This is a genomic window from Virgisporangium aurantiacum (assembly GCF_016863635.1).
GTDB lineage: Bacteria > Actinomycetota > Actinomycetes > Mycobacteriales > Micromonosporaceae > Virgisporangium > Virgisporangium aurantiacum.
In genome coordinates, this window is record NZ_BOPG01000116.1 from 1 (window position 1) to 44,744 (window position 44,744).

The window sequence follows — 44,744 nt, forward strand, 5'->3', positions numbered from 1 at the left end:
CCTCGGCGAATGCACCGTCGGCCAGGGCCGCCAGCGTCTGCGCATTGCACTCCCCCACCCATCCCAACGCACGGGGCGAGTCCACGTCCTCCAGCCACAGGTACGGGTCCTCGGCACCCTCGTCCGGCACAGCCACCTCCACTCGGCCACCCGCTGTCGACGTCACCGCACCGTCCATTCTCGATACCCGCACCACGCTGGTGATGACCCGTCCGATGGCCAACGGGTCGATGCCCGCGCGATCTCGAGCCAGCCGGTCGACCGGGGCCACAACCAATTAGATCATCTCGATGTGACTCGGTGTCGTCGCCGAACTGCGCCTGGATGTGCTAACCCTGTGGAGGAACGAGGCGGCCCTGACCACCGTTCCCCGACGCGTCGCGACAGCCGCAGAGCTCCTGGGAACGAAGCTGTTTCTCCACTTCCGCGCGACGCCGGACGACTCAGGTTGTTACCTGTGTACTCGGCAGCGAGGAGTCAGCCGAGAGGTAGCGGCCGAACGCGAAAGCCAGCTCGCACAGGTGCTCATCTGGATCAGGCCACAACGAGATCCGCCGAGAGCGCCGACCTCGGTTGGAAAATGGTTCGTGTCTGGCCTCGGACACCGGTTTTGGTGGAATCCCGCGGCAACCAGGCATTCGGCCGGTTGGTGGGGACTACCGGACAACCGACCCGCATTTCCGCTGCTGTGGACCGAGGGGCTGCGGCCCGCCGGGCGAGTTGACTTTGCCGTTCTTCCGGCTTCCTGCCTGCGGCCCGGTCGACGATGAGCCGCATGGGCCAGTCTCCGGAGCCGGCCGCCGCCCGTCCTGAGCAGCTGATCGGGGCGCTGATCCCTCCTGCGACGCGCCGTTTCGCGCCGCTGGCGCCTCTGGATCTACCGGTACTCCCCCGCCTCGACCTGCCGGCCGACGCCCCGTTTGAGTCGTTCCTGCTCGACGTGGCCCGCCTGGATGCCTCCGGGCGGTTCTCCGCGCGGTCGCTGCTGACAACCTTGGCGTGGTCACCGGGACATCGTGTCGACCTTCGGGTCGGCACCGACGTGGTCGTGATCAGCTCGTGTGTGGACGGCCGGCAGGCGGTCGGCGGCCGTGGGGAGCTGACCCTGCCAGTCTCGGCCCGGGCGCTCGCCGGACTCGACCGCGAGGGGTGGATCGTGTTGGTCGCCATCCCCGCTCGCGGCGCCCTGATCGTGCACCCGCCCGCGCTGATCGCCCGCCTGCTGACCGATTACTACGGCCGCCAGCCAGGCCCCGACGGCCGCATCCACGGCGATGACTGACCCCGACCGCGTCGCGCAGGCGCGAGCCCTGCTCGCGCAACTCGGCGTGACTCTCGCCGACCTACACACCGCCGACCGACACTCCGTCGAGGCAACCCGAATTGAGATGCCGACGGTCGCGGAGTATCTGCCGCGGGTGGTCGCTGCGGCCGGGCCCGGCGCCGCACGGACCTACGGCAACTACTGGGCCCGGATGGTGGCACTCTGGGGCGACAGACCCCTCGACACGATTGCCGCACCGACATCGAGGCGCTGCACCGCGAAGCCGTCGCCAAGGCGGTACCGCGCCGCAACGGCCGCGGCGGACGACACGCCGGCGAACACGTCATCGCCGCCCGAGCCTTCTTCGTCCGAGCCATCGCCGACGGACTCATCGCCCCCTCGGCGAGTCCGGCCCATCGGATCACCAAGCCACGACGGCTACCCAACACCCGCCGCGCCCTGACACCCCGCGAACTGGCCGACATCAACGACGTCGCCCGAACCAGCGGCAACGACCCCATCCTCGACGCGATCCTGCTACGGCTGCACACCGAGACCGCCTGCCGCCGCGGCGGCGCCCTCGCCCTACGCAGTCACCAGAACGATGTCCCCTCGTCTCCGGGTTACACCGTTCATGACTCTGCCTTCCTCGTCCATGCGATGAATTTCATGAGCCGCCTGACGTTGTCTCCGGGAATCAGATTCGTCTCCCTGTTCCCTTTGTAGGCGGCGTCGGCCACGGTTGAGGCTGCATCGCGATCTTGAGGGCCTATCAGTTCCAGGACCGCCGTGGTGCAGGGCGATCGCACCATGACCGGTAGATCGGTGTCCGCCAATTGTTCTGGCCCGGGGTTGCCCATATAGTCAAGCCATTGACGCCACAGCCGCTTGGCCGAGTGTTTCACCGCCGCCCCGGTTGCCGCGGCTCTAATGAGTTCGAGAGTCCTGTTGACCAGCTGTTCCCCGGGGCCGAACACTCGTTCGCCATACATGGTCCGTATGTCGTCGATGCAGAGGCTGAGGCAGCCCAGGTAGGCCGGGTAGGGCAACTTCCGCAACCGGGCAACGAGGTCCCGCCTGAGAGCCCTCCCGTCGACAGCCAGGATGACATCGAGGGGCAGTCCGTCGATTTGGTCTTCGGGTACATCGTCAGGTATCACGAACGGCCCTTCGTGATCAGTCGATACGTGGCTCGTAGTCTACCGGCTGTCCGTCACCACTCATGTTGCTGTGGGCCGCCCATTCCGGGACCTCCTCCCCGAATCTGGGGCTGCCGGGCCTGGGCCAACGAGTCACCGGCGTTGAAGCCGTACCGGAACCAGGTCAGGACGGCGTTCATCCCGTTGATGCTCCGTTTTGGCAGGTCTTTCGCCTTCTCTTCCTTCCTGATATCCGACCTGGTGCTGCGTACCCACTGGGGTGTGAACATCCGGTCGCCCTCGAATCCGCGGCCGCCAGGCTCGATCTGTGGGCCGGTACCGTCCTTTCGAAACGCGAAGTACGTCAGGTTCTCCGCACAGGTGTCGCTACAGGACTCGTTCGACACCACAGCACCGAACACTTTGACCGACTTCTTGGCTTGTTCCATGTCAAATCGCCACTGCTTCGCGACCCCCTCGGCGTGGTTGTCTTTGTCGTCGGGATTCTTCGGTCCGTCATTCGCCACGTAGACCGTAACGCCCATCGCCTGAAGCTCGTCGATGAGGTCTTCTGGGATACTAAAAGACGCGAAAACAACAACCTGTAGTTCGCCGTCGACTTCGACCTTCGCGACCACGGCGGCGAAGTCCATGTGGGCATTCCCTCCCTTCTTCGAGGCATATTTGTCGACCGCTTCGATCGCCTCCATATACTTACGTTGCTGCCAGTCCTTCAGAAGGAGGTTGCCGAGTTTGCCCTTCAACTTGCTCTTGTACGGGTTCTCGTCATCGCTGCCCCAGTGAGGTGTGTAACTCGTGGTCACGCCGCAGCCGCCGGCGCACGGGTCTCCGCCGCCGGGCACGGAGTAGTGGCAGTCCTCGCCGTCGGGTTTCTTACAGATCGGGGCGAGTCCGTCGGGGTCTGAGTCGGTGACGGGGTTGCTGTTGGCGTAGGTGTAGCCGTTCCAATGCCCGGGATCATTCAAGTCCATGACCGGGTCGACGGAGATGAACCGGCCTGTGGCGGGCTCGTACTCGCGTGCCCCGAGGTGTACCAGGCCCGTAGGATCGTTGACGCCGTTGACGAAGCCTCTGGTGGTGGGCCATCCAGCAGCGGGCCCGCGGGCGTTGCCGTACGGGTCGGTCTTGCGTCGGGTCACGGCAAGAGTCGCCGGGTTGATGGCCGCCTGGCCGGTGCCGTGGTGATCGGCGGCGGTCCAGGTCAGCCCGCCGTTAGTGGTGCGGACGGCGACGCCGTAGTGGCGGGTGCAGGTGATCCCGGCGGTAGTCCTCCGCAGCTCGAAGCCCTCGAGATATAGCGTGGTGACGGATCCGGGTTCGTAGGCCAGCAGCCGCTGCCCGTCGGGGGTGTAGACGTAGCTGGTGGTGCCGCTGCTGTCGGTAACGGAGGCGAGGTGGCCTTCCTCGTCCCACGTCAGAGCCTGGCCGGCTTTGCCGGCGATGTTGCGGGTGGTGGTGTTGCCGGTGGCGTCGTAACCGTACGTGTCACTGCCCGGGTTTACCCCGGTGATGGTGACTCCGGTGGCGGCATGGGGCCGCACCGATGTGGGCCCGGAGGCCGGGTAGGCGTAGGTTCGGATGGTATTCCCGGCCGCGGTGTGGACGGTGTCCTGGGTGCGGTTGCCGATGGCGTTGTGCTGGTAACTGGTCCAGTAAGGGTCGGGGCCGCCCACGATTGCCTGGGTGGGGGCGGCCTGGCAGGTGGCGGCAGTGGTGGTCCAGGCTTCGGCGAGTCGGCGGAGCGCGTCGTATTTGAAGCACTGGTTCGACACCGTCGTGCCACTGTTGTTGACCTCGTTGATGTTCTTGACGTTGCCCGCCGCGTCGTAGCCGTACTGCTCGATCAGCTGTGGCACCCATGTGCCGGGGCTTGTCTGGTTCTCGGTGGACACCCGGTTCTCGGTGAGCCGACCGGTGGCCGGGTCGATGGCGTTGTCGAGCTGGACGCGTTTGGTGCCGACGCCGAGGGTGAGTCCGGTAACAACACCCAGGTTGGTGTACGTGGTGTTCGAGATGTAGGTGTCGATGCCGGCCATGGTCAAGGGGTAGCCGGCGTTGTCGTAGGTGTGGGTGATCGTCTCGGCCGGCAGCGACCCGCCGGCGGGCAGGGTCTGGGTGGCGAGGTTGCCGTCCGGTGTGTAGCTGGTCGACGTCGTCCATGGGCCTGCGAGACTGCCCATCGACGACGGCAGGCTGACCTTTCTGGTAAGGGGCCGGTAGGCGTCGTCGACGTCTGTAACCTCGCTGCTGTACGCCTCCAGGACACCGGACGAGTTGGGGTGCCAGCGGGTAGATCGGACCGGTTGGCCTTTGACGCTGCCTCCGCTAGCCAGCGTGTCGTACCCCCAGGTGGCACGTTTCGTTCCGGTGCCGACCGCCCCCTGCCAGAGTTCTGTCCTGCGGCCAAGGTCGTCGTACCGGTAGGACAGCACGATGTCGCGAGCGTCCTTGGTCGTGGCGAGATCGCCGGCGGCGGTGTAGGTCATCTCGGTGGCGCCCCGGTCCGGGTCGGTGGTTGCCGTGACCCGCCCGCCGAAGTCGTAGGTGCTGGCCCAGGTGTTTCCGGCGGGGTCCGTGACTTGGGCCATACGGCCGAGCCGGTCGTAGCCGTAGCCGGTGGTCTGGTATGGGTCGGCCGTGGTGGCGCCGAGGTGCTGACGTAGTTCGGTGGTGCGCCCGTGCGCGTCGACCAGGGTGGTGGTGGGGATACCGCCGGCGGGTGGGGTGACTGTGGTCCGGTCACCGTCGTAGCCTGTGATGGTCTGCCACTTCATCGTGTTGAGCGACCACAGCTGGTCGTTGATGACCCGCTCTTGCTGATCGAACACTTTGCGGTTCTGGGTCGCAATGTTGGTGTCGGCGAAGGCGACGAGCGTGGCGTCCGGTGCGGCGGAGTTCCAGAACGTCGAGGCCTTCACCGCTAGGCCGCGGCTGTCGTAGGCGGTATCGGTGATGATCCGTCCGCCGTTGGCCTGGGGCGCGGGTTGCTGCGTCTGACGTAGGCGGAGCCGTCCGTCGAACAGGTCGTAGGAGACAATTTGATTGCCGTTGGGCCCGAGCATCTTGGTGGTGATGCTGTTCCCACCAGCGGTACCGGCCAGCGTGTAGACGTATTCAGCGGTAGGGGTGCCCGAAGTTGGGCGCCCGAGACCCCACACCTTCACCAGCCGACCGAGCGGATCGTACCGGACAGTGATGGCTCGACCGTTGGCGTCGACAACGGCGGTCGGCGCGCCACGACGCGGCTCGACGGTACTGGTCGTGGTATGGCCCAGCGCGTTGGTCGCGACCATCTGCGTCGCCGGGAGGACTGTCGCGGGCGTGTAGGCAACGGTCGAGGTCTTACCGCGGGCGTCCTTGGCGGAGACAGGCCTGCCGTAGATGTCATAGCCGGCCTGCGTGGTCGCCCACACATCCGGCCCGGTCGACACCAGGCTCTCCGCCTTCGTCGCCAGGCCCTGGGTCGGCGGCGCGCCGTGGGTGGCCTGTCCGTCGTAGTAGGTGCGGCTACGGGCCAGCAGGCTGCCGCTGGCACAGTTGGTGCCGGCCCGGGTCGTCGCCTCGGATGGCATCGCGATGAGGTAGTCGGTGGTGTTCATCGCGTAGGTGGTGCGGCTACAGGTGTCGTCGTCAATGGTGGCGGTGTCGCCGAGGTCCGCCTGGTCGGTGGTCAGGTTGTAGTTGTTCTCGTAGACGGTCTGGGTTTCGGTGACCCGCCAACTGTTGGTGGCGTTGATTTTCGTGCGGGTGATGGTGGCTGGTTCGCGCAGGTAGTAGGCGGTGATGTTGCCGCCCTGGTAGGTACGGGTCCGGACCGATGTCACCGCGGTGGTCACGTTGTGTAGGACCGAGCCGGTGATGACACCGTTCTCGATGGTCATCTCTTCCCGCGTTTGGCCGGCGAGTGGGAGGACGTCAGTGAAGACGTTGCCCTGGCTGTCACTGATGGTGGCGGTGCGGGTGTCGTCGCCAGCGTCGGTGCGGTCGCCGTTCAGACCGCGGAAGTAGCGTCGGGCTGATTCGGTCCGGGTACCGGTGGTGTCGCCGTGGATGGTGCTGACGGTGGAGTAGCCGCGGAACACGGTCCACGACCGTTTGCCTACCGGTACGGTTTCGGTGTTGTCGTGGCCCCAGAGCACGTTTGTCGAGGAGCCCTGGGTGGAGTAGGAGTAGTTCCACACCTCGTCGGGGGATCCGCCGGTGAGGTCTCGGACGGTGACGGCGGACACGGTGTACTTGTGGAACCATGCCCAGCCGGTCGACCCGTTCAGCGTGAAGTACTGGGGGAAGCAGCGTTTCGGGTTGTTGTCCGGGTCGGCAGCGTCGACGCGGTGCAGTCGCCGGCGTTGTAGGTGACGGTGGTTCGGGAGCCGGCGTTGTCGAGGAGGTACCCGAGCCGGAACTTGCGCAGCGGCGGCACCCCGTTGCCGGCGTCGTGGTCGACGCGGTTGTCGCGCAGGTCGCCCCAGAACTCCAGGGTCGGTTCGGACGTGGTGTTGGCGCCGTCGACACCGGTGCGGGTGAGCGTGGACAGCCACAGGGACGAGGTGGTGCCGTCGGTTGTGCCGGGGTAGGAGTGGACCAGGTCGTACCGGTCGACGTCCTGGTAGGCGCCGGCGTCGTTGTTCCACACCTTGGTGGTGATGAGGTCCAGGCCGTACGGCGTGAAGAACGTCGGCGAGGTGTGTGGGCAGCTCGTCGCCGCCTGGGCGCAAAACTGGTCCCAGGGCACGTCGACCTGGCAGCCGTTGGGGTTGCAGCGGTTGTCGGTGGTGAACTCCACCCGCATCTGCCCGGACGAGCCGGGGGCGTCGGTGGCGCGGTAGCCGTACTCGATCGCCTGCGGGACCGCGTTGTACTCGTAGTAGGTGACCGCCTGACCGTTGTTCCGGGAATAGGACGCGGCGGACTTGTTGTAGAAGATGCGCATGCTGTTGCCGCGCGCGTCGACAACGAAGTCGAGGTTCCACTTGTACACCTGCCAGCAGAACGCGTTGGCTTAGGTGGCGTTGTAACACGGCTCGCCCGCGTTGTTGCCGTAAACCGGCACGACCTGAGCGGCCTTCGTGTCCCGGTCGTTGACGATCCCGGCCCGTTTGGACTGGCCGAAGTAGTACTGGGTGCCATCGAGCGTGGTCACCTTCCAGTACTCACCGAAGGTGGAGTTGTTCGGCGTACCGGTAAGCTGCTCGATCTTCCACCCGGAGTCGGTCTCAGCCCGCCAAATCCCACTGCCGTCGTCGCGGACCAGCCGCGTCGACGTCCCATTCAGCGTGAGCGTTGGTACGTCGGACAACTCGCCGCCGCCGGACATCCAACACAGGTCCCCCTTCGGCGTACCGTCATCGGAACACGACGCGTACGAGCGCTCGATCGATCCCAACGACAGGTCCCACCCGGTGCCGACCCACGACGCCTGCGAATTCGTGGCGATCGTCATCGTGTCCACCGACGCCGACGAATAGGTCAGCTTCACATCCGGCGTCGGCCCGCCCAGCGAGGGCGGCACCGTGATCGGGACGCTGGTGGAGAACCCGCCAGCCTGTTCACCGGCCGCCCACGAAAACGACGGCGACAACGGCGTCTTCGTGAAGTCCCCCGCCGAGGACGACCCGCCCGACATCACCGCGAACACCGGATCCCCGGACCCGACCGCCCGCTCACCCGCATCTCCGGCCTGCGGGTCAGAGTCGTGCGGGTCGGAGGCGGATCCGGAGCCGATGTCGAATCCGTCGATGGAGACGACCTTCTCCGTCTCCAGGTTGCGGGCACCCGGAATCGGAGTCACCTGCCGGCACTGCGGCAACTCCGGGGTGTCCTGCACACATCGGGGCAGGCTCACCAACCGCAACCGGGCACCGAAGTCGGCACCGAACACGTGCTCAAACGTCGAGTAGTCCACATCCAGTGCCACCCGGCCCGCCCCGGCCCGGTCGTCGGCGCGGGACACCGTGAACACCACTCCGGGGATGCCGATCGCCTCGGCCGCGGCCCGGTCCCACACCTTCACCCGCACCTGCGATGGCGGCGGCGCCAACTGCGACCGCAACTCGCCCGGCGTCCGCGCCTCCTCCTCCGGCGCATCCACCCCCGCCCGCACCCGCACGCCAAGACCGCCCGGGCGGGCAACATCCGCCCCCGACGGCGGGACCGCCTTGCCCGCGGCCCCCGCCGCGCCGGTGTTCACCGGGACAACCCCGACACCACCAGCCGGCCACGTCCGGCCGGTCGCCTTCCACCCCGGCATCGCCGGCGGCGGCTCATTACGGGCCTTGACCGGCGACACCGGCACCGACTTCTCACCCGACCCGCCCGACCCCGGACCGCCAGGGGCGGCCTGCGCCAACGGCGGCACCGTCACCACACACCGGCCACCAACGCCCCCGCCAACGCCGCGATCAACGCCAACCGGCGCCGGCCATGGTGGCGTCGCCGCAGCAGATCCGCATCGCCGGCCACCTGCGGCAGCGGTTGACCGCGACGGGTGGAGGCACGACGGGTAGTGGACAGCAACCGGCGCACGGCCATCAAGAGACTCCACGGTCCGGAGGGACGTTGCGGAGATCATCGATGAATACATCGACTACGCGCAATAGCTACCCGATCACCCTGCGTGGTTCATGGCGGGATATCCGAAACATTAGATCTGCATTGTTGTGCGTCGATTCGACACCACCAGCGGGGTATTGCACCGCCAACCGGCCCGCCGCGCCGTTGACGCCCGGCGACGCTCACGTACCTGCCACAATGTCACGCGCCTGTGCTTCACTAACGGCGCGCGACCAACGGCGCCCGGCGCGGGTGACCGACCAGAACCGTCACCACTGCGCGAACACGAGCATGGATGTCTCGACCAAGCCATTGCGATACGGTCCGGCGTTCATCGACCAGGAAGGATGACGGTCGTGTCCGAGACAAGCTCCGAGCCAAGCTCCGAGACAAGCGAAGCGCCGCCAGCCGAACCCGTCCCTCGCCAGCCGCACCGGCGGGTTCGACGACGCTCCCTACTCATTGTCAGCATCGTCGCCGCCGTCGCATTCGTCTCGGTCACAGCGACACTCCTACTGGCCAGCGACGGATCGCCGCTCGGATCGCCGTTCGCGGACCGGGCACCTGCCGCCGGACTGCGCGCCGGCGACTGCGTGGCGCTGCTCCCAGAAACGGTCGACCACGAGTTCACGACGGTTGCCGCCATCCCCTGTGCCGCACCCGACGCCAAGTACAGGATGGTCGCCGTACTCACCTCCCATACCCGCCAGCAGGCCCAAGAAGCATGCCTGCATGAGGTCAGACGGATCGGAAAGCCGCTACAGCTCCTATCCGCTGCACCGCCCGACAAGCGCGGCGACGCCATCTGCGTGGAGACCTTGTCCTGACCACGGCCGACCGCGCACACCACGATCTCCGAACCAGCCAAAACCACCCGCGCCACACCGCCGGCAAGACGCGGCCCGCGCGGACGACCGGCATCGTTGAGCCAAACGTTCTACAACGACCTCAACCCGGATCCTCTCGATCGAGTTCCCAACTGGTTGCCGCGCGACGAACCGTCGGACGGCGCGCTGATCCAGCGGACGGACGCGGCCGCCGAAACGCCAACGAACACCTCCCCGACCACGGCGCCGCATCCAGCCGAACGTGATCGGCCCGACCTGGCAGTCCACCATCGGGTCGGCGGACATCCGGGGTGTCAGCCAGTCACGCAGGCCGCCCGGCAGGCGACACCCTGCGTGGTCCTTGACGGCCACGGGTGTCTTTCGTAGTTTGAACCGCATGCATACCCGTTCCCGGCGGGTGTGCTGTGTTCTACGCTTACACACGCGTTCCCAGCAAATATGCTGGGTGTGGGGGTTCAATCCCCCCTCGGACACGAACCTTTCCCAACGGCGCAGCGGATCGATCTCCGCGTGCGCCGTTTGTGTTTCGTGGTGCCAGGTGAGTCGTAGGCCGAGTTGGCGGTAGACCTCGGCCTTGTCGGCCGGGTCTGCCTTCGTGAGGACGGCCAGGATGTCGCCGAGTTGGCCGACCATGGTCGCGATTTCCTCGGCGGTCATCCGCCGGCTGCTCTTGCTCGGGGCTCGTGCCGCTCAGTAGTGCGTCCGCCGCTGTCCGTTCGGCTTGAACCTGGCTGATCCAGCCGGTCACGACTACCGGGTCCGCGCCGGCGTCGAGGGCGGCCCGGTAGCGGGCAAGTTTCGCGTCGCAGTCCCGCAGCACGGCGGCGGCGGTCGTGGCAGCCGGATCCGGTTGATCGGGATCGTCCTGAGCGGCGGCGAGTTGGTCGATGGTGTGCCGCCGGTTCTCCAGGGTGAACAGGCCGGCCAGCCAGCCGTCGAGGTGCGGGACGAGGAGGTCTTCGCGCAGGATGACGTTGCGGGGGTGCACACCGCACAGAACCTGGTCGACATCACCTTCGCCCTGGCGATCCTGACGCCGCCGCCCTGGTGATGGGCCACGGCACCGTCCAGACCCGCTACAGCATCGGCGAACTCGCACCCCGACTGGTGATCGGGTTCATCGCCGCGAACTTCGCCATCCCGATCTGCCGCACCCTCATCGACTCCGCCAACACCATCACCGAGGCGTTGACCGTCGGCGACCTGTCCACCCCGCAAACCGTCGCCCAACTCCAGAACCTGATCGGTGCGGCGCTGGGCGACCAGACCAACGGCCTGCTCGCCCTCATCGCCGCGACCATGCTCGCCGTCCTCACCGCCATGCTGCTGGCGACCTGGCTGATCCGCATCGGCCTGCTCGTCGTCCTGGTCGGGATCGCACCCATCGCGTTGGCCTGCCACGCCACCCCGTTCACCGACCCCGCCGCCCGGCTATGGTGGCGCGCCGTTCTCGGCACCCTCGCCACCGTCGTCCTGCAGGTCCTGGCCCTGTCCACCACCATGATGATCTTCCTGGACCCGCGGACGAACAACGACGCCCTCGGCGTCCCCCAGGACCCGACCGGCACCATCCGGCTGTTCATCGTCGTCTGCCTGCTCTGGGTCACCATCCGCATCCCCGCCCTGACGCATCCGGCCGGCACCAGCATGAGTCGGATGATGGTCGCGTCGAGGAGGACAGCGACCGCCAGTGCGAAGCCGATCTGCTTGAGCTGCAGCACCGTGGTTGCCAGTGCGGCGGAAAAGACGACGAACATGATCAGCGAGGCGGCGGCCACGATACGGGCGACGCCTGCGAGGCCGTGGGCAACTGCGGTGGAGTTGTCGGATCCTGATTCCCAGTACTCTCGCATGTGCGAGACCATGAACACCTCGTAGTCCACGGACAGTCCGAACAGCACCGCGAACGCGCGGAGCGGGAGATAGACCTGGATCTATCAGACGTCCGGGAGTCTCAGCGGCCCGGCCAGGTGTCCGTCCTGGAAACCAAGCACGAGCAGCCCTCCGGCCGCGCCGACAGCGAGAAGGTTCATGATGATCGCCTTCAGTGGGAGCAGTAGACTCCGGAAGGCGAACACGAGCAGTAGGAACGACAGCCCAAGGAACGATTGTCGAGGTCGAGCCCCGGTCAGTGTTCAGGATCGGCGACAGAGTGTCGCGCAACTCCGCCGGCAGCACCCCGTCGTCATAGTGAGCCGAGAGCGGGACGCCGAGCTGGCCGAGAATCTGGGGCAGCGCGGGCGCCCTCGACCTCGACCTCGACCAGTGGATCCATCCGTTCGTCACCGTGATGCCGCCGATGACGACGCACCCCAACGACCGCGGCTACGACGCCTACGCGTACGCCGTCAACGCCGCGCGCGTCAACGCCGCGCGCGTCAACGCCGCGCGCGTCAACGCCGCGCGCGTCAACGTCGCGGAGGCCGGCGGCCTGCGGTACCCGGACTAGCGCCGGCGCAGTTGCCGGTCGCGGGCCGTCGCTCCGGTCGCTCCGGTCTCGTTTTCCGAGGTGACCGGCATCAGCGCAATCGACTTCTGTAAGCGCACCGACCTGAGCCGGAGCCCCGAAGAGCCTGATAGCCGCTAAGGCCAATTTCCGGCAAGGGATCAGCGGGAGGCGAGAGCCAAGGTGGCTCGACCACCACTCAGATGTACTGTCCACGGTGACTGACCTCGTTGGTGACGGTCCACAACGGCTCCAGCGAACTGCTCTGCTACGCCGCGCACGGCCGTCAGGTCGCCGATCTCATCTCCGCCGCCGGTGGGGCCGGGCCGTCGTCCGCGCGGGCTCGGCCGACGGTCAACTCGCTCTGCAGCACGAGTACTGCTCCTCCGATTGCCGCCGCGTCCGAACCGTTGACCGACGGCACGACCCGCACCGGGTGTGCCCGGCGGGCGAACGTGCGCCGGTCGACCTCCTGCTGGATGAGCGTCTGGTAGATCGAGCCGGCTACGGCGAAGCTCGGCCCGGCGAGGACGATCAGGTCCAGGTCGAACAGGGTGGTGATCGTGACAGCGGCGCAGCCCAGGTACCGTGCCGATTGTTCGATGAGGTGTCGGGCCTGTGTGTCGCCGGCGTTCGCGGCGGCGGCGATGCGCGCGAACTCGGTGAGAAAGTCCGTCGTGGTCGGGTCGAGCATCAGCTGATCGGTGAGCCCGGGCAGTTCCAGTGCCTGGCGGACCACGGCAGCAGGACCGGAGTAGTTTTCCAGGCAGCCGCGGTTGCCGCATGGGCACTCGTCGCCGTGGACATCGATGGAGATGTGGCCGATCTCGACGCTGTTCGAGGAGCTGCCGCGATATACCTCGCCGGCTACGACGACTCCGCCACCGATCCCGGTGGCCATGTAGATGCAGCCGTAGGTGCTGCGGGGATCGACGGTCCCGATCCAGTACTCGCCGATCGCGGCCGCGGCGGCGTCGTTGTCGAGCAGGACAGGCATGCCGAGGATCTCGGCCAGCCTGGGTGCGACCGGGTAGTCGCCCCACTCTTCGGTCGGTTGGGGGGTCAGCAGCAGACCGGCGTGCCGGTCCTGGGGGCCGTAGCTGACCAGGCCGACTCCGAGCACCCTGGCGCGGTCGACGGCCGCTGCGTCCAGGGTCGCGTTCACCTGCGCGGCCAGGAACGGCAGCGCCTGTTCCGGTGGCATCTGCGCCGTGCCGCGGAATGAGGTTCTGGCCACCTGTCGCCCGGCCAGGTCGACGACCACGATGACGCAGGTGTTTCGTTCCAGCTGCACCCCGACGCTGTAGCGGGCCGTCGGGTTGAGCCGCAGCAGGGTGGGTGGCTTGCCACCGGTCGACGCGCCGCGGCCCGCCTCGACGACCAGTCCGTCGGTCATCAGATCCCGGACGACTTCGGAGATCGTCGGCGGCGTCAGGCCGGTGGTCGTTGCGAGCTCGATCCGGCTGATCGTGCGGGCCGCTCTGATGAGGTCGAGAACCATTCCGCGGGTCTTCGGCCGGCTGTTCCAGACCGGGCTGGTCGGCATGCGACCTCCTCGACGGCATGCACGGCTTTGGTAGGAGAGCTTACTTTGCGCCCGTCGCGCCGCCGTTCGGCCGCCCGAGCGCGAGGCGACGCCGCCGTGCCAGGTCGACATCCATTGACTTTGATAGATAGCCTAAATAAGGTCGATGGGAGCGCTCCCACCATGATTACCTCCAAGGGAGATCAGATGAGATCTCGTCACACTCTGCTGGCCGCCGGCGCCGCCGCGGTGCTCCTGTCCGGCACCGTGGCAACGGTCACGCTTCCGGCCGCGGCGGCGACCTCCGGATGCTCGGTCACCTATACGGTGCAGAGCCAATGGCCCGGCGGGTTCACCGCGAACGTGGGCATCACGAACCTCGGGTCGCCCGTCACGAACTGGACGCTGGCGTTCGACTTCCCGACCACCGGTCAGAAGGTCAGCCACGGTTGGAGCGCCGCCTGGACGCAGTCCGGCACCCGCGTCACAGCCGCAAGCCTGACCTGGAACGGGTCGCTCGGTACGGGGGCGTCCACGTCGATCGGCTTCAACGGCGCGTGGACCGGCACCAATCCGAAACCGGCGGCCTTCTCGCTCAACGGCGTCGTGTGCACGGGTTCCGTGGTTCCGTCGCCGTCGAACCCCTCCAGCGCCTCACCGAGCACCTCCCCCAGCACTCCGCCGGCCGGCAGCCCCGCTCCCGAGGTCAAGGTGTCCGGCAACAAGATCGTCACTGCGGACGGTCGGGCGTACCGGCTGCTGGGTGTGAGTCGCTCCAGCGGCGAGTTCGCCTGCGTGCAGGGCAAGGGACTGTGGGACAACGGTCCGGTCGACCAGGCATCGGTCGACGCGATGAAGACCTGGAACATCCACGCCGTCCGCATTCCGCTGAACGAGGAGTGCTGGCTGGGCGTGAACGGCTCCCCCAGCGGCCCGGCCTACCAGCAGGGCGTCAAGGACTACGTCAACCTGCTGGTCGCCAACGGCATCAACGTCATCCTCGACCTGCACTGGACCTGGGGCGCCTACACGAACAGCCCGGACTGGCACTGCAAGGACGAGCATGCCACCTGCCAGAAGCCGATGCCCGACGCGCAGTACGCCCCCCAGTTCTGGACCGGCGTCGCCAACACCTTCAAAGGCAACGACGCCGTCGTCTTCGACCTGTTCAACGAGCCCTACCCGGACATGCCCGCAGACTGGAACAAGACCCTGGGTTGGCAGTGCCTGCGCGACGGCGGCACCTGCACCGGCATCCCCTACGAGGTCGCCGGCATGCAGGACCTCGTCGACGCGGTCCGCGCCACCGGCGCCACCAACATGCTGATGGTCGGCGGGCTCGAATGGACAAACGACATGCGGGAGTGGCTGGCGCACAAACCGACCGACCCGCTGAACAACATCGCCGCGTCGTGGCACGCCTACAGCTTCAACGCCTGCGCGAACGAGTCCTGCTGGGACACCCAGATCGCCCCGCTGGCACAGCAGGTCCCGGTGGTCCTCGGCGAGTTCGGCCAGGACAACTGCGCCTTCGACTACATGCAGCGGCTGGTCGACTGGGCCGACGCCCACGACATGGGATACCTGGCCTGGACCTGGAACCCGTGGGGCTGCACCACCGGTGCGGTGCTCATCAAAGACTGGTCCGGCACACCGGAACCCGGTGTCGGCGAAGGCTTCAAGGCCCACCTCCTGACCCAGAGTCCATACGTCTGACACCCTCCGCCCGGCCCAGCCCGGCCCGGCTCCTGCCGGGCCGGGCTGGGCCGGGCGGTCCGCTCAATGGCGGTGCCACCGTTTCCCGGGGACGCTTCGCAGCCGCCGCCGTGTTCCGAGTTATCCGTGGGAAACCGTGATGTCGGTGTCGACCACCTTCCGGCGTCCCACGCGCTGCCAGTCGACCATTTCGGGCTGTACGCCAACCCGCCGCCGGCCGGCTATGACTTGGCAGTGATCGCCGCCTGCGGTGCAGGCTCGTTCTCGTCGTTGGCCGGGTTGTCGTCGCAACCGGGGCCGCCAGGTTGCGCGTCGGTGGCAGCCAGCAGCTCGACGGCCTGCTCGCGCATCTCGACTTTGCGGACCTTGCCGGTGACGGTCACCGGGAACCCGTCGACCACATGGACATACCTGGGGATCTTGTAGTGGGCCAAGCGGTCCGTGCAGAACTGCCGGAGCTGTTCGCTGGTGAGCGGAGGCGAGCCTGGGCGCATCACGACCCAGGCCATCAACTCTTCGCCGTACTTCGCATCGGGGACGCCGATCACCTGGGCGTCGACGATGTCCGGGTGGGTGTAAAGGAACTCCTCGATCTCCCGCGGGTAGATGTTCTCGCCACCCCGGATCACCATGTCCTTGATCCGGCCGACAATGCTGAAATAGCCGTCGGCGTCCATGGTCGCCAGGTCGCCGGTGTGCATCCACCGGGCCGGGTCGACCGCTTCAGCGGTCTTGTCCGGGTCGTTCCAGTAGCCGAGCATCACCGAGTAGCCGCGGGTGCACAACTCGCCCGGCTGGCCGCGGCGCAGCACCTGGCCGGTGCCAGGGTCGACGATCTTCACTTCCAGGTGTGGCATAGCGCGGCCGACCGTCTCGGTGCGCTGGGCGAGGCCGTCGTCATGGCGGGTCATGGTCGACACGGGGGAGGTCTCGGTCATGCCGTAGCAGATCGCCACGTCACGCATGTGCATCTCGCCGACCACCCGTTTCATCACCTCGACCGGGCAGGGTGCCCCGGCCATGATCCCGGTGCGCAGGCTGGACAGGTCGAACTCGGCGAACCTCGGGTGGCCCAACTCCGCGATGAACATGGTCGGTACGCCGTACAGGGAGGTGCAGCGTTCGGCCTGTACCGCGGCCAGGGTGGCTTCGGGGTCGAATCCGGGCGCTGGGAGGACCACGCAGGCGCCGTGCGAGGTCGCCGCCAGGTTGCCCATGACCATGCCGAAGCAGTGGTACAGCGGCACCGGCAGGCACACCCGGTCCTCCTCGGTGTAGCGGAGTCCTTCGGCGACGAAGACGCCGTTGTTGAGGATGTTGTGGTGCGACAGCGTGGCGCCTTTGGGGAATCCGGTGGTGCCCGAGGTGTACTGGATGTTGATGGGGTCGTCGAAGGTCAGTATGGTCGTCCGTTCGCGCAGCAGGGCGGGGTCGGCGCGGCGGCCGGCCGCGACCAGTTCGTCCCAGCCGGGTTCGCCGATGAAGACGGTCTGTTCGAAGCCGATCTCGGCCAGCATCGCCCGGTAATCGCTGGCGCGGTAGGCGACCGCGCTGATCAGGAGGCGCATGCCGGACTGGCGCACGACGTAGCCCAGTTCGTGGGCGCGGTAGGCGGGGTTGACGTTGACGAGGATCGCGCCGATCTTCGCGGTGGCGTACTGGATCAGCACCCACTCGGCGCAGTTGGGCGCCCAGATACCGACCCGGTCGCCTTTGGCAATACCCGTCGCCAGCATTCCGAGGGCCACCTCGTTCGCGGCGGTGTCGAGTTCGGTGTACGTCCAGCGCCGGCCGGTGGCCACATCGACCAGCGCCTCGCGGTCGGCGTACCTGGCCGCGGCACGTTCCAGGTTCTCCCCGATCGTCTCGCCCAGCAGCGGCACCGCGGAGACTCCGGACGCGTAGGACGGTGGTGCGACATCCATGCCCTGCAGCATCGAGACGACGGTGGCAGTCCACTACCCCCGTTCAGGGGTGGTCCAGCATGGCGGGCCGTGTGACATCCTGCTGACATGTCCGTAACACACCCTGCGGCGACCGGTCTGTCGTCGCAGGGTGTGCTGTTGCGGTCGGCCGTTGCCGAGTTGCGCCGAGCGACTCGACTCCCCGTCACGTTTGGCGGCACGATGCCGTCCGCGGGCCGGGACGTGCGACTCACCGCGTTCGCCGGAACCCGTACCGACGCGCTGCACGGCTTGCTCATCCGCGCAGGCAACGGACTGGGCGGACGCGTACTGCTCACCGCTCGACCGGGCAGTGTGGACGACTATGCCGCCGACTCGCGGATCAGCCACGAGTACGACAAGCCGGTCATCACCGAGGGTCTGCGGGCGATCGCGGCCGTGCCGGTGGTCATCGGCGCGTCCGTCTCCGGTGTCCTGTACTGCGGAGTCCGCGAGCCCTTGCCACTGGGCGATCGCGTATTGGACGCGATGAGCCGGATCGCGATGCGGATCAGCGTCGAGTTGACCATGCGTGCCGAGGTTGAGCGGCGACTGGCCGAGCTTGATACAGCCGCGATCATCCGGACCGCCCGCGAAGCGCCCACCGCGCCCGAGTGGGAGGCAGTCCGCGAGGCGCACGCGGAGCTGCGTTCGATCGCCCAGGAAGTTGCCGACTCTGCCCTCCGGCGGCGCCTCGAGGTGGTATGCGAACAACTGACCCGCTCCGGCGACCGTCCCGCGCGCGCCAACCCGCTCTCGCCCCGGGAGCTCGACGTGCTGGCACTCGTCGCGGTCGGTTGCCCGAACGCGGAGGTAGGTCGCCGCCTGGGCCTGCTGCCCGAGACGGTCAAGAGCTATCTGCGCAACGCCATGCGCAAGCTCGGCACCCACACCCGGACCGAAACGGTCGTCGCCGCCCGGCGCGCCGGGTTCCTGCCCTGATACGTCTCACCGTCCATCGCTCAACAGCACGCTGACCGCTGATCGTTACCCCCGTTCGGGTCTGGTGGCGCGGTGTTGCTGCTGCGAGTGTCCGCAGCAACGTGCTGTCGGGCGTAGGGATCGAGGCGGCAGATGGCTGATGTGGTGGTCGAGCACGACGTCGCGGCGACGGAATTCTTCGGCAGAGACCGGCTCACCGTAGACCCGGGCTTGCGGGCGCCGTCGTGATCACCCGCGAGTACCGGTTCCCGCTCAACGGCAGCTTGCTGGAGCCAGGTCAGCCGCTCCTTACCGTTTCCGACGTCGGGCTGCGGTTCGGCGGCGTGCAAGCCCTGGACGGCATCGCGTTGACCGTGCGTCAGGGCGAGATCCACGCGGTGATCGGGCCCAACGGCGCCGGCAAATCCAGCCTGCTCAACTGCGTGTCCGGGCTGTACCGGCCGCAGCGCGGGACGATCAGGCTCTCCCGGGCCGACGGCGAGGTGGACCTCGTCGGGCGTCGGCCACATCAGATCGCCCGGCTGGGGCTGGCCCGTTCCTTCCAGAACATCGAGCTCTTCAAACACCTGACGGTGCTGGAAAATCTGATGCTCGGTCGGCACCACCGGATGAGTCACGCCCTGCTGCCCGCGCTGGTCTGGTTCGGTCCGGCCCGCCGCCAGGAGATCGAGCACCGGGCGATGGTCGAGGAGGTCATCGACCTGCTCGAACTCCAGGTGGTGCGCCACCAACCTGTTGGCGCCCTGTCGTACGGCTACGCGAAACGGGTGGAACTGGGCCGGGCGCTGTGCATGCAGCCGGCCGTGCTCCTGCTCGACGAGCCGATGGCGGGCATGAACGCCGAGGAGAAGGAGTCCCTGGCCCGGTACGTGCTCGACGTCAACGAGCTCGCCGGGGTCAGTGTGGTGCTCATCGAGCACGACATGGACGTGGTCATGGACATCTCCCATACCGTGACCGTGCTCGACTTCGGCCGGCTGATCGCTGACGGTCCGCCGGCGCAGGTCCGCAGTGATCCCGCGGTGATCAGCGCCTACCTCGGTGAAGCGGACCGATGAGTACGTTCGCCGGGCTGCTCTTCGCGCGGGCCGCGGAGCATCCGCAGGCCATCGCCATGCAGGAAAAGCGTTATGGCGTATGGCAGCCGCTGACCTGGGCGCAGTACGCGCGGCGGGTGCGCGAGTTCGCCCACGGCCTGGCCGGCCTCGGGATCGGCCGCGGTGACGTGGTCGCCGTACTCGGCGACAACCGCCCGGAGTGGCTGATCACGGAGTTGGCCGTACAGTGCCTGGGCGGCGCGGTCGTAGGGGTTTATCCGACCAGTGTCGGCGAGGAGATCCTGCATGTGCTCTCCCTGGCCGAGGTTCGGATCGTGGTGGCCGAGGACCAGGAGCAGGTCGACAAGCTGATCCGGCTCAAAGACCAACTGCCGAAGCTCGCCACGATCGTCTACTACGACCCGCGCGGCCTGGCCGGCTACCCGCAGCCGTATCTGGAGCGATTCACCGACATCGAAGCCGTCGGCGCCGAGAAAGCGAAGGCCCAGCCGGCGTGGCTCGACGATCGCGTCGCCATGGTCGGTCCGGACGATACGGCGATCATCTGTACCACCTCGGGCACCACCGCGCGTCCCAAGCTGGCTGAGCTGTCGCACGCCAATCTGATCGCGATGGCCGAGCACCTCGCCGAGATCGACCCGGTGCTGCCCGGCTACCGGTACGTCTCATTCCTGCCGCTGGCGTGGATCGGTGAGCAGATGCTCGCCGTCGCGTGCGGGTTGCGCCACGGGCTGACGCTGTCGTTCCCGGAGGACGCCGCGACCCAGCGCACCGACCTGCGGGAGATCGCCCCCGATCTGATGTTCAGTCCACCCCGGATCTGGGAGTCGATGCTCTCCGAGGTCCAGGTACGCATCGACGAGGCGGGCTGGCTCAAGCGCCACGTCTTCGGCTGGGCCTACGAGGTGGGCGACCGGATGGCCGCCCACCGCACCGCGGGTCGGGTGCCGGGCGTGCCACTGCGCATCGTCCACCGGGTCGCGGACGCGGTCGGGTTACGCCCGGTGCGTGACCAGCTCGGCCTGCTCCGGATCAGCCGGTGCTACACCGGCGGCGCACCGCTGTCGCCGGACGTGTTCCGGTTCTTCCATGCCCTCGGTGTCAATCTCAAGCAGATCTACGGACAGACCGAGATCTGCGGCATCGCGGTCGCCCACCATGACGGCGACCTGCGGTTCCACACCGTGGGCGCCGCCATCCCGGGCACCGAGCTACGCATCAGCGACGACGGCGAGATCCTGCTGCGCTCGCCGAGCGTGTTCCGCGGCTACCTGCACGACCCCCAGGCCACCGCTGCCGCCACCGATCCCGACGGCTGGCTGCACACCGGGGACGCCGGGTACCTCGACGACGGACATCTCGTCGTGATCGACCGGCAGGCCGACGTGCTCCACCACCCGGCCGACGGCAGCCGGTTCTCCAACGCCTTCATCGAGAACAAGCTGAAGTTCTCGCCATATGTCGAAGAGGCCGTCGCGTTCCTCGGCCGCCACGGCATCACCGCCATCCTGTGCCTCGACCCGGCCACCGTCGGGGCCTGGGCCGAGCGGACCCGGATCGGCTACACCACCTATACCGATCTTGCCGCCCAGCCACCCGTCGCGGACCTGCTGGCCGCCGAGATCGCCCGCGCCAACGCCGACCTGCCCGCCTCGATGCGGATCCGGCGCTTCGTCCTGCTGCACAAGCAACTGGACCCGGACGACGACGAGATCACCCGCACCCGAAAGGTCCGCCGCAACGTCATCGCGACCCGCTACGCGGACGTCATCGCCGCCCTCGACGGTGACGAGCCCGCTGTCGACGTGCACACCACCGTCGCCTACCAGGACGGCAGCGCCGCCGAACGGGCCATCACGCTGACGATCCACCGGCCCATCGACATCGAGAAGCTTGCCGGCCAGCCGCGGCGCCCGGTCTGGAGTGGACGAGCATGAGTCAGTTCGTGCAGTTGACGGTCTACGGTCTGGCCAACGGTGCGGTGCTGGCGCTGGCCGCGCTCGGCTTCGTGCTCATCTACAAGGCGACGAGCGTCATCAACTTCGCGCAGGGCGAGTTGCTGCTCGTCGGCGCGTACCTGTTCTACACCGCGTTCGTCCTGTTGCGGCTGCCCCTGGCCGTCGCCGTGCTCGTCGGTGTGGCGGCGGCGGTGGTTCTCGGCGTCGCGATCGAACGCGTGGTCCTGCGGCCGCTGGTCGGTGAGGACCCGATAGCGGTGATCATGGTGACGATCGGCCTGGCCGCCGTCCTCAAGGCCGTGGTGACGATGTTCTTCGGCACCACCCCACGCGAGATGCCGAAGGTACTGCCGGCCGGGACCGTGACCATCGCGGGTGCCACGGTGCCGCTGGACCGGCTTGTCGCGGTCGCGGTCGCGGTGGTGGTGCTCGCCGCGTTCACCGTGTTCTTCCGGTGGTCGCGGCACGGCATCGCGATGCGGGCGGTCGCCGACGACCAACAGGCCGCCCTGGTTCAGGGCATCTCGGTGCGGAGGATCTTCGCTCTGGCGTGGGCGTTCGCCGCCGTCAGCGCGCTGATCGCGGGCATTCTGCTGGCTGACATCGCCGAGCTGAGCCAGAACCTGGGCAGCTTCGGCCTTGTCGTGTTCCCGGTGGTCATCCTCGGCGGGCTCGACTCGGTGCCGGGCACCATCATCGGCGGCGCCGTCATCGGTCTGGTCAGTCAGTACGCCGAGGGCGTGTCGGCCGGCGCCTCACAGGTGGTGCCCTACGTCGTGCTGGTGCTCATCCTGCTGCTGCGCCCGTACGGGCTGTTCGGCCAGCCACGCATCGAGAGGGTCTGACATGGCCGCCACCGCCGCCGGCGTGTTCCACACCAGCTACGCCTCCGAACTGCGCCTTCGACACACCTCTGCCGAGCGCCTGCGGCTGGTGCTCGTCGTCGCCGGCCTGCTCACGTTGCCGTGGCTGGTCAACCCCTACTGGCTCGGCATCGTCAACACCATCGGCATCGCCGCGATCGGCGCCGTCGGCCTGAACATCCTGGTCGGCTTCACCGGCCAGATCTCGCTCGGCCAGGGCGGGTTCCTCGCCGTCGGCGCCTTCACCTCCGCGCTGCTGGCGCAGCGCGCCGGGCTGCCGGTGCCGCTGGCCATGCTCGCCGCCGTGGCAATGACCGCGGCGGTGGGTGCATTCTTCGGCCTGCCGGCGCTACGCCTCAAGGGCCTCTATCTGGCCATCGCGACCATTGCCAGCCAGGAAATCATCATTTTCGTGGTCCGCCGGTGGGGTTGGCTCACCGGCGGACAGGGCTTCCTCGACGTCGAGCGGTTGACCATCTTCGGTTGGCGGGTGCCCCGGACCAGTTTCGAGTTCGTCTGGTACTGGATCATCGTCGGCCTCGCGGTGCTGGCCGTCGTCACCGCCCGCAACATCTTCCGCACCGCGCTCGGCCGCTCGTTCATGGCCGTGCGCGACCACGACATCGCGGCCTCGGCCATCGGCGTCGACCTGACCCGGACGAAACTGTTCGCCTTCGCCGTGTCGTCCGGCTACGTCGGGTTGGCCGGCGCCCTCACCGCCCACTACACCCAGACCGTCACCTGGGAACGGTTCACCATCGACATCTCGATCCAGTATCTCGCCATGATCATCGTGGGCGGGCTCGGCAGCATCGCGGGCGCCGTCTACGGGGCGGCCTTCATCATGCTGCTGCCCCCATTGCTCGCCGAACTCGCCGACGCGCTGCGCACCCGGGTTCCCCTGCTCGCAGACCAGCTGCCGGCCGTGCAGGCGGCAGCATTCGGACTGGTCATCGTTCTGTTCCTGCTGTTCGAGCCGCGCGGGCTGGATCGGATCTGGCGCCGGGCCAAGGACTACGTGCGGTTCTGGCCATTCCGCTACTAGACCCCACCACAAGCCCCCACGAAGGAGTGCCGCAATGCGCACATTCACGCTTGCCGCAGTGGCCGCCGTGCTGCTCGCCGGGTGCGGCGGACCCACCGCCGACGACGGCGGCAACGACGACAAGAAAGACATCGTCGTCGGCGTCATCGCCGACCTGACCGGTGCCACCGCAGACGTCGGCAAGCCCTACAACGAGGGCATGCTCGCCTACGTCGACAACCTCAACGCCAAGGGTGGGGTCGACGGTCACAAGATCAAGGCGCTCAGCGAGGACTATCAGTACAAGGTCCCCACCGCCGAGGAGAAGTACAAGAAGTTCGTCGCCGAGGGCGCCGTGGCCATCCAGGGCTGGGGCACCGGCGACAGCGAGGCGCTGCGGAGCAAGGTCAAAGACGACGAGCTTCCGTTCATGTCGGCGTCCTACGCCGAGGTCCTGACCGACCCGAAGCAGTCGCCGTACAACTTCGTGGTGGCGCCGACCTACTCCGACCAGTTGCGGGTCGCCATCGACCACATCGCCGCCCAGGATCCGGCGGCTCAACTGGCGGTGCTCCACCATGACTCGCCGTTCGGCACCGCACCGCTGGCCGACGCCGAAAAGTGGATCAAGGACAAGGGCTACCGGCTCGGTTTCAAGGCCTATCCGATGAAGGCCGGCGCCACCGACCACGTCGGTATTCTCCAGCAGGCCAAGGCGCAGGGCGCCAAGTACGTGGTGATCCAGAACGTGTCCAGTCCGGCCGCGGTGGTGGCCAAGGACATCGCCGCCCAGAAGCTCGACATGAAGATCGTCTGCCTGAACTGGTGTGCCGACGAACTGTTCATCAAGATCGCCGGTCCGGCCGCGGAGGGACACCTCATGGTCCAGCCGTTCGCGCCGCCCGGCATCACCAAACCCGGCCACCAGGCCGTCCGCGACTACTGCCAGAGCAAGGGCATCGACCTCGACGCCAAGGGACTGCACTTCGTCCAGGGCTGGTACACCATGCACGCGATGGTCAAGGGCATCGAGAAGACCCTCGCCGACGGCAAGGACCTGACCGGCCCGAACATCCGCGCCGGGCTGGAGACGATGCCCGCCGTGGACACCGGCGGCGTCATCGCTCCGATCAAGTTCTCCGCCGACAGTCACCGCGGCGCCACCGCGTCGAATGTCTACCGGGTCTCGGGCGGCAAGTTCACCGAGGTGACCGCGGCCGTGGCACCGAAGGCGTGACGAGCGGTCGGGGCACGCCGATGAGCGACCGTGAACCGGCGGTCGGCACGGACAAGCTCCTGACGGTCGACAACGTCGAGGTCATCTACGACGAGGTGATACTCGTGCTGCGCGGTATGTCGCTCGTGGTGCCACGCGGTGAAGTGGTCGCATTGCTCGGGTCCAACGGCGCGGGCAAGTCGACGACGCTCAAGGCGATCACCGGGCTGCTGCCGACCGAACACGGCGCCGTCACCGACGGCACCGTGACCTTCGACGGAGCCGACATCACCCGGGCCGAGCCGGCCGAGCGGGTACGCCGCGGCATCGCCCTGGTGATGGAGGGCCGGCGGGTGTTCGAGCACCTCACGGTGCACGAGAATCTGGTCGCCGGTGCGTACACCCGCGGCGTCGCGGCGGACTTCGACCGGGTGTACGGGTTCCTGCCCCGGCTGGCCGGCCTGCGGGGGCGGGTGGCCGGCTACCTGTCCGGCGGCGAGCAGCAGATGCTCGCCATCGGCCGGGCCCTCATGTCCGACCCGCGGCTGCTGCTGCTCGACGAACCGTCGCTCGGCCTGGCCCCGCTGCTGGTGGACGAGATGTTCGACATCGTCCGGCGGCTCAACACCGACCTCGGGCTCACCGCCCTGCTGGTCGAGCAGAACGCCCGACGCGCCCTGGCGGTCGCCCACCGCGGCTACGTCATGGAATCCGGCCGGATCGTCCTCGCCGGAACCGCCGCCGACCTCGCCGACAACCCCGACGTCAAGGAGTTCTACCTCGGCCTGGGCGAGGCCGGGGGACGGCGCAGCTACCGCGATGTCAAGCACTACAAGCGCCGCAAGCGCTGGCTATAGGAGGTTTCGGTGCTGGCCGACAGGATCCACGCCTACACCCACGGACTGGACGAAGCGGTCGCCGCGGCAGTCAAGCAGGCCACCGCTCGCGTGCCGGCGTTGGCCGAGCGGATCGCCGAAGCCCACGTGGCTTCGGTGACGTCGGTGGCCGACCTGAACCGGGTGCCGGTTCTCACCAAGGACGACCTGATCGCCGCGCAGCGCGCCAACCCGCCGTTCGGCGGTGCCGTCGCGCCACAGGCGCTGGTACACAAGGTTTTCGCCTCACCCGGCCCGCTGTACGAACCACAGGTGGCGGGTACCGATCCGTGGCGGTGGGCACCCGCGCTGCGGGCGGCCGGCATCGGGGCCGGCGACACCGTGCTCAACTGCTTCAGCTACCACCTGACGCCCGCGGGTGCGATGTTCGAGGAAGCCGCCCTCGCCGTCGGAGCCACGGTCGTACCGGCCGGGGTCGGCAACATGGAACTACAGGTGCAGGTCGCCGTCGCGGTCCAGGCCCGCGGCTATGTCGGCCTGCCCTCCTATCTCAAAGCGCTGGTGGACACCGCCGACGCGATCGACCTACGGTTCCCGGTACGCCATGCGCTGGTCACCGCCGAGCCTCTGCCCGACTCGTTGCGATCGTGGCTGACCGAGCACGTTCCCACCGTCCACCAGGCATACGGGACCGCCGAGGCGGGCCTGCTCGGCTACGAAACCGCACCCGGTTCCGGGCTGGCCCTACCAGCCGGCGTCCTGATCCAGATCTGCGACCTGGGCACCGGGCAACCCCACTTCGACGACACCATCGGGCAGGTCGTGGTGACCCTGCTACGACCGGACCAACCACTCGTACGCTTCGGCACGGGCGACCTGTCCGCCTGGACCCTCGGCGCCGACGGCTCGCTACGGCTGGCCGGCGTCCTCGGCCGGGTCGGCGAAGCCATCAAGGTACGCGGCATATTCCTGCACCCGAGACAGGCAGCGGCGGCGCTCGCCGGTGAACCCGGCGTGACCGCACACCGCTTCGTCATCGACCGAACCGACCACCGGGACGACCTGCGATGCGAAATCGTCGCCACCCCCGACTCAGATCCACACCTGTCGCAGCGGGTGCACGACCTGATCCGCGCGCACCTGCGATTGGCAGCCGACGTGGTCTGCGTGCAGACCCTGCCGGACGGCCCGACCATCCACGACCAACGCGACTGGTCCTGACCCCCGCCGGACGGTACCGAATTTCGAGGAGGAGAAACGGATGAAGTCCCCCCTCACCGCCCTGATGGCCGCAGCGACGTGCGCGGTCATCACCCTCACCCCCACCGTCGCCGCGGCCGCCCCCGGCCCGGCGGCCAGCAGTTCCCGCAAGCTCCAAATGTTGGTGCTGTCCAACCGCGCCGACCTGATCTCGGGCGGCAACGCACTCGTCGAGGCGCAGCTACCGCCCGGCGCCGACGCGTCACGCCTTCGGGTGCTACTCGCCACCGACCACGGCCAACGAAACGTGAGCGAGGCCTTCGCACGCCGCGCCAACGGCCGCATCCTGGGCCTGCTGGAACGACTACCGATCGGCCGGAGCCACCTGATCGCCGCCATCGCCGGCACGCGACAGGGCAACGACACAACCCGGATCACGATCACCAACCACCCCAACGGCGGTCCGGTCTTCTCCGGCCCGCAGGTCGCACCGTGGGTCTGCACCACACAGACCAACGGCCTCGGGCCCGCGCAGGACCCACAATGCAACGCCCCACCCAGCCACCAGTTCTTCTACCGGCGCACCAGCGGCGAGTTCGCCCGCTACGACCCGGCCGCACCACCGACGGACGTCGCCACGACAACCACCGACCAGGGAGCCACCGTCCCGTACGTATTCCGGGAGGAAACCGGAACCCAGAACCGCGGCATCTACCGGATAGCTGTCCTGTTCGACCCCACCCGACCATGGACCGCCTGGGACGCCCAGAACGGCTGGAACCACAAGCTGTTCTATCCGTTCGGAGCCAACTGCAACACCTACCACACCCAGGGCCTCGCGCAGAACGTGCAGATCGACCGGGCCCTCTCCCGCGGGTTCATGGTCGCGACCTCATCGTTGAACGTCCTCGGCGGCAACTGCAACTCGATCGTCTCCGCGGAATCGGTGATGATGCTCAAGGAACACATCACCGAACGCTACGGCGAAATCCGGTACACGTTCGCGCAGGGACTGTCCGGCGGGTCGATCCAACAACACGAGATCGCCAACGCATACCCCGGCCTGCTCGACGGCATCCAACCGAACGCCAGCTACGAGGACATGTGGTCCGGCGCCCTGGTCGAGGTCGAAGACTGTCACCTCATGCGCCGGGTCTTCAGCACGGTGTCGCCCACCCTGTGGACCGACCCGGCGCAGCGGGCCGCCGCACAGGGCAACGCGGAGCCCGTCGCCCCGACCGACCGGACCGCCTGCGAAGCCTGGGACTCGTCCTTCGGCAACTTCCAGGACCCCGCCTTCACCCAGCCACCGCCCGGCGTTCCGCTTCCGCCGTTCCTGCAATCCTGCTTCCCCACCCCACTCACCCCCGAACAACAGGCGCAGCTCTACCACCCGGTCACCAACCCCGCCGGATGCCGCAGCACCTACCAGGACTTCCTGGTCGCGGTATTCGGCCAGCGACCCCAACGGCTGTGGACCCCCGCCGAACGGGCCGCCGGGTTCGGCTTCGCCAAGCTGCCCTTCGACAACGTCGGCGTGCAATACGGGCTGCGGGCGTTGCAGGCAGGAACAATCACCCCGGAACAGTTCGTCAACCTCAACGAAAACGTCGGCGGCGTCGACATCGACCACAACTTCGTGCCGCGCCGCAACGTCGCCGACCCGGGCGCGGTCCAAACCGCCTACCGCAGCAGCATCACCCAGGACGCCCGACAACTCGACAACGTCGCCATCATCGACCTGCGCGCCAACAACAACCTCAACGACATCCACACCGCCTTCCACAGCCACGCCATGCGAGAACGGCTACGCAACGCCAACGGACACGCCAACAACCAGATCATCTGGACCTTCCCCGGGCCCAGCCTCGCACCGCCGGCTCCCATCGCCGACCAGGCATTCCTGCTCATGGACCGGTGGCTGGCAGCCGTCGAAGCCGATCACAGCAACGCACCCCGCAGCGTCAAGATCCAACGACACAAACCAGCCGACGCGGTCGACGCCTGCTTCATCAACGGCGCCAAGGAAACCAACCCCAACACCTGCCGGGCAACGTTCCCGTTCGCCGGCGACCCACGAATGGCCGCCGGTGCACCGCTGTCCAACGACGTACTCAAATGCCAGCTCAAACCACTCAACCCGCGCGACTACAGCGTCGCCTTCACCGCGCAGCAGTGGACCAGGCTGCGGCAGGCATTCCCGCACGGAGTCTGCGACTACCGCAAGCCCGGAGCCGACCGGGTGCCGTCGGTGCCCTGGCTGACCTACCAGAACGGCCCGGGCGGCCAGCCGCTCGGCCTTGCACCGGTCTCCCGGTCATAGCGGACGCGCAATGCTTTCCTCGGGGTGCCGCTACGGCCTTCGGGCCACGGCGGCACCCCACCGGCCGGGCCGCGCCTCCTGTGAAAGTGCACAACGGAAGCGCGGTCCGGATGAACGGGGTGGAAGCCACCGACCGCCGATCCCTCGACCTCGACGGAAGGTGGGCCGGCGTTCCCGTTGACGGTTTCGCGCCAGAAGGCGCGTGCGGCTGCTTCGCCAGCGGCGCCACCCGGATAGTCCGTTGGCACCTCGTTCACGCCCCGGCACTGCCACACCGGTAGGGGTACGTCGGTGCGCACGATGGGGTCGCCATCACCCGCGACCACGACGGTCGCACCCGTCATCCGGGATTCGAGGCGGCGCTTGCCCGGTACGGCTCCCTCGGCCAGCACTGACCATTCGTACCCCGACGATGTCAGCGCTCGTCGGCGATCTCGATGTCAGCGGGTCCGCCACGGATCACACGTCCAGTCAGGTTCGCGCCCCTCGGCCTCCCGCGCGTACCGGCTCACCCCGATCCAAGGCCCCGCACCTTCAGGGTGACCGCTCAGATCCGGGCCACCAAGTGCGAATCACCGAGACGAGTGGCCGGCGTCAGCCTTCCGAACTCGCCCGTTCGGCCAGGGCCCTGCCCCCTCCTGAGGGCGAGGCGAGTTCCGCGCCGGCGCGTGATTATCCAGCGGTGTCCCATCGGGGAGCCCGTCGATGACGTCGGCGGCACCGGCTGCGTGAACGGCCTCGCCAACGCCGGCGAGCAGGCTCCGTTAATGGCGGTCGGCGACCGACAGCCACGCTCGTTCGCCGATGATCGTGGTGACCTGTGCCGGTTCACCGGTGGTGAGGTCGTACACCACCACGCGTCGCATCTCGACGCACAACAGCAGGGTATTCGCGTCATACCAGCCGAGGAGCTGCGCGCCGTCGAGTGGCACGGTGCCGGCATCCGGCGCGAAGTGGGCGGTGGCGGACGCGGTGTCGACAAGCACCAGCCGGTACGTGGGCGGCGCGGTGGGCCGCTCCACGGTGCCGGTCGCCACCAGCGCCGCCCGCGCGATCACGCTCCCCCGCTGCCAACCTGGACTCTCCCAGGTGACCAGATTGCCGACCCCGTCGACGCGTCGGTCGGCGCCGGGTCCGGCCGCCGTCGACGGGCGCAGGACCGGTCGGTGCTCCGCATCGATGGACAGCCGGGTCATCCCGGCGCCGGTTCCCGTTTCCGTGACGACGACATCGCGTCCCGGACCGGGCACCTCGACAGGTTGTCCGTCCGCCGCGATCAGGTACGTCCGATTCTCCTGGTGCACGACGACGCGGTCGCCCAGCCACAGCACGTTCTCGTTGAAGCCCGGCACGGGCACCCGACGCACGCCGGCGCTCGCCAGGTCCACGATCAGAACCTCGTCGCGTTGCGCGAACGCCGCGCGTCGGCCGTCCGCGGACAGCGATCCGACGTCGAGCGCCGGCTGCGGGTTCCCGTCCCGGTCGGTCACCGGCAGGATGCGGGCGACATCGATGCGACGCCACGCGTTGTCCTCGGCGAGCGCGTAGACGGGCTGTTCGCGGTTCAGGCCGGCGTACCGTTGCAGGAGCAGCCGGGCGCGCTGGATCGGGTTGCCGCTCAACGGTTTCGTCGTGGTCGCGTCCGGGTCCAGGCGTGGCGGCAGTTCGGTGCGGCGTTCGGCCAGCGCGGGCGCCGAGGAAGCGGCGCCGGTGGGCGCGACGGCGGAGGGCTCCGGAGTGGCGGCCTGACGGTTCCCCCGATCCCGGATGGCCACGCCCACGACCGCGAGGAGGCCGAGCATCAGCACGGCGGCCAGGGCCGCGCCGCGCCGGCGCCACGCGCGGCCGCCGGGCGCACGCGGGGTGTCCGGACCGTCCATGAGGACGCGGATCTCGCCGTCGTCAGTCATGAGCTTCCTCTGAATGTCGCTTATGCTCCGAAACCTCGAGCTTGGCCAAATTTACTCGCCTCGCAGATAGCGCTAGAGGGTCGTTCGGCGCTGTTCACGCTACCGCCGTCATTGATAGATTCTGATCGATCAATGCCGAGATGCGGGGGCTTGATATGTCCACCATGACGCCGGACGGCCGGATCCTGACAATCACCGGAAACCCGCACGGCTTCATGGGTCGTTGGCTGTTCCTTCTCTCTGTCTACATCAAAGACAACGTCTTCCGCCTGCACTGTGGCGCGCGCGGCGGGCAGGAGTCCATCCTGCTCAACAGCCCGATCGCCAGGCAGTCCACGGTCCGGGAGGCCAATCAGGGCCGAACTCGCCTCGTGTCGATCGAGAACGAGGAGCACGGTGGCACGACACTCGTGTGGCAGAGCGACTTCCACGAGGTGTCCACGTTCGTGCACGGCCGAGACGTTCCGTTGCAGACGCTTCCCAGCATGCTGGGAAGCCTGGAGCTGCGGGACTCCCGGGACGGGATGACCGTCCTGCCCCGGTTGGGATCGGGCGTGCGGTTGGCGTACGAACTCGGCGCCAACTCCATTCCCGACGTCGCCACAGTTACCGTCAAGCCGCTGGAGGAAGCGACAGAGCAGGTACCGCGCGCCGGTGGAAAGGCGGTGCGGGGTGGCCTGCTCTGGCGCGACGACCTGTACGGCGGCGGAACCGAGCGCCGCCGGATGTTGATTCTCGCCAACTCCTCCACCGCAACGTTCCTCATGCCGTTCGATCCGTCCGACGGCGAGTTCCCGGCGCTGATCGAGTCGATCGAGTTCACGCTGTCCTAATGAGGTAACGACGGGGAGTTCTGCCATGGCAAGCGTCATGTATTCGTTGACGGTGCTCGCGCTGATGGGAGTCGTCCTCCTGCTGATCGCGACCTCCGCGATGCTCAAGATGATCCGTGACCTCCAGGCGGCCGTGATCGACCTGCAGACACACGGTGGGCCGGCACTCGCCGGCACACCGGCGATGACCATTGCGGAGTACGCCTCCGGCGACGAGCAGCCGACCTACGTGCTGGTCGTCAGCGCGAGCTGCCCAGCCTGCCGCGAACGGTCACGCGAGTTCGTCGACCTGGCAACGGAATATGCCGGCGGCCACCTCGCGGCGCTCACCGAGGAGCCCGCCTGCGCCACGTGGTTCGACGGCACCGGCGTTGCCGTCGCGGTGGACCCCATGCTCCTCGGGCGCATCGGCGTCGGTGTCACGCCGACACTGTTGAAGTACGGCGCCGACGGTACCGAGAGCTGGCGGCGCGTCGTCGGCTCCGTCGGGGACCTGCGCCGGCTGCTCGACCTGCGCGCCGCGACCTCCGACCCGATCGGCGCGATGGAGACAACTGCGAGGAGGACGTCATGACGACCGCAACCGTGGAGGACTACTGGGACTCCGTGCCGACCGTCAGCGAGGTCGAGAGCTCGGCGGTTCCGGGAACCGGGACGGGCCTCCAAACGCGGCTGCGCGCGCACCGCCGCTCGTTGTTGCGCACCGCAGGCGTCCTGGGCGGCGCCCTCGCACTGAACGCTCTGAGTTGGCTACCACCATCCCGGACGCGTCCCGCGCGCGCCGCGACCGGCACCGAGCACTCCGACTGCGACGGCTACAACTACGACAACATCATCTGTACCGGGGCGCCCTACGGCACCGGATACTGCGGCAGCGACGGCTGGTTCCTGTGGACCAGCGGCACATGCTTCTCCAGCGCTCCCGTGCCGCGCTGCCACAACCGCAACGCGTGGCGGTGGGTGCACAACGGACGCACGTACCGGTGCGCCGACGGCTTCCAGCAGTGGTGCGGCGGATCGGGCTACTTCATCTGCTCCTGGCCGCTGTGAGATCGGCGACGAGGCACCGGCTCGGCCATCCCGCCGTCCCGGCCGGTGTCCTGCTAACCGCGGGCGGCTGCCTGCTCCTGGCCGTCTCCGCCGCGCCGCCGGCGCGTCCGGTGGTGCCGGCTCTGGCCTGGACCCTGTTGGGTGTCTGCGCCGGTTACTCGATCTCCGGCTCGGTTTGAAGCTTCAACTCGGCCGATCTGGTCAGCTCGTCGGTCTGGCGAGGACAGTTGAGATACTTCATATCGGGTCTGATCGCCGGCGCTACAGTCAGCGGGGTCATCGCCGGCATTCTCGGCGGCATCGCGGCGTTGGTCCCGGCCGGGCCGAGATGGACACTCTTCGCCGTGCTGACCGCTCTCGTGGTGGCCTTCGAACTGGCCGGGAGGCCGCTGCCGCTGCCGCAGAACCGTCGAGCGGTTCCACAGACCATCATCCCGCAGTCAAACGTGGCAGGGCCGCTGCAGTTCGGCTTCGAGATGGGCACCGGGGTGCGAACGTTCATGCCGACCGCGCTGCCGCACGCACTGCTGGCCACCGTCGTTCTCGTCGGCGCCGGCGTGCCGGTCGGTATCGGCGCCGGGCTCGGGTTCGGCCTGGGCCGCGCGCTGATGCCGCTGGTCCGATCGTGGCACGACGACCCACGCCACTGGGACCGGCTCATGCTCGCCCGCATGCGGCTGGTCGGCAGCCTGTGCGCGGCGGCGTTCCTCATCACAGCCGTAACTCTCGCGCCGGCGCGGTGGATGCCGTGGTGAGCGCGCAGAAGAACAGCAGCCGTACCTGGACGAAGCATTCCACCCGAACTCCCCCACAGCCTCTCCGACCACACGATCCTGATACGCGCCACCGTCGACAGCCAACGCCATTCGTGACACCTCGCATGCCCAACCCAGCCGCGCCTTCTCGGCTTGCGCCCTCGTGGCAAGCGCCCGCATCTCATGCCACGGCGAGATCCGCTGAGAGCATCGACCGCGGTTGGAAAATGGTTCGTGTTGAGCTCGGACACGTTAACCCGCCACCAGGATCGCTCACGGTGAGAGCAGATCGGGTGGGGGTCGTTGTTTTCGGCATCCGATCAGCACCATCGTGCTCCGGTCACAACTGATCAACACATCGTTCCGCCTCAGATAGGCAGCCACGGCGGAATCGTCCCGGGTCGAGGGCTGCTCCCCCATCTGTCGGGCGATCGTGGCTAATAGTCTGTCCTCACGCAGATAGAGCGGCTTCGGTCGACAACCGGTGGGCAGGTGTGATCTGGTCGCGTAGCACCGTATCCATGGCGGCGACCACCGCTGCGTTCTCTCGTATCCCGCCCAGCCGGCGCTGCTCGGCCAACCATCCCTCGAACCCCGCCAGGTCGGCGTCCGCAGCGCGTCGAGCCGCAGCGAGCAACTCGACCTGCAACCATGTCGGAGGTCTCGGCGTCACGCCCGCGCAGAGCACTGCGGTAATCGCGGCCGGCCGGTCGCTATCCTCGCCGGAGGGCTTGAGCCCATCCTCGTCCACGGTCTGACATTGTGCCTCGCCGCGGCCGTCTCCGCGCGCGTCGGCCGGGTAGCGGCGGCGCATTGCTGCGCCGCCGCCCCCTCAGAACCGGACGTGCACGATTTCCATGCATCCGGCTCGTGTCAGCCCTACGGGCCGCTGGTGTGCAGAGTGCTGGCCTGCCGTTTGCCGCGGGTGCGGCGGTGGCAGTGGGTGTGGAGCAGACGGAGTTGCAGATCGTGTGTGCTGCCGTCCTGTCGTAGGCTGATGGCGTTGTGGTCCATCGCTTTGCGCAGGCCGCGGTACCACTGTTCCCACTCTTGTGGGGTCTGTGGTGGGCGGTCGGTGTGCAGGAGGAGTTGCCCGCAGTGGACGCACCGTGCCCGTTGGCTGTCGAGCAGCTGTTGGGTGGTGCGGTCGACCGGGGGTTGCAGCCTCGGGCGTCGCCGCCGGCTGTTCCAGTAGTCGGCCAGTGCCGGGTCATCGGGTGACGCGGTGCCGGTGACCATGTGGTGCCGCACGATCCTGGTCCAGGCGAATTTCTGCAGGTAGTTCCCGCTGTCGCGGTCACCGAAGACCCACTTGTTCCGCCGGGACTTGTTGAACATGCCGAAGTAGCGGGCTACGACCCGATGCGCACGCCGCGGCCGCGGGCGCGGGGGTCAACGCCGCGGAGCGAGTGCGGCGGCCAGCGCGTCCCGGTCCATGGTGGCGGGGTTCGACCTGGCCGGGTCCGAGCGCAGCACGACGACGTACCGCCCCTCGACGACGTCCCCGCCGGTCGCGACCAGCGGCGCCGGCCCTCCGGCCCGGGTCTGCGCCGAAGCCGTGCCGGACAGCGAGGCAATCGATGCCAGCGCCAGCGCGGTGGCCGCCCCGATCGAGCACGGCATGAAGCGCTGACGGCCGGGGAGGTTACCCGCTTAGGAGCGTTCGAGGCGGCGCGCCAGATGGCGCCCGGTCGCGCTGTCCCCGGCCTCGGCGATCGTGGCGGGAGGGCCGGTCACGACGACCCGGCCGCCCGCGTCCCCACCGCCTGGGCCGAGGTCGATGACCCAGTCGGCGCCGGCGATCGTGTCCAGGTCGTGCTCGACAAGGACGACGGTGTTGCCGGCGTCGACGAGCCGGTGCAGTTGCCGCAGCAGCAGCGCGATATCCGCGGGGTGCAGCCCCGCGGTCGGCTCGTCGAGCAGGTAGAGCGCGTGGCCGCGGCGGGCCCGCTGCAACTCGGTGGCGAGCTTGATGCGCTGGGCCTCGCCACCGCTGAGCTCGGTCGCCGGCTGGCCCAGCCGCAGGTAGCCCAGCCCCACCTCCCGGAGCGTCTCGAGGCTCCGGGAGGCGGCCGGGACGTCGGCGAGGAACTTGGCGGCGTCGTCGACGGACATCGCCAGCACCTCCGCGATGTTCTTGCCGCGGTAGGTCACCTCCAGCGTCTCCGGGTGGTACCGCGCGCCGTGGCAGGCCGGGCACGGCGCGTAGGTCCCGGGCAGGAACAGCAGTTCGACCGCGACGAACCCCTCGCCCTGGCACGTCTCGCACCGCCCCTCCGCGACGTTGAAGGAGAACCGCCCGGCCGCATACCCGCGCGCCTGCGCCTCGTCCGTCGCCGCGTACAGCTTGCGCACCGCGTCGAACATCCCGGTGTAGGTGGCCAGATTGGACCGGGGCGTGCGGCCGATGGGCCGCTGGTCGACCAGGACCAGCCGGTCGAACGAGTCGAGCCCCGCCGCGTCCGGCACGTCGACGTCGAGCTCCGCCTCGTCGGGCTCGTCGCTCGCCAGCCCGAGGTGGCCGCGCACGACCTCGGCGAGCACCTGCGTGACCAGCGTCGACTTCCCGGAACCGGACACGCCGGTCACCGCGGTCAGCACCCGGAGCGGCACGTCGACGGACACGCCGTGCAGGTTGTGGCGGGAGACGCCGCGCAGGTGCAGCCAGCCCTGGGGCGTACGCGGGCGATGGTCGAGCGGCTCGGCACGGCCGAACAGGTACCGGCTGGTGGCCGACTCCTCGACCTGTTCGAGGCCGGGGACCGGACCGCTGAACAGCACGCGTCCGCCGCTCTCGCCCGCCCCGGGGCCGATGTCGACCACCCAGTCCGCCCGCCGGACCACGTCCATGTCGTGCTCCACGACGAACAGCGAGTTGCCCGCCGCCTTCAGCCGGTCCAGCACGTCCAGCAGCGGCTCCGCGTCGGCCGGGTGCAGGCCCGCCGAGGGTTCGTCGAGCACGTAGACGACCCCGAACAGCCCTGAACGCAACTGGGTGGCGATACGCAGGCGCTGCGCCTCACCGGGCGACAGCGTCGTCGAGCGGCGCCCGAGGCTGAGGTATCCCAGGCCGAGGTCGAGCAGCACCTCGACGCGCGCGACCAGGTCGGTGCAGAGCCGGACCGCGACCTCTGTCGTCTCCCCGGACCGAGCGGTCGGCGTGGCAGCCCCGGCCCCGGACAAGCCCGCGGCGGGGCGGAGGACCGCCACGACGGCGGCGAGGGGCATCGCGTTGACGTCGGCGATGGTGTGGCCGGCGAAGGTCACCGCGAGCGCCTCCGGGCGCAGGCCGCTGCCGTGGCACTCCGGGCAGGGCACGCTCCGGACGAACCGCATCGCCCGCTCGCGCATCCGGTCGCTCTTGGAGTCGGCGAGCACGTGCATGACGTGCCGACGGGCGCTCCAGAACTTCCCGTAGTAGCCGCTGTCGAGGCGGTCACGCTCGGGCTCGACGAGGACGGACGGCTGCTCGTCGGTGTAGAGCAGCCAGTCCTGGTCCTTCTTCCTGAGCTTGCGCCACGGTCTATCGATGTCGATCCCCAGGCCGCTCACGACGCTGCGCAGGTTGGCGCCCTGCCAGGCGCCCGGCCAGGCCGCGATGGCGCCGTCGCGGATGCTCAGCGACGGGTCCGGGACGAGCAGGTCCTCGGCGACGTCGTGCACGACGCCCAGTCCGTGACACCGTGGGCAGGCGCCGGCCGCGGTGTTGGGGGAGAACGCCTCCGCCTCCAGCCGCGGGGCGTCCGGCGGGTAGGTCCCGGCGCGCGAGTAGAGCATCCGCAGCAGGTTGGACAGCGTGGTGATGGTGCCGACCGTCGACCGCGAACTGGGTGCCCCGCGACGCTGTTGCAGGGCCACGGCCGGGGGCAGGCCGGTGATCTCCTGCACGTGCGGCGCACCGACCTGCTGCAACAGCCGGCGGGCGTACGGCGCGACGGACTCGAAGTACCGGCGCTGCGCCTCGGCGTAGAGCGTGCCGAAGGCCAGCGAGGACTTGCCCGAACCGGAGACGCCGGTGAAGGCGACCATGGCATCGCGGGGAATGTCGACGTCGACGTTCCGAAGGTTGTGCTCGGCGGCGCCCCGGACACGCACGAACCGGTCATTAACGTCGTTTTTCACCAGGTCTGGCTACCCAATTCGGCGGCGCCGAATCACCCGCCACGAGCCCGAACGCGAGGGCCCGTAACCGGCCGCCGCCCCCAGCCGGGCGCTGATCCGGTTCCTGCTCGACCTTGGCAGCCGTGTCTCCAAGCCGTCGGCACCTCACCGGCGCCCGGATCGGCGACCTCGGTGTCACCGGGGGCACCGGGTCGTCGATCTGCGGATGAAAGGCGGCAAGCGCCGCCGCCGGCGGCTGCCCGACGATCTGGCCGCCGCCATCGACGGGGCGAGATCGCCGACTACATCGTGATCGAGATCGATCCCGGATTGCGGGTGACGGTTTCCCTTTGGCATGCGAAAGCTGCGGCAACCGGAGCACCCGCTGTCCGAGTCGATGATCTTCAGGTCGTGGCCCAGCAAGCGATCAAGAGGCGTCGCTACGTCACCGACCGCGACCTGTGGAAGACCATCGGAGCGCGCCTGGTTGGCAAGGACTCACCCCGGACCCGCCATCACCGCGACCGTGTTCGATGTCCCGAAGTCGACGCCGAGCCGAGATCCACCATCCCACGTCACCCCGCACAGCCTAGAGAACCCGGTCGGGCAAGGGGTGCCGCCCGCACTCGGTGCCCGTCGCTCCCCTGCCGCCCCACATGCACATCGAGGCGTCACCGGAGCGACCAGGTTGCCTCACCGCCGTTCCCTGCACTTCCGGAGTGATCAGTTCAGGTGCACACACTGCTGCGGCACGGTTGGCCTGGAGCCCGGCTATGTGGAGGACACCGGACGCGTCTCCTTCGGCTTCGCTCGGTGGGTTCCCCGGTTCCTGAAACGCAATGGCTACGGCGTCGCCAAGGCCTCCGGCCGGCCGCGGTGGCAGATCGACGTGTTCTGATGCCCGCAATGCGCTCGCCTGGAGCTGTTCGCCGCCAACCCGCTGTGACCTCACCGGGCCGCCGGGCGGCGGCCGCCGCCCTGGGCTCCGCTCGGCAGGCAGCCGGCCGGGATCCATGACAGTCGCTCTTCCGCAGCTATTGTCGGGAACGTGGGGGCTGTGCGGCTCGGGATCGACCTGGGCACATCGAACACGGTGGCGGCGCTGGGGTTCGCCGATGGAACGGTTCAGCCGGTGCTCTTCGACGGTGCGGAGGTGCTGCCGTCGGCTGTGTTCCTCGGCGACGACGGGTTCCTGCTGACCGGCCGGGACGCCCTGCACTCCGCGCGGGCGGCGCCCGAACGGTTCGAGCCGCACCCGAAGCGGTGCATCGACGACGGCACGGTGCTGCTCGGTGGGGTCGAGGTGACGGTGGTGGACCTGCTGGCGGCCCCCGCTGCGGCGGGTGGCCGGCGAGGCGCGCTGGGACCGCGATGCCGCGGACCGATCGGTGACGCTGACCTGCCCGGCGGGGTGGGGCGCCACACGCCGGTCGACACTGGCGGCGGCGGCACGGACGGCGGGCCTCGGGCGTATCCGTCTGGTCACCGAACCGGTGGCCGCGGCCGCCTTCCATCTCCGGCGGTCAGGCCTGGAGCTGCCGGTCGGGAGCCGGCTGGTGGTGTACGACTTCGGCGCCGGCACCTTCGACGCTTCGGTGGTGCGCCGCACCTCTGACGGGTTCGAGGTACTCGCCGCCTGTGGCCTGCCCGACGTCGGCGGTCTCGACATCGACGTGGCGGTCATGGACGCGCTGGGCGCGGCGTACGCCGTGCGCGACGAGGTTCTGTGGACGCGCCTCGCCCGCCCGGTCACCGTCACCGACCGGCGCGCCCGGTTCGCCTGGCAGCACGACGTGCGTACCGGGAAAGACTGCTGCCACTTTCCTTGACCAGATCGGTCAGCTCCTGCTTCGCCGTCTTGATCTTCTTGTCGATCCCGACGAGTTCGGTGATCAGTTCCGAGGCCAGCCGCCGGCTGGTGCGACCGACCAGATCGCCGGGGCCGGATCGTGTTTAGCAGGGCGCGGGCCTGGTCGGCGCGCAGGAACGTCTTCGCCCCGCCGGGCAGCAGTTCCAGCAGCAGCTTGTGGATGCGGTTGACCAGGTCGGTGCGGGCCCGTCCGAGTTCGTCGCGGCGGTCGACCAGCAGCCGCAACGCCACCGTCTCGTCGTCAATGGCCACCTGCCGCAAACCGTTGGTGCGTAACGCCGCCACGGCCACGCTGTGCGCGTCGACCGGGTCGGTTCTGCGTCCCTGACCGGTGGCGAACACCCGGACCCGCGCGGACAGTTTCGGTGGCACGTCGACCACCGTTTCGCCGTCGGCGACCAGCCGCTGCGCGATGTGCCGACCGATGCCGTAGCAGCCTTCCACCGCCCAGATCCGCTCTGGATGGCGCCGGCCGGCGGCGAGCATCGCCCGGTAGCCGTCCCGGTCGGTGCCGAACCGGCCACCCGCCAGTACCGTCTCCCGGTCGTCGATGATCTCGATCGTCGCCGACCGCTTGTGCGGATCCATCCCGATGATGACGCGCCCCACGCTTGTCTCCTCGCTGTGACCAAAGCCGGGTTCAGCGAGGAGGGCAACGCTACTTTGAGCTGGGCAGTCCCCTCTGGAGCCACTCCACGCCGCGGTGACCGGCGGGGTGCATGCCAGATGAGAGCCACGCCCCAACCACAGACGGGCAGCCGCTGAATCGAGCATCCCGCCGGTTACCTCGACCAAGCCTGGCCGGGCTGCGGTCGTAGATCCATTCAATAAGTAGCCGCCGACCGTGCGCCGGGGTGGGCGGCCGCGCCTGAGTTCCGATCTTCGATTAGCTCGTTCGTGGCGATTGGCCCCGCAGAATCTCGAGGCGGTTCGCTGGCGCGTCGGGGGCTAGGAAGTCGGGGATCGTGCGGCTGTCACGTTTGGGTCGGTTAAGGAGTTCGACCGGCCACTCCGTCACTCGCTGGTGCCGGACGTGGTGGTAGGCGCCGGGCTCGGTCTCCTCGATGTACTCCCGTTGAAGGACGAGCGCGAGAGGCTCCTCGGCGCCGTAGCGCTCGCGCGATGCGGCATTCGCGATGAACAGCTCAATTGAGTCGAACAGCGTGGTGAACTCCCGGACCAGGACGAGCCGATCCGTCCGTCGGCCGAGGCGACGACTGCGGCGTGCAACGTCGCATGGTCACCGCCGCGAAGGACCTCCAGGCCATCGCAGGTACGGTCGGGTGAGGTCGACGGCAGCGGGGTCGTGGAAGTCGTCTGGTGTGAGCGGCCCTGTCAGAGGGCCGATACGGGACGTCGCTGTTCGTCCGGTACCGTCCCGCACGGTCCGCGCATCAGAACCGGAAAGAGGCTCGACGTGGCAGTGAAACGACACCTCCCGGGCGACGCGCACGCGATCGGCGACCGGGTATGGGCATACGTCCAACCGGACGGCACCTGGTGGGTCAACAACGCCGGGTTCATCCTTGGTGACGACGGTGTCGTGGTCGTCGACACGTGTGCGACGGAGGATCGCACCCGCGCGTTCCTCGCTGTGGTGGATGAGCACACCGGCACCGCGCCTGTGCGCTGGGCGGTGAACACGCACACCCACGGCGATCACACGTACGGCAACAGTCTGCTGCCCGCCGCGACCGCGATCGTCGGGCACGAGGCGATGCGCGATCACCTGCTCACCGATCCGATAATCGAGGGCTGCCCGCCGCTGTGGGATCCGGTGCCGAACTGGGGGAACGTCGAACGGCGCGTACCGTCGGTGACCTTCCGCGACGCGCTGACCCTGCATCCCGGCGGTCACCGGGTCGAGGTGCTGCACCCCGGCCACCCCGCCCACACCACCGGCGACGCGGTGGTGTGGCTGCCCGAGCAGCGGGTGCTGTTCTCTGGCGACCTGCTGTTCCACGGCCTCACCCCGCTGGTCTTCATGGGCTCGGTCACCGGTGCGATCCAGGCCCTGCGGTGGATCGCCGACCTGGACCCGGCGGTCGTCGTACCCGGGCACGGACCACTGATCCAGGGGCCCGACCTGGCCCGCGTCCTCGGCGAGCACGAGCGCTACTACCGGCTCGTCATCGACCTCGCCGAACGGGCCATGGCTTCCGGAACTCCGGTGCTGGAGGCGGCCCGCGCTGCGGACCTCGGACCGTTCGCCGATTGGGCCGACCACGAACGGCTGGTCGCGAACATGCACCGGGTCGTCGCCGACGCCCGAGGCGAGCACCTGGACCCAGCCACCGCCCTGATCGACGCGGTCGCCTACCGCGGCGGCCCGATGCCCACCTCGGTCTGACCACATGCGGTCGGCCGGGTCCGCCGCCCCGCTGGGTCAGCTGTCAACGGGTCGTGTTCTCGTGCAGCGGCGGTTCCCCGTCGCGGCCCCGCGGTGTCCGTGCTCACCACCGCGTTCGGCCGCGACCGCCGTGCCGAGGGGCTGGGCGGCGCCTGCCTACCGCGTGGTGACGCGCTGGGCGAGTGCTTGGTTCATGGCGTGGAACTGGGGCAGGGTTTTGTCGTGCAGTTGTCCGCGGAAGAAGGGCACGAGGATGCCGGTGAAGCGTTCGGTCTGGGTGAGTCTGACCCGGCCGGGCCCGATGGACTCGATGAGGAATGCGTGTTCGCCGTCGAACACCGCGCCGGGGCCTAGTTTGCCCAGCCAACGCAGTTCGTGGCCGGGTGTGGCCGTGAGCACGGTGGGGGTGAACGTCGTTTCGCCGGTGGCGTCGCGCATGGTGTTGGTCAGGGTGGCTCCGACTTCGACGGTGCCGCTGGAGGAGACGATGAAGGGGTTCCATTCGTCGTATGCGTCCAGGTCGGTCAGGACCGACCACACCTGTTCCGGCGTGGCCTGGATCTCGATCGAGGCGCGGAGGGTGTACGGGACGGTGTTGCTCCAGGTGGCATATCCGGCCAGGACGCCCAGTGCGACAGCCGACGCCACGAGCAGGCGTCGCCACCCGGGCCTTTTCCCGCGTCGCTTTGCCTGAACGGGTTGCTCGGTCAGGGACATCATTTCTCCTTTGTAGACAGTGCGCCGTCGAGGGCGGCGTTGACGAGACGTTCGAGGTAGGTGTCGTCGACCGGTGCGCCGGTGATGAGCACCCGGTAGTACAGCGCGCCGGCGAGTTGGTCGAGCAGCAGGACCGGGTCGGTGCCTGCGCGGAGTTCGCCGCGCTGGGTGGCGCGTTGGATCAGTTCGATGGCGAGCCTGATCCGACGCTGGTACAGCCCGCGCATGGCTTCGCCGACGTCGGCATGGCGGGCCGCTGCTGCCACGAGTTCGGCGACGATGCCGGCGGACGGGTCGGCGTCGTGCTCCGGGCGTCCGGCCCGGCGCACCCTGTGTAGCGCGGCGGCGATCTGCTTCAGGTAGGTGCTCAGATCGGTGCGCACATCGCTGGTGTCGGTGACCGGCACGTCGCGGTCGAGCATGTCCGCGTACACCGCGATGGCGAGGTGGTCCTTGGTCGGCCAGCGCCGGTACAGCGTCGTCTTGGCGACCCCGGCACGCTGGGCCACCTCGTCGATGGCCAGCCCGGCGTAGCCGGCCGTGAACAGGGTCTGCCGGGCGGCGTGGAGGATGCGCCGGTCCGCGTCGCTGTCGCGGGGCCTGCCCCGGGGTGTGTTCATACGCCTCATTTCGATACCCGAGTTTCGTAAATACCGTACCCGCGAGCCGCGATTTATGCAACTGGAGTATCGAAATCCCGTCCTCGTCGGATCGTGCGCCAGCGAGACGACTCCGCGGGACGACAGCGCGCGATCCTCGTCGCGCCGCTCGCATTGAGTCGATAGGCCCGTACGACGCCTCGCAAACCGCAGAACATCCACCTCGACAACACCCCGCCGCGCGAGCCAGTCGCGGCATGCGTGCGTCGGGCCACGACGACAACGCTGTTCACGACAATGAAGCCGTGCTGGTGAAACAGATCTTTGACGAACTTGCGATAACCGGTACGGCCTGCGCGGCGCCGATCGAAGGGCTGGCCATCGGTATGTGCGCCGATGTCGCGGTGACCCCGGCGTCGGTGAGCAAGGTGCAGATCGCGTTGGCCGTTGAGGATGCGACCGCGACCGGCGTGCTCGACGGCACCCAGCAGCGCAAGCTGTCCCCGAGGGCACGTACCCCGGGTCCGGTGGGCATCTCGCTGCTGCGTGACGAGGTCCGCATGTCGATCCGCGACCTGGTCACCACGATGCTGACGATCAGCGACAACGTCGCCACCGACGAGCTGATCGCCCTGACCGGTGCGGACCGGATCAACCAGCTCACCGCCGGGCTCGGCCTGACGCGTACCCGGATCAAAGCCGGCGGTCTGCGCTTCATGCTCGACGCCTTGGCTGTCGAGGCCGGCTTCGCCGACTACGCGGCGTTGGCGGGCCACGACCCGGGTGTGCGGCCACCGTCGTGGGAACAGGTCCGGTGGCACCTGCACGGCAGCGCCGCGCTCGACCCGGCCCGGGGATGGTGCACCACCGCCGCGGAGACCGTCCGGCTGCTCCAGGCCATCTGGACCGACACCGCAGCCGCATCGGCCGCCTGTGCAGCGGCCCGAGCCCTCATCGACGACCTCCACGGCTGAGCACCACCGGGATCCGCCTCCCACCGTGGCAAGACCACATGAGTGACCAACCACCGCCGCAGGCATATCCACCGACTCAATCAACGCCAACCGGTGAGCTGCCGACGTGACGTCGTGCGCGATATCAGCCAGATCAGCAAGGCCGCCCTGTCCGCGGCTAAATCCGGACACTTGATCAAGCGCTGTCAACGGCGGAGCGGCACCGCATTCGGGTGCGGCGTCGTGGGTCATGTTCGGCTCGGCAGGTCCCGCGTCGGCCAGGGGTTGGCGGGTATTTCGGGAAGTATTCAGATCTTCGATGACGCCGGCGGCCAACGTCGCCGAGTCTGCTCGTGCGTCCGCGCGCGTTCACAGCATGCCGGTCTTGCTTACCTCTGCGAACGCGAAGATCGCGTTGAGCACGGGCGGCACGACGATGAGACCCGCCAGGACCAGCCGGGCAACGGTCGAACGGTGCGGGATCCACCACGTGGCGAGCAGCGCCGCGACTGCGATGACGCCGGTCACCCACGGCCAGATCGTGAAGACCGGCCGAGACAGGTCCAGACATTCATGATCGAACCCGTCCCCGCAGTTCGCGTCTATCGCGCCTACGAAAGCCAAACCGGGGACGCAGCACAGCAGGGCGAACGCCGACACCGACGCCAGCGCAATCCAGGGCATCGCACGCCTCAGCCGATCGGCCGGCATCCCCGCAGCCGTTGGCTCGTGTGT

At 68.4% G+C, this 44,744-nt stretch carries 38 protein-coding genes and 1 pseudogene; 22 read left to right on the plus strand and 17 right to left on the minus strand.

What is annotated here, in order from left to right:
* Positions 1-766: 766 nt before the first annotated feature.
* The gene (locus Vau01_RS59465) at positions 767-1,282 is read left to right on the plus strand and encodes a hypothetical protein (RefSeq protein ID WP_204012908.1); all 516 of its coding nucleotides are present in this window, start codon (positions 767-769) and stop codon (positions 1,280-1,282) included.
* Between the two features lie 614 nt (positions 1,283-1,896).
* Here Vau01_RS59465 and Vau01_RS59470 read toward each other — a convergent pair.
* From Vau01_RS59470 to Vau01_RS59490, 5 genes are read right to left on the minus strand one after another with little or no spacing between them, the layout of a single operon-like run.
* Entirely contained in the window at positions 1,897-2,424 is a 528-nt protein-coding gene (locus Vau01_RS59470) for a hypothetical protein (RefSeq protein ID WP_204012911.1), read from the minus strand.
* A gap of 53 nt (positions 2,425-2,477) precedes the next feature.
* The gene (locus Vau01_RS59475; protein WP_204012914.1) at positions 2,478-6,653 is read right to left on the minus strand and encodes an RHS repeat-associated core domain-containing protein; all 4,176 of its coding nucleotides are present in this window, start codon (positions 6,651-6,653) and stop codon (positions 2,478-2,480) included.
* A 38-nt stretch (positions 6,654-6,691) separates the two neighbouring features.
* Positions 6,692-7,402 carry a hypothetical protein gene (locus Vau01_RS59480; protein ID WP_204012917.1) on the minus strand — a complete coding sequence of 237 codons (711 nt, stop codon included), beginning with the start codon at positions 7,400-7,402 and terminating at the stop codon, positions 6,692-6,694.
* Between the two features lie 21 nt (positions 7,403-7,423).
* Positions 7,424-8,788, minus strand: a complete 1,365-nt coding sequence (locus Vau01_RS59485; RefSeq protein ID WP_204012920.1) for a SpvB/TcaC N-terminal domain-containing protein — start codon at positions 8,786-8,788, stop codon at positions 7,424-7,426.
* Positions 8,782-8,952, minus strand: coding sequence for a hypothetical protein (locus Vau01_RS59490; protein ID WP_204012923.1), 171 nt, complete (start codon positions 8,950-8,952; stop codon positions 8,782-8,784). The genes Vau01_RS59485 and Vau01_RS59490 overlap by 7 nt, the downstream gene beginning before the upstream one ends.
* Before the next feature lie 377 nt (positions 8,953-9,329).
* Between Vau01_RS59490 and Vau01_RS59495 the strand changes: the two genes are divergently transcribed.
* Together Vau01_RS59495 and Vau01_RS59500 are read left to right on the plus strand one after the other, a co-directional pair.
* Positions 9,330-9,800, plus strand: coding sequence for a hypothetical protein (locus Vau01_RS59495; RefSeq protein ID WP_204012926.1), 471 nt, complete (start codon positions 9,330-9,332; stop codon positions 9,798-9,800).
* An 871-nt stretch (positions 9,801-10,671) separates the two neighbouring features.
* Positions 10,672-10,872 (plus strand): hypothetical protein, encoded by a 201-nt coding sequence (locus Vau01_RS59500; protein WP_204012929.1) that lies wholly within the window; start codon positions 10,672-10,674, stop codon positions 10,870-10,872.
* A gap of 25 nt (positions 10,873-10,897) precedes the next feature.
* Here the strand turns inward: Vau01_RS59500 and Vau01_RS65575 are convergent, their stop codons facing one another.
* Positions 10,898-11,686, minus strand: coding sequence for an MMPL family transporter (locus tag Vau01_RS65575; protein WP_373320501.1), 789 nt, complete (start codon positions 11,684-11,686; stop codon positions 10,898-10,900).
* A 434-nt stretch (positions 11,687-12,120) separates the two neighbouring features.
* Here Vau01_RS65575 and Vau01_RS59510 point away from each other — a divergent pair, with 434 nt between their 5' ends.
* Positions 12,121-12,270: a hypothetical protein gene (locus Vau01_RS59510; RefSeq protein ID WP_204012946.1), complete on the plus strand. Its 150-nt coding sequence runs from the start codon at positions 12,121-12,123 to the stop codon at positions 12,268-12,270.
* Between the two features lie 283 nt (positions 12,271-12,553).
* Here the strand turns inward: Vau01_RS59510 and Vau01_RS59515 are convergent, their stop codons facing one another.
* Positions 12,554-13,813: an ROK family transcriptional regulator gene (locus Vau01_RS59515; protein WP_204012948.1), complete on the minus strand. Its 1,260-nt coding sequence runs from the start codon at positions 13,811-13,813 to the stop codon at positions 12,554-12,556.
* A 186-nt stretch (positions 13,814-13,999) separates the two neighbouring features.
* Here Vau01_RS59515 and Vau01_RS59520 point away from each other — a divergent pair, with 186 nt between their 5' ends.
* Entirely contained in the window at positions 14,000-15,508 is a 1,509-nt protein-coding gene (locus Vau01_RS59520; protein WP_204012950.1) for a cellulase family glycosylhydrolase, read from the plus strand.
* Positions 15,509-15,729: 221 nt separating this feature from the next.
* Here the strand turns inward: Vau01_RS59520 and Vau01_RS59525 are convergent, their stop codons facing one another.
* Positions 15,730-17,433, minus strand: a complete 1,704-nt coding sequence (locus Vau01_RS59525) for an AMP-binding protein (protein WP_204012952.1) — start codon at positions 17,431-17,433, stop codon at positions 15,730-15,732.
* Between the two features lie 87 nt (positions 17,434-17,520).
* Here Vau01_RS59525 and Vau01_RS59530 point away from each other — a divergent pair, with 87 nt between their 5' ends.
* The 9 genes from Vau01_RS59530 to Vau01_RS59570 all read left to right on the plus strand — a co-directional run bounded on the left by Vau01_RS59530 (position 17,521) and on the right by Vau01_RS59570 (position 28,871).
* On the plus strand, positions 17,521-18,393 hold the full coding sequence (locus Vau01_RS59530; protein WP_204012964.1) for a helix-turn-helix transcriptional regulator: 873 nt from the start codon (positions 17,521-17,523) through the stop codon (positions 18,391-18,393).
* 224 nt (positions 18,394-18,617) lie between these two features.
* Positions 18,618-19,451: an ABC transporter ATP-binding protein gene (locus tag Vau01_RS59535; protein ID WP_239152998.1), complete on the plus strand. Its 834-nt coding sequence runs from the start codon at positions 18,618-18,620 to the stop codon at positions 19,449-19,451.
* Positions 19,448-21,388 (plus strand): AMP-binding protein, encoded by a 1,941-nt coding sequence (locus Vau01_RS59540; RefSeq protein WP_204012966.1) that lies wholly within the window; start codon positions 19,448-19,450, stop codon positions 21,386-21,388. The genes Vau01_RS59535 and Vau01_RS59540 overlap by 4 nt, the downstream gene beginning before the upstream one ends.
* Complete coding sequence (locus Vau01_RS59545; RefSeq protein WP_204012968.1) at positions 21,385-22,254, plus strand: branched-chain amino acid ABC transporter permease; 870 nt, start codon at positions 21,385-21,387, stop codon at positions 22,252-22,254. The genes Vau01_RS59540 and Vau01_RS59545 overlap by 4 nt, the downstream gene beginning before the upstream one ends.
* 1 nt (position 22,255) lies before the next feature.
* The gene (locus Vau01_RS59550) at positions 22,256-23,317 is read left to right on the plus strand and encodes a branched-chain amino acid ABC transporter permease (protein WP_204012970.1); all 1,062 of its coding nucleotides are present in this window, start codon (positions 22,256-22,258) and stop codon (positions 23,315-23,317) included.
* Between the two features lie 34 nt (positions 23,318-23,351).
* Complete coding sequence (locus Vau01_RS59555) at positions 23,352-24,533, plus strand: ABC transporter substrate-binding protein (protein WP_204012972.1); 1,182 nt, start codon at positions 23,352-23,354, stop codon at positions 24,531-24,533.
* A 20-nt stretch (positions 24,534-24,553) separates the two neighbouring features.
* Positions 24,554-25,369 (plus strand): ABC transporter ATP-binding protein, encoded by an 816-nt coding sequence (locus Vau01_RS59560; RefSeq protein ID WP_204012974.1) that lies wholly within the window; start codon positions 24,554-24,556, stop codon positions 25,367-25,369.
* Between the two features lie 9 nt (positions 25,370-25,378).
* Positions 25,379-26,569 carry a phenylacetate--CoA ligase family protein gene (locus tag Vau01_RS59565; RefSeq protein WP_204012977.1) on the plus strand — a complete coding sequence of 397 codons (1,191 nt, stop codon included), beginning with the start codon at positions 25,379-25,381 and terminating at the stop codon, positions 26,567-26,569.
* Between the two features lie 40 nt (positions 26,570-26,609).
* On the plus strand, positions 26,610-28,871 hold the full coding sequence (locus Vau01_RS59570) for a DUF6351 family protein (RefSeq protein WP_204012979.1): 2,262 nt from the start codon (positions 26,610-26,612) through the stop codon (positions 28,869-28,871).
* Positions 28,872-29,635: 764 nt separating this feature from the next.
* On the opposite strand, the gene Vau01_RS59575 is transcribed toward Vau01_RS59570, so the two are convergent.
* Entirely contained in the window at positions 29,636-30,781 is a 1,146-nt protein-coding gene (locus tag Vau01_RS59575) for a hypothetical protein (protein WP_204012982.1), read from the minus strand.
* A gap of 140 nt (positions 30,782-30,921) precedes the next feature.
* Here Vau01_RS59575 and Vau01_RS59580 point away from each other — a divergent pair, with 140 nt between their 5' ends.
* The 5 genes from Vau01_RS59580 to Vau01_RS59600 are packed head-to-tail and all read left to right on the plus strand — an operon-like array spanning position 30,922 to position 33,419.
* Positions 30,922-31,614, plus strand: a complete 693-nt coding sequence (locus Vau01_RS59580; RefSeq protein WP_204012984.1) for a hypothetical protein — start codon at positions 30,922-30,924, stop codon at positions 31,612-31,614.
* 25 nt (positions 31,615-31,639) lie between these two features.
* On the plus strand, positions 31,640-32,188 hold the full coding sequence (locus tag Vau01_RS59585) for a TlpA family protein disulfide reductase (protein ID WP_204012986.1): 549 nt from the start codon (positions 31,640-31,642) through the stop codon (positions 32,186-32,188).
* Positions 32,185-32,664 carry a hypothetical protein gene (locus Vau01_RS59590; RefSeq protein WP_204012988.1) on the plus strand — a complete coding sequence of 160 codons (480 nt, stop codon included), beginning with the start codon at positions 32,185-32,187 and terminating at the stop codon, positions 32,662-32,664. Before Vau01_RS59585 ends, Vau01_RS59590 begins: the two co-directional genes overlap by 4 nt.
* Complete coding sequence (locus Vau01_RS59595) at positions 32,661-32,843, plus strand: hypothetical protein (RefSeq protein ID WP_239153000.1); 183 nt, start codon at positions 32,661-32,663, stop codon at positions 32,841-32,843. Before Vau01_RS59590 ends, Vau01_RS59595 begins: the two co-directional genes overlap by 4 nt.
* A gap of 48 nt (positions 32,844-32,891) precedes the next feature.
* A complete protein-coding gene (locus tag Vau01_RS59600) occupies positions 32,892-33,419 on the plus strand; it encodes a hypothetical protein (RefSeq protein ID WP_204012991.1) in 528 nt (175 codons plus the stop codon).
* A gap of 451 nt (positions 33,420-33,870) precedes the next feature.
* Here Vau01_RS59600 and Vau01_RS59605 read toward each other — a convergent pair whose 3' ends face one another.
* From Vau01_RS59605 to uvrA, 4 genes are all read right to left on the minus strand, one after another.
* The gene (locus Vau01_RS59605; RefSeq protein ID WP_204012993.1) at positions 33,871-34,170 is read right to left on the minus strand and encodes a hypothetical protein; all 300 of its coding nucleotides are present in this window, start codon (positions 34,168-34,170) and stop codon (positions 33,871-33,873) included.
* A 128-nt stretch (positions 34,171-34,298) separates the two neighbouring features.
* On the minus strand, positions 34,299-34,757 hold the full coding sequence (locus Vau01_RS59610; protein WP_204012996.1) for a hypothetical protein: 459 nt from the start codon (positions 34,755-34,757) through the stop codon (positions 34,299-34,301).
* A gap of 54 nt (positions 34,758-34,811) precedes the next feature.
* Positions 34,812-35,042 (minus strand): hypothetical protein, encoded by a 231-nt coding sequence (locus Vau01_RS64320; RefSeq protein WP_239153001.1) that lies wholly within the window; start codon positions 35,040-35,042, stop codon positions 34,812-34,814.
* A 30-nt stretch (positions 35,043-35,072) separates the two neighbouring features.
* Positions 35,073-37,541 carry an excinuclease ABC subunit UvrA gene (uvrA, locus tag Vau01_RS59615; RefSeq protein WP_239153003.1) on the minus strand — a complete coding sequence of 823 codons (2,469 nt, stop codon included), beginning with the start codon at positions 37,539-37,541 and terminating at the stop codon, positions 35,073-35,075.
* Positions 37,542-38,908: 1,367 nt separating this feature from the next.
* Between uvrA and Vau01_RS59620 the strand changes: the two genes are divergently transcribed.
* A complete protein-coding gene (locus tag Vau01_RS59620; protein WP_204012998.1) occupies positions 38,909-39,349 on the plus strand; it encodes an Hsp70 family protein in 441 nt (146 codons plus the stop codon).
* A gap of 233 nt (positions 39,350-39,582) precedes the next feature.
* Here the strand turns inward: Vau01_RS59620 and Vau01_RS64325 are convergent.
* A pseudogene (locus Vau01_RS64325) lies at positions 39,583-40,164 on the minus strand (IS110 family transposase); the annotation flags it as partial.
* 643 nt (positions 40,165-40,807) lie between these two features.
* On the opposite strand from Vau01_RS64325, the gene Vau01_RS59630 reads away from it, so the two are divergent.
* Positions 40,808-41,740 carry an MBL fold metallo-hydrolase gene (locus tag Vau01_RS59630; protein ID WP_239153005.1) on the plus strand — a complete coding sequence of 311 codons (933 nt, stop codon included), beginning with the start codon at positions 40,808-40,810 and terminating at the stop codon, positions 41,738-41,740.
* 156 nt (positions 41,741-41,896) lie between these two features.
* On the opposite strand, the gene Vau01_RS59635 is transcribed toward Vau01_RS59630, so the two are convergent.
* Both Vau01_RS59635 and Vau01_RS59640 read right to left on the minus strand, forming a co-directional pair.
* Positions 41,897-42,457 (minus strand): SRPBCC domain-containing protein, encoded by a 561-nt coding sequence (locus tag Vau01_RS59635; protein ID WP_204013001.1) that lies wholly within the window; start codon positions 42,455-42,457, stop codon positions 41,897-41,899.
* Positions 42,457-43,077, minus strand: a complete 621-nt coding sequence (locus Vau01_RS59640; protein ID WP_204013004.1) for a TetR/AcrR family transcriptional regulator — start codon at positions 43,075-43,077, stop codon at positions 42,457-42,459. Before Vau01_RS59640 ends, Vau01_RS59635 begins: the two co-directional genes overlap by 1 nt.
* A 284-nt stretch (positions 43,078-43,361) precedes the next feature.
* Here Vau01_RS59640 and Vau01_RS59645 point away from each other — a divergent pair, with 284 nt between their 5' ends.
* Entirely contained in the window at positions 43,362-44,030 is a 669-nt protein-coding gene (locus tag Vau01_RS59645) for a serine hydrolase (RefSeq protein WP_204013007.1), read from the plus strand.
* Positions 44,031-44,378: 348 nt separating this feature from the next.
* Here Vau01_RS59645 and Vau01_RS59650 read toward each other — a convergent pair.
* On the minus strand, positions 44,379-44,744 hold a 366-nt coding region (locus Vau01_RS59650), incomplete at its 5' end, for a hypothetical protein (protein WP_204013010.1).

What these genes read in the sequence shown, in the direction of transcription:
- Vau01_RS59590 (WP_204012988.1), top strand. Translation starts at nt 32,185, where the DNA reads ATGACGACCGCAACCGTGGAGGACTACTGGGACTCCGTGCCGACCGTC.
- Vau01_RS59520 (WP_204012950.1), top strand. Translation starts at nt 14,000, where the DNA reads ATGAGATCTCGTCACACTCTGCTGGCCGCCGGCGCCGCCGCGGTGCTC.
- Vau01_RS59575 (WP_204012982.1), bottom strand. Translation starts at nt 30,781, where the DNA reads ATGACTGACGACGGCGAGATCCGCGTCCTCATGGACGGTCCGGACACC.
- Vau01_RS59635 (WP_204013001.1), bottom strand. Translation starts at nt 42,457, where the DNA reads ATGTCCCTGACCGAGCAACCCGTTCAGGCAAAGCGACGCGGGAAAAGG.
- Vau01_RS59550 (WP_204012970.1), top strand. Translation starts at nt 22,256, where the DNA reads ATGGCCGCCACCGCCGCCGGCGTGTTCCACACCAGCTACGCCTCCGAA.
- Vau01_RS59570 (WP_204012979.1), top strand. Translation starts at nt 26,610, where the DNA reads ATGAAGTCCCCCCTCACCGCCCTGATGGCCGCAGCGACGTGCGCGGTC.
- Vau01_RS59610 (WP_204012996.1), bottom strand. Translation starts at nt 34,757, where the DNA reads ATGTTCAACAAGTCCCGGCGGAACAAGTGGGTCTTCGGTGACCGCGAC.
- Vau01_RS65575 (WP_373320501.1), bottom strand. Translation starts at nt 11,686, where the DNA reads ATGGTCTCGCACATGCGAGAGTACTGGGAATCAGGATCCGACAACTCC.
- Vau01_RS59560 (WP_204012974.1), top strand. Translation starts at nt 24,554, where the DNA reads ATGAGCGACCGTGAACCGGCGGTCGGCACGGACAAGCTCCTGACGGTC.
- Vau01_RS59585 (WP_204012986.1), top strand. Translation starts at nt 31,640, where the DNA reads ATGGCAAGCGTCATGTATTCGTTGACGGTGCTCGCGCTGATGGGAGTC.
- Vau01_RS59555 (WP_204012972.1), top strand. Translation starts at nt 23,352, where the DNA reads ATGCGCACATTCACGCTTGCCGCAGTGGCCGCCGTGCTGCTCGCCGGG.
- Vau01_RS59490 (WP_204012923.1), bottom strand. Translation starts at nt 8,952, where the DNA reads ATGGCCGTGCGCCGGTTGCTGTCCACTACCCGTCGTGCCTCCACCCGT.
- Vau01_RS59515 (WP_204012948.1), bottom strand. Translation starts at nt 13,813, where the DNA reads ATGCCGACCAGCCCGGTCTGGAACAGCCGGCCGAAGACCCGCGGAATG.
- Vau01_RS59640 (WP_204013004.1), bottom strand. Translation starts at nt 43,077, where the DNA reads ATGAACACACCCCGGGGCAGGCCCCGCGACAGCGACGCGGACCGGCGC.
- Vau01_RS59540 (WP_204012966.1), top strand. Translation starts at nt 19,448, where the DNA reads ATGAGTACGTTCGCCGGGCTGCTCTTCGCGCGGGCCGCGGAGCATCCG.
- Vau01_RS59510 (WP_204012946.1), top strand. Translation starts at nt 12,121, where the DNA reads ATGACGACGCACCCCAACGACCGCGGCTACGACGCCTACGCGTACGCC.
- Vau01_RS59545 (WP_204012968.1), top strand. Translation starts at nt 21,385, where the DNA reads ATGAGTCAGTTCGTGCAGTTGACGGTCTACGGTCTGGCCAACGGTGCG.
- Vau01_RS64320 (WP_239153001.1), bottom strand. Translation starts at nt 35,042, where the DNA reads ATGCCGTGCTCGATCGGGGCGGCCACCGCGCTGGCGCTGGCATCGATT.
- Vau01_RS59525 (WP_204012952.1), bottom strand. Translation starts at nt 17,433, where the DNA reads ATGGATGTCGCACCACCGTCCTACGCGTCCGGAGTCTCCGCGGTGCCG.
- Vau01_RS59465 (WP_204012908.1), top strand. Translation starts at nt 767, where the DNA reads ATGAGCCGCATGGGCCAGTCTCCGGAGCCGGCCGCCGCCCGTCCTGAG.
- Vau01_RS59530 (WP_204012964.1), top strand. Translation starts at nt 17,521, where the DNA reads ATGTCCGTAACACACCCTGCGGCGACCGGTCTGTCGTCGCAGGGTGTG.
- Vau01_RS59580 (WP_204012984.1), top strand. Translation starts at nt 30,922, where the DNA reads ATGCGGGGGCTTGATATGTCCACCATGACGCCGGACGGCCGGATCCTG.